The following is a 42,272-nucleotide window of genomic DNA, read 5'->3' as shown; positions in this document are numbered from 1 at the left end:
GAACCATCGAACGATCAACTCCAGAAAGATATCCTGCAAACCAAAATGAAAACAACCACCTTCAACACCGAAAATCACGCAACAAACGAAACTGTCACACAACAGATCGGCCTGCTCGCTCAAAAAGTAGAGCTTTTTGTGAACGGTTCAAACAAGAAAGATATTCAGACAAATCCTGAACGTGTCGCAACGATGCAGACGTCGAATCAACCTTCAGTCGTTTTGAACGTCACACAGGTGAGATTGATCCTTGAAAACCTTTCACGTTACGTTCAACATCTAACGAACGAAACAACACAGTTCAAACACGTCAAACAAGAGCTTCCGGAGACTATCAAGATCAGAGAACCCATCAAAATAGAGACTTTCAAGTTGACGGTGGCGCGAGAACTCAAACAAACTGTCCAGGAACAAATTCAAGAGAAAGTTGAGGGACTCGAGAAAACAGAACGAATGAGAGAAACTCTGAACATCAAGGCAGCAAAGAGAGTGTATGAACAAGAGCAACCAATCGTTCAACATGTTCGAATTGAACACAGAGACATCGACCAAGTGATTGTACGAGTAGAACAACAGCAAAGAGCTGACAATTTACAAACGATCGCTGAGACGATCAAACAGATGAGAGAAACTCTCACAGAAAAGGCAGAAGTGTCCCTCTCACCACCTTCGCTTGGAAAACTCGAAATAGAACTTGTGAAACAGCAAGACAAGCTGACTGTTCTTATGAGGGTTTCTACACCAGAAGCAAAAGAACTTTTGGAGAACAGCTCCAAAGAGCTCGCCTCAAGGCTTTCAAATCTCGGGTTCAAGGTTGAACAAATCGAAGTGAGGTTCAACCCAAAATTTGAGCAAGAAAAAGCAGATGAAGAAAGAGAACACGGTCAACAGTTTGAACATCATGAGCAACAGCGAAAGAAACAGGAGGGTGATGAAGATGATCAACGCGATTAATTCTTATTCGACCTTGTACACTTCCTCACAGAGAACGGCGAGCAAAGAGCTCGATAAGAACGCATTCTTACTGTTACTTGTGACACAACTGAAAAATCAAAATCCACTCGAACCTATGGAAAACAGAGAGTTCATCGCACAGCTCACACAGTTCTCAACGTTAGAACAGATCACCAACATGACCAAATCCATTCAGGACTTTCTCAAATTGCAACAAGGAGCGCTCCAAGCTCAAGCAGCTTCTTTGATAGGTAAACACGTGGTAGTTCAGTCCAACCAAATCTCAGTTTCAAACCAAAAGGCTGAAAGCATCGTCTTCGAACTTGACGAGAAGGCACCAGTTGTGGTAAGAATTTACGATTCTAACGGTAATCTAGTTAAGCAAGCCACCAGCGGCGTTTTAGATCAAGGAGTTCACGCTTACGTGTGGGACGCTAGAGACGATTCTGGCCTTCCCGTAGCCGATGGTACTTACACCTACACTGTTAGCAAGATCACATCGAGTGGGGAAGTTCTGATCGGTGGAGTCCAGACTGGCACTGTAGAGTCGGTCAAGTTCAAGAACAATCAGATCTACATCTATGTGAACGGAAGAGAATATCCACTGACATCCGTCATCGAAATTTCACAGAAGGGGTGAGCTACCATGATGCGTTCGATGTTCAGTGGAGTTTCTGGGATGAAGAATTTTCAGTACGAGCTGGACGTGATAGGTAACAACATTTCCAACGTGAACACCGTTGGATTCAAAGGCTCACGTGTGACCTTTCAAACTGCTTTGCTCCAAACACTCAAAGCTGCTCGTGCTCCACAGGACAACGCGGGAGGCACGAACCCGATCCAGATAGGTCTAGGTTCACAGCTTGCCACAGTTGACAAGATCATGACACAAGGTTCCTTCCAAAACACAGGAAGAAAGCTCGATCTTGCCATACAGGGAGATGGTTTCTTCGTTCTGAGCGATGGACAAGGTTATTACTACACACGTGCCGGTGCGCTCGATGTAGATATGAACGGAACATTGATTCATTCTTCAACGGGTCTGAAGGTGCAAGGTTGGTCTGCCGTGATGGATCCTGCCACGGGTGAGCGCTATATCGATACGAACCAGCCCATAGGAAACATTGTCATAAGTGCTGGTATGACGATGCCAGCAAGTGCGACCACTGCGGCGAAGATGGAAGGTAACCTTAACTCAGCTTCTGGAATACTTCCATTTTCAATGACAGTTACAGACAGTAATGGACAGCAACGTACCGTGAGGTTCGTTTTCTCAAAAACGAACGCAGATTTTGCTAGGCAAAATGGACCATTCGCAACGAACCAAAGTTACACTTGGCAAGCCTACGATGAAGCTAACAATCAAATCGCTGATGGTTATGTCGTTGTGAATCAGTTCGGAAGAGTTGTCGAATCTGGGATAACTAACGGCGGTACAGATAGTGAGATAACAGCTTTAGGAAATGGTGCCTACATAACCATTCCGACGGCTGGTGAATTGAGATTCTACGAATCAGATAGTCCATCGAATTTTGTGATCGCAAAGTTTGAAAGTCCACGTTATGTGACGGCCGTACAGGTGTACGACACACTCGGAAATCCGTACTCACTGTACATCGAACTCACAAGACTTGGCCAGTTTGGGAACCTGAAAAACGCTTGGATCTGGAGGGTTTACACGGCCAGCGGTGAACCGATCACTTACGTGGATGCTAACAACAACACAAACTATGTGGGTGGAATCATAGACTTCAATGAGTCTGGAAGACTCACATCTATGTATGGTATCAACTGGGATGGTACTAACTTGACGGTTGGTAACACTGAACTTAGAAAGATTCAGTTCAACGCTTCTCACATGGGTGATGGCACTGTGACTATCGATTTGGATCTAACTTCTCTCACGCAGTTTGCGGGTGCGAACAGTGCCACCTTCACATGGCAAAACGGTAATGCACTTGGAACGCTCGAATCTTTTGCGATCAACGAGGCTGGACAAATCATAGGAACGTTCAGCAATGGTCTTACAGACATTCTTGGTCAAGTGGCTTTGGCCGTTTTCAACAATCCTGCTGGTTTGGTGGAAGTTGGTAATTCACTATATGTGCCATCTTCCAACAGCGGTCTCGCTCAAATAGGTTCAGCTGGGAGTGGAGGCAGAGGAACGTTGATCCCTGGAGCTCTCGAAATGTCGAATGTGGACTTGGCTGAGGAGTTCACCAGAATGATCATCGCTCAGAGAGGTTTTCAAGCGAACGCGAGGGTCATCACAACGGCCGATACCATCTTGGGTGAACTCGTGGCGTTGAGAAGATAAGGTGACCATCCATGATCTGGCTGACGCGCCTTAAAGGACAACGGTTCGTATTGAACGCTGAGATGATCGAGATGGTTGAGGCTTTGCCTGACACAACGATCACCCTTTTCAACGGAAAAAAATACATCGTTCAAGAAAGCGTCGAAGAAGTGATCAAACGAGTGATAGAATACAAAAGACAAGCGTACCCAGTGATCGATCTACTCAAATACATCCCTCATGAAAAGGAGGGGTGAAGTGTGGATATATCCACGATCCTTGGTGTGCTGATGGCTTTCGGTATGATCTTCTTTGGAATATTCGTCGGAAAGTCTGCGCCTTCAGCCTTTCTCGATCTTCCATCGGTGTTCATCACGATCGGTGGCGCGTTGGCCTCCACGATCGCTTCGCACCCGAAAGAAAGAAGTTTTCGAATCATCCAAGTTATCATGTCGACGTTCAAGGAACCGAAGATCGACAACATAGGTTTGGTGAGAACGCTGGTTTCATTCTCTGAGAAAGCAAGGAGAGAAGGACTTTTGTCGCTCGAGGAGAACCTAAACGAAATCGATGATCCGTTCATGAAAAAGGCACTCCAGTTGGTCATAGACGGTACCGATCCAGAACTACTTAAAAGTATGATGGATGCAGAAATGGACCTCATAGAAGAAGACCTCATGGCTAACAAGGCTATGATGGATTCAGCTGGTGCGTTCGCACCAGCCTACGGAATGGTGGGAACGCTGATCGGACTGATAGGCATGTTGAGAACGCTGAACAACCCCGAAACGATTGGCCCGAACATGTCGGTCGCTCTGGTGACGACTTTCTACGGCTCGATACTCTCGAACGCGGTGTTTTTACCCATGGGAGAAAAACTTGGAAGAAGGGCTATAAAAATATTGAGACAAAAGCAAATGATCCTTGAGGGAGTGCTCTCCATACAGGCTGGAGAGAACCCAAGGGTTTTGGAGGAAAAGCTCAAATCCTTCCTCACCACTGAAGAAAAGGCTGCTTATGAGGCTTCGCTCGGTAGGGAGGAGGCTTAATGCCTCGAAAGAAAAAGAGCTATGAGGCTCCAAAGGCTAGCTGGCTCACTACATACGGAGACATGGTGACGTTGCTGTTGACGTTCTTCGTACTCTTGTTTTCGATGTCCACCATAAGTCCTGGAAAGTTTCAACAGATAGTTGTCGGGCTCAGATCACCCCTGACCGGTCTGCCACCGAGCGTGTTGACGGGTGGCAAGAGTTTGGCGGAAGAGCCTCTCATCACTTCGAAGCGTGGTGTCTATGAAGAATTGATGAGAATCGTGGAAGAGTACAAAGGAAAAGTCACTATTCAAGAAAGAGACGAAGGAACAGTTATAATAATGCAGGATATGGCCTTCTTCGAACCGGCAAGCGCCAAACTCACGGTTGAAGCGAAAGAATTGCTCGGAAAGATCGGTTCGATCGTTATAGAACATACGATGAACGTTATTCAAGTCTACGGTTATGCGGACGATCGACCTGTGCCTGCAGATTCCATCTACGTCTCCAACTGGCATCTGAGTAGCGCGAGAGCGGCAAGCGTCATACAGTTTTTCACAGACGAGCTCAAGCGTCGTAGATCCGTTGAAAGGCTCGCAGATGTGAGAGCAGGAAGGTTCGATCCAGACTATTTTTACGATCCACAGAGGTTCTACCCTATAGGAATGGGAGATTGGCCGATAAAGAAAGAGATAGAATCGTTGCAGAAGGAGATCGAAATCGAAAGAAACTTACTTATCGAAAAGCTCAGAGCTGGGGAGATCTCAAGAGAACTGTACAACACTTCCCTCGCTGAGCTCGATAGAAGATACGAAATTCGCCTGAACCAACTGAGGAATCTTTATCGGAGGATAGACGTGCTCATCAAGAGGGAAAGAGCCAAGTAGGTGATCTTCATGGCGGACGAAGAAGTCAAAAAGAAGGGTATAGGCGGTTTATTGATGTCGATCATCGTACCCGCAGTCGTGGCGGTGGGAGCGACTGCACTCACTATTGTGTTGCTTGGCACGAACTTGACCCAACCGAAGAAGGAAGAAACACAACCTGCACCAACGGAGATCAAAGCTGTGGTCATTCAACCTGGTACCTACACAACGTTCATGCTCAAAGGTGGAAAAGAAGTTGCAGTGATAGATTCACTCACTCTCACGGTGGCCAGCGATGCGTGCCGCGCGGCAGTTGCCGAGCGCAGGGACATGGTGATGGATGGACTCATGTTGATCTTTTTGAGCAAGGAAAGGTCTGAACTGAACACGGCAGCCGGTATCGAGCTGTTGAAGAAGCAAATCCGAGCGATGGTGAACGAGGTGACTGGATTCACTGGGGAGAGGGAAAGGCTCGGTGTGATCGGAGTTTATTTGTACATAAAAGCCATCAGCTCTGTGGAATGAGGGGTGGTGGCGCTTGTCTGATGTGCTCAGCCAAGATGAAATAGATAAACTGTTACAAGCGCTCAAATCTGGGGAACTGTCGGTTGAGGAGATCAAGCGCGAGGAGAAGCGTGTAAAACCGTACGATTTCAAAAGACCGAGCAAGTTCTCAAAGGAACACATACGCGTTTTCGATATGATACACGAAAATTTCGCCCGTTCTGTCTCTACGTACCTGTCTGGCAGGGTTAGGACATTCGTGAGCATAAATCTTGCAAGCATAGATCAGATCACTTATGAAGAATTCATCAGATCTCTACCTGCACCCGCGTTCATCGTCGTTTTCTCGGCACCTGAATTCGTTGGAAGTGCGATCTTGGAGATGAACCTCGAGTTGTTCTACACGATCCTCGACTTGATACTCGGTGGACCTGGCATACCGAACGTGAAACGTCCACCTTCCGAGATAGAAATCAGTATCATGAGAAAAGAAGTGATGAACGTTCTAGCGAACTTGGCTCAAGCTTGGAGCGATGTGTACGGTTTCTCACCAACCATAGAGAGTATAGAGAACAATCCTCAGTTCGTTCAGATCGCACCGCCAACCGAAATGATACTGCTCATATCGATGTTCCTCACGATCGGAAAAACTGAAGGTTTCATGAACATTTGCTGGCCTTCTTCCTTGATGGAGCCATTCATGGATCGATTGAGTTCCAGAAACTGGTTCAAGACCGCAAAAAAGGAGCAGGTGTCTGAAAAGCTTCAAAAAGATTTGACGGATAACTTGAGCCAGATGAACGTTGTTTTGAGCACCATCCTTGGTGAAGCCGTATTGACCGTGAGGGAAATTTTGGAACTGGAAGTGGGAGACGTGATCAGATTGAAATCTCACAAAGATGAGGACGTTGCAGTACAGGTTCAAGGAAGAACCAAATTCCTTGCGAAACCTGGAACTTACAAAGGCTACAGAGCAGTCAAGATCACCAAGATCGTTGAACCGGAGGTGGAAGAATGAGCGATTTTCTCTCGCAGGATGAATTGGATGCTCTTTTGAAAAGCCTTGCCGATAGCTTGCCGGAAGAAGATAAGAAAAAAATAGAAACGATCGCGTCTTTGATCTTCGAACCTGCTTCTTCTGCGCTGGGTATGATAATCGGGAGAGAAACGCACATGAAACCCGTTCAAATCCTGCAAACATCTTTGAAGGATTTCGTTGGGAAGTCCTCGGAAAAGATCGTACTCGCTGAGATCAAGCTGACTGAGGCTTTGCAGGTGAATCTAGCCATAGCCATGCCTGCACCGTTAGTGCTGAGGATAGCTGACCTGATGATGGGTGGTTCAGGCGAACCAACTGATCAAAAAATAGACGATATAAAGTTGAGTGCCCTGACTGAAGCGCTGAATCAGATGGTTGGAGCGAGCATCACACTGCTGGCTGAGAAGGTCAAGGGTAAAGTTTCACTTGGAAAACTCGATGTGAGGGTTGCAGAAGAGAGTGAAAAGGTGAGCATCTTGTTCAATCCGACGGAACTGCTCGTCTGTGTCGAGCTCCAAGTGGACATGGAAAACTCTGCCAGATCGAGCTTGTGGATGTTTTCACAGTTGAGCGCACTGAGAGAGATGCATGATAAACTGTTCCCGAAAAAGAAAGAGGAGAAGGTCAAGGTCCAACCTGCGAAGTTTGAAGAATTCACACCGACCGAGACACAAGTACCTGTTCAACCGTCTGAGATCCAACAGAAGCTCGAACTACTCTTCGATGTGCCCTTGAAGGTCGTTGTGGAATTGGGTCGAGCACGCATGACTCTGAAGCAAGTGATGGATCTGACTGTAGGTTCACTGATAGAGTTGGACAAACTGACGGGTGAGCCTGTGGATGTGTTGGTCAACGGTCGGTTGATCGCACGTGGCGAAGTGGTGGTCATAGATGAAAATTTTGGTGTGAGAATAACTGAGATCGTCAGTCCAAAGCAACGACTCTATTCATTGAGGGAAACGAACGGGGTATGAGAAAGTTCATTTTCTTAACGTTCATTTTTTTGCCTGTATTCTGTCTTTCAACGACTTCTTTATTTGATCTAGTGGAACAGTTCGCAGGTGTTAGGGATTTTCTTGTGGAGTTCGAGCTGAAAGCGGAAGTGAAACAGCAAGATACAAAGAGAACTCTTCAATCCAGCGGTCTGCTGGTGATCAGGAATTTGGAGGATTTCTACTTCTTGGTGAAAGAACCAGCTTTCATTTCGAATCTGTCTTTCACCTATATATCGCGCATCAAAAGGCTAATCTTCAACACTGGTAGTGGTTTTGATTTCGAGAGCTTGGAAATACCGATTTCTTCAATAGTGCAATCGATTCAAACTGCGATGAGGATACTGCAAACACCATTGGTGAGCGTCGAAAACGAAGGTGATTCTGTGGTTCTATCGTTCTCCAGGTTCATCACTCAGCGCGTACAAGAACCGATCAAGGTGAGATTTGAAGTGAAAGACAAACAGCTAAAATCCATAGAGATAATCAGTCCATCGGGAGAAGAAAAGATAGCTATAAAGATCAACAAGCTGATCCTCAACGCGAGGGTGGATGAATATTTTCAACCGCCACGTTGATGTAGCAAATTCTCCAAACTCCAACCGAACAGCTCAGGAAATTTCCTCTTCGAGAAATTCTCATCCATCATCACGTCGTGAAGATTCAGAGCGCCTTCGAGCAATCTTTTCACCTTCATTAGATACCGCTCCATGGATATGAGACATTCCAACCCAGAAACTTCACCGTGTCCGGGGACAATCCAAATCGGTTTTAATTTCTCAATGAATTTCAAAGCCTCGATCCATTCGTTCAAATCGCTGTCTGGTACGATCTCCGCATGAAAACCATTGAAGATCAAATCACCTGAGATCAAAACTTTTTCCTGCTTAAAAAACACGATGGAGGAATCCAGAGTGTGCCCACCTAAGCGTTTGATCAAAAGATCTCTATCTTCGAACTCCTCGTCGAAGACGAAGCTCGGCGTGATGATCTTCTCAACCGGTGGCAATTTGGACAGATACTGTTCATCGAAAGCTTCCATCAAAGATTTGGTCATCTCGCTTGAAACTATTTTGAGTCCCTCGAAAGCTGCATTCCCAAAAGTGTGGTCCGGATGATAGTGTGTGTTCACGACCAATTCGATCGGTTTTTTAAAAAAGTCATCCAGCAACAGCTTAACCTTGCGAGCTTTCTCTGGAAAGAGGGAGGTATCGACGATCACAACCCCAGCTTTGGTGAGCACACCCGTGATGTTCGCCGAACCTTCAGCCCCTACAACGATGACACGATCGTTCAAAGCCTTTATCAAAGTGAAAGCACCTCCAGTATAATTCAGTTGATATTTCTCGTAGAGGAGATGTTTTTCCTTGAAAGCAGCTACACTGTTCGGTTATTATGGTTATGACAATCTTGGAGACGAGTTGCTGTGTCGGCAAAGCATCAAAACGCTCAAAGAAGCACACTTCGACAAAATATATCTGCTGGTGAATAGAAAAAAAGTGAAAGATTTTCTGCAAACTGGTATTCTACCCATCGATCGGTTCGACCTTATAAAAGTTTTTCAGGCGATCTTCAAAAGCGACGTGGTCGTTTGCGGTGGTGGAGGTATTCTTCAAGATCAAACCAGTTTGAAGAGCTTGCTTTACTACTCCTCTCTCATCCTGATTTCGCTCGCTCTTGGGAAACCTGTGTTGTTGCTCGCCAACAGCTTGGGACCTCTGAAACGCACGATTTCAAGATGCATCGTTAGATTCATTTTAAAAAGGAGAAATCTCTATTTCATTGCTCGAGACCCGGTGAGTTTCAAGTACGCCAAACTCGTTGGAGCCAAGCATGTCTCGCTTGGAACGGACCTGGCAGTTGGAATGATTGAAGACTTGCCGAAGTTGGAGAAAGAGAAAAGGATCAGTCTATGCCTGAAGAGTGAGATAGAACTAGAACCCATCATCACCGTTGCGGAGATCTGTGGCTTTTCAGAGATTTTGCTCGTACCACTCAGTCCTCAAGATGAACCTGCGTGCGAGCGCGTTTCAAAAAAGTACGGTTTACGCATCTCAACTCAACCGCTGAGAGATTTGGTCTCTTCATCCTTCGTCGTCTCTCAACGTATGCACGGTTGTCTCATATCATGTTTGGCTGGTATTCCATTCATATCTTTGAACAACCTCAAGAGTAAAAGATTCTTCGAGCGATATTTCCCAAAGTATGAAGGTTTTTGTTCCAAAGAAGATCCCACAAAGATCGCTCTGACCATCATGAAATTGAAAGATACGAAACTTGACACCAAAAAATTGGTGGAAGATTACACAAAGATGTGGAACGACGTTCTGAATCTGTTGAAAGCACTTAAAGGGGAATAGAGGGGCGATCAGCCCCTCAGAACGCACACAGATTTTGGCTCTCTCACCAAAAGCGCTACGCTTTCAGACAGAGAGAACTCCAGTGTGTGATCCTTCGGACCGACAAAACCTATGGACAGATCTTGTCCGACGATCAAAGAAACGTAGAACGGTGAGTCACATATCAAAACACCTGAATTTTTCAATATGGGAGCTTTGTAGACCTTCTTCACCATCATGGAGATGTGCTCAAGCTCAGTTTGGTTACCGCTCTCGTATCTTCTCATCAGCTTGTTGTATCTATCAGGTGAAAGGGCAAGCAAGTAGGGGCCATGAAAACCTGCTTCATCGAGCTTGGTGACGGCTTCGATAACATCATCTGCAGCTTGACCGATCTCCTTCCAATCCTTCATCTTCGTTTCAATCACACCGTCACAGTTCAAAATCCCTTTTTGATCGGCTAATCCATGAAAGATCAACTTATCCTCCAGCTCTAGACATTCCAAGACGGCTTTTTTGAAACTCGCAAGATCGAGAGTTATTTTCTCTTTTTCGAAAGCTGCGATATCTCTGATAGAAAGTTCAAAGGTTCTGTGAATATAGAACAACGGAAGTGCTCTGGAAACGAAAACACCCGGATTGACCTCTTCGTCTGAGAGAGATATCTGTTTCACACCCAAACCGATTGGTCCCACCAGATGGAACAATTTTCTACCGGTCAAATTGTCCTTCGCCAATTGAAGGAGTACTTCGTTCAACAATTTCCAAACTTCAGAGCTCACCGGAGCATCCTCTTGCATTAGATACTTGTTGGCCATCTCAATCACCTTCCTTCAGTGAACCGATCGTTGGTTCCTCATCCTCTCCTTCCGACATGAGTTCTTCGACTTCTTTGGCACCTTGTTTCATGAAATCCGCTTCGTCCTTTGTGAGTATCTCAAGCAACCGTGTGAACTCACCTATGTGTACCCTCTCTTCATTGGCAATGTCCATGAGCACCTTTTTCGCCAGAGGATGATCCGTCGCATCGGCATGCGCCATGTATTGGTGGACCGCTTCATGTTCGGCTGCAATGTTGAGTCTTATGGCCCTTATGAGCTCTGAGAGAGTCAACTTTCTTTCAGGCACCTTACCACTGAACGGATTGACGAATTCTGGCATCTTTTCACCCCCATTGAATTTTAACACAAAAATGTATCAAAACCATTTGTTATACCGAAGGTCAGCCGTTCGTACACACCTGTGCGACTTCGTTCGCTCAACGAAGCAATTGTTCGATTAGAATTTTACTGAAAGGAGGTGTGAAAATGACATCGAACGGTGAGAGAAAGTACTCATCGACCAACCTTTTGCTCATGAAAATGCAGAAGGCCGAAATGACAGAGTACATCGTTTACTCTAGGCTTTCCAAACTCGATCAAAAAAATTCCGAAATCTTGATGAGGATAGCAAAAGATGAACTGAACCACTACAAAAAATTGAAGAATCTGACGAAAGTCGATGTTACACCCAATTGGTGGAGGGTGATCTTTTATCTATTACTCGCAAGATTCTTCGGTTTGACCTTCACCCTCAAACTGATGGAAAGAGGAGAAGAAGGAGCGCAGATCAAATACAGTGAAGTTGGTCAAAAAGAGCTCCTTAAAGATGAAGAAGAACATGAAAGATTGTTGCTGAGTTTGATAGATGAGGAGAGGATAGAATACATAGGCTCGATGGTCCTAGGTTTGAACGATGCCTTGGTCGAACTCACAGGCGCACTGGCTGGCTTGACTTTGGCAATTCAAAACTCCAAGATCGTTGCACTCTCTGGTGTTATCACAGGTTTAGCCGCCGCTTTGTCGATGTCTGCCTCAGATTATCTTTCGAGAAAATCGGAAGGTGGAAGTAAAAAACCTTTCAGGTCCGCTCTGTACACCGGTGTGGCTTATTTGATTACCGTGCTATTTCTTGTTTTTCCTTACATCGTCATCGATCGACCGATGATTTCACTCTTTTGGACGATCTTGAACGCCGTTTTGGTCATATTCTTGTTCACCTTCTTCGTATCGGTGGTGAAAGAACAGAACTTCAAGAAGAACTTCCTTGAAATGTTCAGCATAAGCATGGGAGTCGCTGCCGTTTCGTTTCTCATCGGCTTGGTTGCGCGAAAAATCTTCAACATAGAAATCTGAGGAGGGTTTAGTTTGAAGATTCACTGTGAAACGTTGAATTATCAAGTCGAACTGCCAGATCGAATCGAGAGGATTGTCAGTTTGGTGGCTGGTTTCACTGAAACCATCTTCGAGCTGGGATGCGGAGACAAGGTGGTTGGTGTTTCGAGTTACTGTCCTCGCTATGTGAAAAACCTGAACGTCGAAATCGTCGGTGATTACTTGAATGTGGACGAAACTAAACTCAGCTTTTTGAAACCTGATGTTGTGTTGCTCACAACGGGCGTACAGAGAGAACTCGCCAGAAAACTGCATCGGAAGAATTACCCCGTCTTCGTTCTACCGTTGCCGAAGAGCATAAACGGTGTGTGGGAGAACGTTCTCACACTTGGAGGTCTGCTCAAAGAGGTGAAAAAGGCGAAAGATTTAGTTTTGAAATGGCAAAAAGCTTTCGTGTGTGACGCTTCGCTCAAGCGTGAAAAACTTTCAGTTTACGTGGAACTCTGGCTTGGTAAACATGTGAGAACTATCGGGGGTTTAAGTTTCGTGAACGATCTTGTGGAATACGCAGGGTTAAAGAATATCTTCGGTGACGTTGCTGAAAGCTTCTTCATTCCAGACTTTGAAAAAGTTCGTTCAATGAAGCCAGAGATCCTTGTTTTCTTCTACGAACCTGACTTTCCAATAGAACCCCAGAAACTCATCGAACGGAGAGGTTGGAACTGGCCATTTAAGCTGATAGAATCAACGGTGGAACCAGAAAAGAACTTGATCCATGATGGCCCGTCAATGATGAGAACAATTCAGTGGCTGAGGCAAAAGATTTGGGGGTGAGGTGGATGGAGAAGTTCAACTATTGGAGGATCTATTTGCTGGGGTTTGGTTTTTTCGGGATCAGCGTTCTGTGGCCCCTCTACAACGCTTATGTACCAATCTTTCTGAAAGATTTCGCCCTATCATCTTTCATCATCGGTTTGATCATGACCATAGACAACATCTTCGCTATCTTGATGCTTCCTTACATCGGTACACTGAGCGATCAAACGAGGACAAAACTCGGTCGAAGAAAGCCATACATACTTTTCGGAGCACCATTGGGCGCTCTGTTTTTCGCTCTGATCCCATTTTGCAAAGATATCGGTTCTCTTGGTTTGATGATGTTCGTGATCATACTGATGAATTTCTCCATGGCTCTGTTCAGATCACCCGTGATCGCATTGATGCCCGACATAACGCCTTCTGAAAAGAGAAGTCAAGCCAACGGGATCATCAACTTCATGGGTGGTTTTGGAGCTTTACTCGCCTATTTTGCAGGTAAACCTCTCTATGACTCAAATAAAACCTATCCTTTCTTGGTAGGAGCCCTATTGATGTTGATCGCAAATTTGTTGGTGATTCTCTTCATAGAAGAACCCGCAGAGTACAGGATCAAGGGTGAAAAAATGAAGATCGCTGAAACGGTCAGAGAAGGCTCCAAGGAATTGCTGGAAAATCTCAAAGAAGTCTTCGTTTCCAACGAAAAGAGTTTGATGATGATGCTTCTATCCATATTCTTTTGGTTTGTAGGTTTCAACGCGATCGAAACTTTTTTCACAAGTTATGCGAAGTTCCACTTAGGTATCAGTGAAAGTACTGGGGCACTCGTGCTCGGAGTTTTCTCACTCTCTTTCATGATCTTTGCGCTACCCTCAGGATTCATCGGAGCTAGACTTGGAAGGAGAAAGACTATAAAATTGGGACTATCCATCATAGTAGTTTGTTTATTGGTGGTGGTTTTACTCTCTCGTTTAATCACTGGAAAGATTCTGTTGAATTTACTCTATATCGTGTTCGCTGTGAGTGGCGTTGGTTGGGCGCTGGTCAACGTGAATTCGTTACCCATGGTGGTCGACATGACGAAGATCGAAAAAGTGGGAGGTTATACTGGCCTTTACTATTTCTTCTCGATGGCCGCCAACATCGTTGCTCCACCTTTAGCAGGAGCTTTCATCGATCTAACGGGGTATCGTTCTTTGTTCATCTTTTCGATCACTTTCCTGCTCATCTCTTACACGACTGTGAGTCTCGTCAAGAGAGGGGAACGAGCTGAAATTTGAAGGGAGGACCTTTTATGAATATTTCAGAAAGAATCAAAAACATCGCTGGATCGAAAACTTTAGAGATCAACGCGTTGGCACAATCTATGAAGCAAAAGGGAATCGATGTAGTGAACCTCACGGCTGGCGAGCCGGACTTTCCAACACCACAACCCATCGTTGAAGCAGCGATAGAAGCTTTGAAAGCTGGCTTGACCAAGTACACTGATTCTTCTGGAATACCGCAGCTCAGGGAAAAAATAGCACAATACGTATCTGAAAAACACGGTGTCACATGCACGCCAGAGCAAGTAGTGGTGACCAACGGAGGAAAGCAAGCGATCTTCAATTGTCTTGCGGCACTCGTCGAAGAGAACGATGAGGTCATAATCATCGATCCGTGCTGGGTGAGCTATGAACCTATGGTACAAATACTCGCAGGCAAACCAGTGCACGTGAAGACGAGCTTTGAGAATGGTTTCAAACCCTCATTGGAACAAATAGAACGTGCGATCACACCGAACACCAAGGTGATCGTGCTGAACAGCCCAAACAATCCCACCGGTACGGTTTACGATGCGAAACTACTCAAACAAATTCATGCGCTTGCCGTTGAAAGAAACATATTCATCGTGTCCGACGATGTGTACGATTGTCTCGTTTACGATGGTGAGTACACTTCCATATACTCGATCTCCGGGGGAAAAAACGTTGCGCTCGTGAACGCGTTTTCTAAGTCCCATTCCATGACAGGTTGGAGGGTTGGTTATTTGGTCGCACCCGCAGAGATTGCCAAAGCGGCGGCGAAGGTCCAAGCTCACACGACCTCGAACATAAACACCATAGCACAATACGCTGCCCTGAAAGCCTTCGAGGTCGATACAACTTACATGAAAGAAAAATTCAAACAGCGACGCGATCTTGTCTGCAAGCTGTTGGAAGAATCCGGCTTCAGCTTCGTCAAGCCTGGCGGAGCGTTCTATGTACTCATCGATGTGACCGAGTTCGAAAAGGACGACGTGACGTTTTGCACGAAGCTTTTGCAGCAGGCCCACGTGGCGTTGGTGCCAGGCTCTGCATTCAACGCGCCGGGATTTGTGAGATTGTCCTTCGCAACGAGTGAGGAAGCTTTGGTCGAGGGAATAAAGAGGCTGAAAAAATTTGTAGGAAGGTGAGCCTGTGCTCATTGACTTCGTCAAAAAACATTGGTTCAGTTATCTTGTGGGTATCTTGACGCTCATCGTTGTGGATCTTCTGCAACTTTATATTCCGAGGTTCATCGGACGCGTGGTTGATCACTTGAGATCGGACAATCCAAATATAGGTTTCGTAACAGTCGCTGTCGGATGGATCGTTGGTATAGCTTTAGCTATAACCATTCTGCGCTTCTTTTGGAGATACTTCATCATAGGTAACGCGAGACGGTTTGAATATCTCGCCAGAAAAACGCTCTTCGATAAGCTCCTTTCGCTTTCAATCGGCTATTTCGATAAGGTACGCAGCGGCGATTTGATGGCGAAGTTCACCAACGATTTACAAGCTGTGCGAATGGCGCTCGCTCAAGGTGTCGTCATGACCGTGGATGCCACGTTCATGGCTGTGATGACTGTCCTGTTCATGGGAAAGACCGTGAGCTGGAAGTTGACATGGCTCGCGTCCATACCGTTACCTGCCTTGGCACTGGTGGCACTCTTTTTCGGCCGTATCATCCACAGAAGGTTCATGGAAGTTCAAAACCAATTCTCAGCAGTCAGCGAGTTGACCGAAGAAACGATCTCAGGTATAAGAATAGTGAAAAGCTTTGCTGCAAACGAAAAGTTCTGGGAAATGTTCAAAGAACGTTCCTGGAAGAGCTACAAAGCAGGTGTATCGCTCGCCAAGGTTTCGTCCGTCTTCTTTCCTCTGATGACGTTTCTGGCTGCCTTGGCACACGTTTTCGCCTTGTTCTTCGGTGGACCTATGGTCGTGAAAGGTCAAGTCAGTCTGGGTGACTTCATCGCTTTCAACTCCTATCTAGGTATGCTCACGTGGCCCATGATGGCCCTCGGATGGGTTTTAAACATGGTTCAGAGTGGTAGAGCGTCTTACAAAAGGATCATGCAAGTGATGCAGCAAATACCACAGATAAAAGAACCAGGCAAGCCCGTCAAAATTGACCGTGTTGAATCGATAAGGTTTGAAAATCTCACCTACAGATATCCCGAGACAGAGAGAGAGGTACTCAAAAATGTGAGCTTTTCAATAAATAAAGGCGAAATGATCGGTATAGTTGGAACAGTGGGTAGTGGTAAGTCAACGATAGTGAAGTTACTCACAAAGCTTTACCCCGTTGAGCGTGGTAGGATCTTTGTCAACGATGTGGATATAAACGATATAACTTCCGAAAACATACGCAGCTTGATCGCTTTTGTACCACAAGAATCTTTCCTTTTTTCAGATCAAATAAAAAAGAACATCGCTTTCGCTCAAGAAAACATAGACACGGAAAGAATGGTGGAATGCGCAAAATTGGCTGCGATCCATGACGAGATAGTGAGGTTCCCAGAAAGCTATGACACCGTCGTGGGGGAAAGGGGTGTGACGCTCTCCGGTGGTCAGAGACAGAGAGTCACCATCGCACGCGCCTTGTACAGCGACAAAGACGTGCTCGTTTTCGACGATTGTCTTTCGGCTGTCGATCCTGAGACGGAGGAAAAGATCATAGACTCTCTGAGGAGTCAATTCAGGGAAAAGACGATGATCGTCATAACCCACAGATTGAAAGTACTGAAGGATGCTGATCTGATCATAGTGTTGGACGATGGGAAGATCGTTGAAAGAGGGTCACATGAAGAATTGATGAATCTGGATGGTTTGTACGCGCGCATGTTCAGACGTCAGATGATCGAAGAGGAGCTCGCAAGATGAGAAGATCAATAATTCTATTTCTCCTTTTGAGTTGTCTCGCTTTCGCAACGGTGAGATATCATTTCAAAAGTTCACAGCTGATCATCACGGGGTTGGAAAGCTACGATGAAGTCGAACTAGAGATCGAGAAGAACAAGATCACACTCCCTTCATCAAAGCTGGTTGTGCCTTGGCGAAAGAATTACAACACAACGTTGATCTTGACACCGATCAAAGCCGGCGTCAAAGGTTCGCGCATCATCCTTCGCATCGATGCCAACAAAGACAATCCTCCACAGATGAAATTGAAAGTTCCAAGCTATGTCTCACTCGGAAAACTCGTGATGGACGTCTCTGTGGAAGACGATTGGGATGATCCAAGAACGTTGAAGTACACCGTTTACGTGGATGGTAACAAGATCGACCCACCAAAGTATGGAAAACTCGAAATCGACACGTTCTTTTTGAACTCTGGTGAGAGAAGACTGAGAATCATCTGCAAAGATAGCAACGGAAACACGGTCGATCAAACTTACAAGTTCATCGTCGTATCCACACTTCCGAGTTCGCCACAGGTGAATCAAGGCAAGATAATTTCAAACCGCGTGCATAGAGTCTACACAGTACGCGATGGTGCCATCGAGGCTTTCGAAACTAGGGCGAGTGAACTGTCAGACCAGTTCGTTTTCGTGTGTGACCTAGACAGTGCGAACAATGAAAGCTTTCCAGCACTCTATTATAAAGACGGCAAACTCGTCCAATATCAAAATCCCATCATCATGAGCCTTGCTGACAGTTGCTCCTTGCAATCAGAACACGCCGTCTTTGGAAAAATAGTCATTCCTGCAGGACAGATGGTTGTTTTGAGACCAGGTGCAACTTTGAAGATCAACAGCAATTGTGAGCTGATCGTGCGAGGGACGTTGGTGTTACAACAAAATTCGAAGGTTACAGGTCCTGGGAATTTGGTTGTGGTGGAATCCGGTAAATTGATCGTCAACGGCGCAAAGATAGAATCGAACGTCTTCGTAGATGGTGCCACGAGTGTATGGTTGTCGAATGTGAATTTGTCAACAGCGAACATCCGCTTGACCCGTTCATCGCTACTGACTCTCAAAAACGTTAAGGCAGAAAGATTGATCCTAGAAAACGTGAGAAAGCTGTGGATAGATTCCTGCGAATTCGAAAACTTGGAGATTCTCAACTGTGGTGATGCAACCATGTTGAATTCAAAGATGTCTCAGCTCAAGCTGTCTCAAAGTTCCAAAATGAGAGCGTATTCTTGCACCTTTTATTCGTCCAACGCGGCCGTTTCGATCTCGGATCTTTCCAACCTCGAACTTGTTGACAGCTGGGTCAGTGGCAAGGTCGGCATAGATGTACAGAACTTTTCTGTACTACGTGTGAGGAGTACACAGATCAACGGCGATTTGGCAGTTTCAGCCAATGGTTATTCTGTGATAGAAACATTCGCTTCTGTACTAACCGGCAGTAAAGCGCTACAGTTGAGAGACTCTAGGTGGAAGCTTTCCAAAACTCAAACCATGGGAGAGATAGTGAAGTTTGGCTTCGTCGAGATCGTTCAAAGATGATTTCGATCCCAACTTGTTGAGAAATGTACGTGTTCCAGACCTCGGTAAGGATCACCGACCCACGCACGCTTCCACGTTGCTGGCATGGTACGCAAGGCCGAAGGATGGTGATCTAGTAGTCGAATTGGGTTGTGGAATTGGTATCGTCTCAGCTTATCTTGCGATGAATCACGATATCGTGGTTTACTCGATAGAGAAGAATCCACTTTTAGCTGATGCCGCGCACGAAACGGTGAGATTGAATTCTCTTGAGGGCAGAATGTTCGTTCACAACGTATCTTGTGAACAAGTCAGAATGGCTTTCGAGGCTGAAAAATTCGATTTAGTCATCTGTAATCCACCGCATCATTTAACAGGTGTTCCAAGTCCATCAAAGCTCCGTAGCGAGAGCAGATCCTCAAACTTGAAAGAGGCGGAAACGTTCATTGAAGCAACGTTCTATCTTCTAAGAAATAGAGGAAAGTTCGTTTTCGTATTATCTTGTGAACATTTGATGTTTTGGACGAAGAAATTCTTAGAAAGGAAACTGCAACCCAAATGGTTGGTACCAGTTTACGGTGAACCAAAGAGGAACGCCGTTTTGATGATCGTGAAAGGTGTGAAAAATGGGGGCATCGGTTTGAAAATCGAGCCCCCAGTTGTGCTCAAAAGAGCTTGAGTTCTTTCACTTTGTTCTCGACTATGTACTTAGTATCTCTGGCGATGATGAGTTCTTCGTTCGTCGGCACTATGATCACAGCCACCTTGGAGTCAGGTGTGCTTATGATCCTCTCAACGCCCTTCACGTTGTTCAACTGTCTGTCGATCTTCACACCGAGAAAGCCAAGATATTCACACACTTTCTCTCTCACATAGGGCGAGTTCTCACCAACGCCCGCTGTGAACACGATCGCATCCACTCCGTTCATCGCCGCTGCGTAAGCACCAATGTATTTCGCGATGCGATACACGTATATGTCGAGTGCGAGTTGAGCAATTTCGTTTCCAGCCATCGCAGCGTCCTCGATGTCCCTCATGTCTGAACTCAAATTGTTCGTCAAACCCAGCATACCGCTCTTTTTGTTCAAAAGATCGTAGACCTTATCGACAGACATTCCAAGGTTCTGTTGCAGATAAATAACGATCGCTGGATCCATGTCGCCACACCTGGTACCCATCACCAACCCTTCCAGGGGTGTGAATCCCATGGAAGTGTCGATGGACTTTCCGTGTCTGATCGCGGCTATAGAAGCACCGTTGCCGAGATGACACGTGATCACTTTGAAATCGTAATAATCTCTTCCGAGTATCTCTGCCGCCCTCTTCGAAACGTATCTGTGACTGGTTCCGTGGAAGCCATACCTTCTGATCCTGAACTTTTCATAAAACTCATAGGGCAAACCATACAAATAAGCTTTCTTCGGTATGGACTGGTGGAACGCCGTATCGAAAACGCCGACGTTAGGAACGTTTGGTAACAACCTCTGGATGGCCTTTATTCCCAGAATGTTCGGTGGGTTGTGCAGCGGCGCGAGGTGAATATTTTCCTCCAAAACCTTCAGCACCTCTTCGTCGATGAGAACAGAACTTGCAAATTTCTCACCGCCGTGTACGACCCTGTGACCAACCGCATCGATCTCAGAAAGAGATTTGATGACGCCTATTTCTGGATCCACAAGGATTTCGAGAACCAACTTGAGGGCTTCTTCATGGTCCTTCATGTTCTTCTCGATGACGTGTTTATCTGCGTTCACACGGTGCACCAGTCTACCGCCTTCTATTCCTATCCTCTCGGCAAGACCTTTGCACAGAACTTTTTCACCGTTCATGTCGATGAACTGATATTTAACTGAAGAACTCCCGCAGTTCACGACGAGCACCTTCACACGATCTACCTCCCCAATTTATGATATCGACCATCTTCGAGCTTGGTGATCTTTCCCGACAGTTCGTACTCCGTCAACAGCATCAAAACCTGCGACGGTTCAACCCCCAAAAGGTTCACTATCTCATCGAAATATAGAGGACCTTTCGAGAAGATATCAAAAAATCCATCTTTCTCTTCACTAGATTCACTCTTCAGCCCATAATGATCGAGCAACTGCGACGGATCAGTCAAAGGAATTGCTCCCATTTTCAACAACCAATTGCAACCTTCACTGGAAGATCTATCTATGTCGGCGGGAACTGCGAACACATCACGTCCCATATCCACTGCAAAGCGTGCGGTTATGAGTGCTCCACTGTCTTTTGGTGCCTCAACCACCACGGTGGCTCTGCTCAGACCGGCGATGATCCTGTTTCGCATGGGAAAATTTTGCTTCATCGCCTTGGTTCCAAGGGGAAATTCGCTCACAACGCATCCATCTTGAACTATTTTCTCATAGATTTTTCTGTTTGAGACGGGGTACGGTACATCGACACCGGTTCCAAGTACAGCGATGGTTTTTCCTCCGGCTTCGAGTGCCGCACTGTGTGCGCAACTGTCGATACCAAAGGCAAGACCACTGACCACAACGATGCCTGCCTGTGCTACCGTGAAAGCAATCTGGTGCGCGACTTTCTTACCGTAGCTTGTCATCCTTCTTGTACCAACTATCGAGATACAATCACGCTTTAACAACTCTGCATCCCCAAGGTAGAACAGCACGATGGGAGGTGATGCGATCTCTTTAAGAAGCGGAGGATAATCCTCACTCCAAAGACTCAACACCTTGATTCCTTTTTTCTCTGCTTGTTCGATCTGCTCGTCTGCAAATCTCTTTACAGCATCAAAATCGATTCTTTCTAGCTCAAAAAATTTCGATTTACAAACTTCTTCGAGACATTCGAATTCTTCGTTGAAGTTCTTCAAAGTATTCAAATCGTACTTGCCGAACTTCCATAAGGCGAAGATTTCAATTGGGTGCATTCTGTTTCAAAATCTCCTTTATTTTCTCAGCCACACCGGAAGCCTTCCCTGGGGTGCACATTTCCGGCGTCACTTTACCGGCTATGATTGCCTTCGCAAAAGCCTCACAACCAGCATAGCCACAAGCACCGCAGTTGGCTCCGGGTAAAACCGCTTTGACTAGCTCAACACGCGGATCTTCCTTCACCTCAAACTTTTTCGCCGAATAAGCGAGGAATGTACCGAAAGTGAATCCAAGGATCGACATGAGCAAAGTCGAATAGACGATCAACACGACGACCACCTCACAGCTTTATGAGCCCTTGGAAACCCATGAACGCCATGGAAATGATCGATGCCAAGATCAAAGCTATTGGAAGACCTTCGAACGATTTCGGTAGTTCATAAAGCTCCAATCTTTCTCTTATACCCGCGAATATCACCAGCGCGACCAAGAAACCTAAGCCTGCTCCGAGTGCGTGGAACGCAGCTTCTAAGAGACTGTATTTCGCCTGTGCGTTGAGTATGGCAACACCCAGAATGATACAGTTCGTCGTGATCAGTGGAAGGTATATCCCTAGAGCTTCGTACAGAGTTGGACTGTTCTTCTTTATCACGAATTCAACGAACTGAACGAACGTGGCTATGACGAGTATGAAAGAAACCGTTCTGAGGAATTCCAACCCAGCCATGACGAGCAACAGGTTGACGAACCAAGTTATCACAGAAGACATAACCAACACGAATGTGGCAGCAAAGCCCATACCTATGGCCGTATCGAGTTTTTTAGAAACCCCCAGGAACGGACATATTCCGAGAAACCTTATAAACACATAGTTGTTTATCAACAAAGCAGAAAAGAGTATCAAGAACACCCTCATTTCTGCTCACCTCTCTTGCGTTTCAAACCGATCCAGCCGAACAGCGCTGCGAGTAATCCCAAAGTCATGTAACCACCAGGTGGAAGGATCATAGCGAACATGTTGAACCCTTCCCAAAGTTTCAAACCAAAGACCGTTCCATTACCAAGAATTTCTCTGATCGAACCCAGAAGTACGAGCGAGCCAGTGAAACCGAGTCCAACCCCAAGACCATCGAGCGTTGAATTCAAAACATCGTTTTTTGAAGCGTAAGCTTCCGCACGTCCCATTATGATACAGTTGACCACTATCAAAGGTATGAATATACCAAGCGCTTTCCACAGGCTGTACATGAACGCATGCATCAAAAGATCGACTATGGTGACGAAAGTCGCTATGAGAGTTATGAACACAGGTATTCTGATCTTGTTCGGCACACCTTTCCTGACGGAAGATATCGCCACATTGGAGAGTGTGAGTACCACCGTTGCTGCCAACCCCATTCCAAAACCGTTGATCGCGTTCGTGGTCACGGCGAGGGTGGGACACATACCAAGCACCTGAACGTACGTGGCGTTCTCTTTGAAAAAGCCTTTGGTGAACTCCTTGAGTCGGCTCATTTTTTCACCTCCGACAGGTAATCAAGCATGGCGTTCAGTGCGTTCGCCACAGCACGTGGTGTGATCGTTGCTCCGGTCATCACATCGCTCACCTTTGCAACACCTTGTTTTTTGGCTTCTTCGGCCGACAGATGCGTTAAGTTTGCGTCTTTATCGACCCTAACACCGTTGGCTATGGCTGAAGCTTCCATAGGATAAAACCTTCTCTGTATCTCTTCTTCGCCGATCTTTGCTCCCAGACCAGGCGTTTCTTGGGAAAAGTCCGTCACTTTCAAAGAAAACAGTGAAAAACCTTCAGATTTTTTCACAAAACACGCAACGACCGTCACGGGTCCACCGTAACCGAGGCTCGAACCCGTGAGCACATAAACTTTCCCCTGAGGCGAGTCGAACTCGTAGATTGGAGAATAAACCTTTCCCTTGGCGTTCTCAAAGATCACTTTCACTTCCTGATCTGTCTGCGAAACCACGGACTTCAACTGATCCAACGGCACGATGTAGTTTCCTGTTTCATCTTTTAAAACGGTCTCGACGGCGCCGAGTTTTTCCTGTATCTCGGTCAGAGCGATTCTATCCTTCGTTATGTGGTAAACAAATCCCAACGCAAAACCAGCGATGGTGCAGTAAACCATCAATATGATTCCTGTTTTGATGTATTCTTTCATACCTTGACCTCCCCAAAGATCTTCGGCTTGAAGATCCTGTCTATGAGAGGTACGAGTGCGTTCATGAGCAATATTGCGAGCGACACACCCTCAGGATATCCTGCGAACAATCTGACGATCATCGTCACCACACCGCACCCAACACCGAACACCGCTTGGCCTTTCAACGTCATGGGACTGGTGACCATGTCGGTGGCCATGAACAGTGCACCCAGAAAGAGACCACCACTGAGGATGTGTAGCAGCGGTGTTCCAAATCTTTCTGCGTTCAATAAATACATGATGCTCGCAAAGCCGAAGACCGTGCCGATGTAAGCTGCAGGTATGATCGGATTGACCCTCTTTCTGTACAGAAGATAGATGAAGCCGAGAATGAGGACAAAAGCGCTGGTTTCTCCGATGCATCCACCCACATTTCCAAAGAACAAATCAACGTAACTGAACCTTTTCACAACTTCTGAGAAACCTTCATTCTTCAGTACGCCGAGTGCGGTCGCCGAAGTCATCGCATCCCAAGCGGATTTACTGAAGTTTCTCACTGGATTGGTCCATTTGGTCATCAGTGTGGGAAAAGAAATCAACAGGAAAACTCTTCCAACGAGCGCGGGGTTGAAGATGTTCTGACCTATACCACCGAAAGCGTGCTTCGCAACACCGAGTGCGACCAAAAGGCCTATCAGTAAGAGCCACCACGGCGCTGTGGGTGGAAGGTTCATCGCGAGCAAAAGACCAGTGACGGCGGCACTCAAATCGAAACTGAACTCCTTTTGCTTGCGAAGTACCTTCATTATGAACCATTCGATCAACTCACCCGAGACTGCTCCAAAGAGACAGAGAAAGAGCGCATACCAACCGAAGAAAAAGCTGGCTATCGCCACTGCAGGTGCCAATGCCAAAAGAACGTCCAACATTATGGACCTGACTGAATCTTGAGTTCTTATGTGTGGAGCTTCACTCACTAAGAGTTTCATTTCTTACCACCTCTCAATGCCTGATACACCCTCTTGGTGAGCTTTATAACTCTCACATGATCGATCTTCGATGGGCACACATAAGCACAGACACCGCATTCTATACAAGCCATGAGTCCCTCATCGACTGCTTGATCGTATTTCTTCTTGTTACCGAGCAGATAGAGCAAATATGGTTGTAAACCCATAGGACAAGATATCACACAGTTGGTGCACCTGATGCAAGGCTTTTTGACAGCTTCTTTTTCGTGTGGTAATACGGTGATCCCAGAAGTGCCTTTGAGGATGGGAATGTCCAACCTGTTCACCGCTATGCCAGTCATGGGGCCTCCCATGATCAGTTTCTCTGCGTCTTCCTTCAATCCACCTGCAAACTCGACGAGCTGTTGGATGGTGGTACCTACCCTCGCCACAACGTTCATCGGGTTGTTGATAGCTTCACCCGTTATGGTCAGAGCTCTCTCTATCAAAGGTTTTCTGTCTATCACAGCCTGTTTTATCGCGATCACAGTTTGAACGTTTTGAACGATGACTCCAACATCCATAGGTAAACCTCCGACTGGTACCTTTCTCCCCGTGATGGCGTAGATCAGTTGCTTCTCAGCACCCTGTGGATATTTAGTTTTTAAAAGTACAACTTCTATGGAACCATCAGAACAGACCTTTTTGAGATGCTCATAAGCATCCACCTTGTTGGACTCTACACCTATGTAAGCCCTCTTCGCGTTGAGTATCTTCATCACTATCTTCATGCCGAGCACGAGGTCCTCGGCTTTTTCGAGCATGAGTCTGTGATCCACCGTGAGATACGGCTCGCACTCCGCACCGTTCACTATGAACGTATCTATCGTCTTACCAGCCGGTGGGTTCAACTTCACGTGAGTCGGGAACATGGCTCCGCCGAGACCAACGATGCCTGCACGCTTTATGATCTCCAACAATTGTTCTTTACTGAGATTTTCCCAATCGTTATGTTCGAGCAACTGCCATCGATCTTCGTCGGTTCGCTCGATCACCACAACCTCCATGGGACGACCCTGCACCGGATGATAAAGCTTGTCTATCTTACGTACCACACCTGTAACCGGTGAATGGAGGTAAGCGGAGATGAATCCGCCCGGTTCACCGATCGTTTGACCTGTTTTAACCGAATCGCCTTCCTTCACCACGAGTCGCGACGGTGCGCCCGCATGGTTCGACAAAAACACGTACACGAATTGAGGTGGATCCATCTTCACCAAAGGTTTTTCTCTCGCCAATTCTTTCTTTTCTGGTGGATGTGTGCCACCTTTGAAGGTCAAAAGTTTCACCCTATCACCTCCAGCGAGTTCGACATCGCTCTCAACAACTCTTCAGAGTGAACGTTGTAGAGTGGACCGGATGGATTTTCGTTGTAGTAAGGTCTAGTACAGTCAGGACAACCACTCGTCAGGAAGGCTCTGTATGAATCTGAAGGGAGCCATTTGAAGCTTTTGATCGTTTCACCTTCGAACTCGATGACTCGCTCTAAACCTCTGTAGATCAGAAAACGTGCAAGTTGTATCTTTCTATACCTCTCGATTGAAGGTCTTGGATGGCTCTCCAAAATGGTTCCTTTCAAAGGTATGAAAGCAAACAGAGCAGTTTCAACGTTGATGTCCCTCAACCAAACCATCGTCTCGAAGAGTTCCTTATCGCTCTCCCCCAGTCCAACGATGATGTGCGTCGTTATCCTGTTCACATAGGATCGAGCCGAAGTTTCTATCAAGCGTTTCAATTCGAGTAGATTTCCGCCCCTAAATTTTCTGAAAAGTTCCTCATTCACGACATCGATCGCTATCCCCAACCTATCTACACCATGCTTGAACAGTTCGTTCACAAGATCCAAACTCACTGCCCTTACTGAAACAGAGATGGCTTTGTTTGAAGCTTTCAAACGCTCTATGAGTTCAAACAGATCTTTCTGAAATTTTGGATAAGAAACAACTTGCACACAGACCCTTTCAAAGTCACTGTGTGCCAATCTCTCGAAAAAAAACGAAAGATCTTCCACCTCTGGCCAGAGCACTCTGCTGAGGTAGGAAAGATTTTTGACAGTTGAAGCGTGTGTGCAATAACTGCAGTTGAACATGCACACACCATCGAGCATGAGGTACGCCGTCTTTAAACTCTCCACCGACCCTTTCCTCAAACCGAGTCTGTAGAGTGTTCCAACTGAGGACCTCAACGTCAACGCTGACCACCTTCGACCTCGTACTGGAAAAGCTGGTTATTGAACTTCAAAACAATCTTACCATCATTGCGAACCAATTCAAAACCGTTGAGTATTTCTTTATCGATCTTCGAAGACGTCAAATTCCTCACCAACACGTTCACCACGGTACGATGCGCAAGATCCGTGATGTACAACCTTTCCACGATCTTCCTTTGGTTCTTCACCCAAGAGAACGCTATTCCAACGACGGTGCATAAAATGCACATTCCTACCACGGCATCGAGCAGTAGAAAACCTCTTTTCATATCAAAAAGAAATACGACACGATCAGCAGTATTCCGATTATGAGTAAAGTTATCAAAAATGCCATCAGCAAATCTCCACTTCCAACTTTCGTGAAAAATTCAGGCTTAGTTGGAACAGTTTGCACCAGTTTTGGTTGTTGTTCAGCACTCACCATCTGATCGAGCTTTTTCTCCCACTCTTGTTGACCGATCGAGGCCGACGAAACTTTTTCTTGAAACCTCGTATAGTCTGCCATGATCTTGATCGATTTCTGAACCATTCCCTTGCCTATCAATCCCTCTCCAAGATCGACCTTTATCAAATAATACTCACCCTTTTTTCCTTTCACCAGTTCTTTCGCGACCAACGTACCTGAAAGCGGGACCACGTTCCTAGTCTGGGAGAAATGTTTTGGATACAACTGTTTGAGCTTTTCAAATTTTTCCTTATCCTTCACACTCAAAATCAAAAAGAACACTGTATCACCAAGATCGAATTCTGAAAGAGGTTTACCCATCACGGGATCGACCAAGGGAAAGACTTCGGGAAGTTCTATCAAATCTGCTCGTTTCATCACTTCACTGAGATTTTCAGCTTCGAATTCCTCCCAGAGCTGCATGTAACTTTCGGCAGATATATCCTCATAACTCAGCTGTTTGAAGGCCACATCGGCTTCAACTTTAGGCGCCCAATCTTTGAACAACTCTTGAACTATGTATCTGACGAGCTCTTCATCACCATCCTTTACAGCGGCAGTTATCTCGGCACCGAAAAGTTGAGGCCCCCTCATGTTGATCGCGCTCTTCAAATAGTTGAGAAGTTCTCTGGACATATCGTCAACTTCGGGATACTGAGCAAAAAGCCTATTTTTCTGTTGATTGAAGGATTTCACGAAGCTTCCGTAGTCCGCGTTCAAATCGAGAACGATTTGATTGACCAGTCTGGTCGGCACGACGAACACATCGTACTCTGGAGGATCGTTGATCTTTCCAAAGAAAAAACCAAAACCGAACTCCGCCGTTATTCTGCTTTTAATCTTATAAGCCACAAAGTAAAAGTCCAGAAGAATCACTCTCCGTGCAGAACAAAACCACCTGATGGAATCTCACTGGAAGTGAAATCTTTCTCAGAAACTCCAACGCCCACGACACAGTTCTTCCCAATGCGAACATTTTCGGGAATGATCGAATACATACCAACGACTGTGATCAATCCCGTGTACACCTCTGGATCGAGCTGACTTGGCGCATCGTTGCCGACCCCAATCTGCACATTATCTTTTATTATCACACGTTCAGCGATGACGCTGTTCTCAATTACACAATTTTTCCCAACGACGGTACCAGTCATGATCACACTGTTTTTGATCGTACTTCCCTCTCCTATGTGCACTCCTTGAAACAGCACGCTGTTCTCCACGATTCCATGTATTTCACAACCTTCACTGATGATGGAGTTCGAGATCCTCGATTCTGGTGCACAGTAAGCTGGTGGCATTTCTTCAGTCTGTGTGTAGAATCTCCAATGTCTGTCGTACAGATTCAACGGTGGTAAAGGTCTTGCGAGTTCAAGGTTGCTTTCCCAATAAGATCTGATGGTACCTACATCGCGCCAATAACCGTTGAACTTGAAGGCGAAGATGCGCCTGTTTTCCCTTATCAATCTGGGAATGATATCTTTGCCAAAATCGTGCGTGCTCTGCTCGTTTTCCGCATCTTTGATGAGATATTCCTTCAAGAAGGACCAATTGAAAACGTAAATACCGAGCGATGCGAGGTTCGATCGTGGCTTTTTTGGCTTTTCCTCAAAATCGATTATGCGAGACTCAACGTCTGTCACCATGATGCCGAATCTGCTCGCTTCATCGATCGGTACTTCCATGCAAGCGATCGTTCCTTCAGCATTCTTGAGTATATGAAAATCCAAAATATCGTTGTAGTCCATCGCGTACACGTGATCTCCTGAAAGTATCAATACTTGCTCTGGATTGGCTTCGTCCACGAACTCCATGTTCTGATAAACCGCATCAGCGGTGCCCCTGTACCAACCGGCAATTCCACCCAAATACGGTTGCAGTATGACCAATCCACCTTTCTTTCTATCCAAATCCCAAGGCCTTCCAATACCTATGTGGCTGTTCAAAAGGTGAGGTCTGTACTGAGTGAGTACCCCCACGTGGTATATACCTGAATTGACACAATTACTCAACGTGAAATCTATGAGCCTGTACTTTCCACCGAAAGGCACCGCAGGCTTGGCTATCTTTTCGGTGAGGACACCGAGTCGTTTACCATGGCCTCCAGCGAGTATCAAGGCGAGCACTCGTCTCATCCGAACCACCTCATAGAACGGCCCTCTTCTCCAACACCGCTAACTTTTCTTTCCCAACGAGTCTGCTCTGTTGTCTGATCAACACTTCTTTGTCCAAAATCGCGTTCTTTATTATTGCACCTTCCTCGATCACCGTATCCTGCATGACCACAGAGTTTTCAACTATCGCTCCTGCCTTCACGATAACGCCCCTGAAAAGCACAGAATTTTCCACATGTCCGTTGACTATACATCCATCCGAGATGATACTGTTCTTGATCACGGCACTCGAACCGATCTTGGGTGGTGGAAGATCTTTCAGCTTTGTGTAAACTTTTCCGTACTTGTAGAAAAGTTCTTCTCTTATTTCTTTCTTCAACACGTCCATGTTTATCCTGAAATATTCGTCTATACCCTTCTTAACGTTCCTCCAATAGCCGTTGAAGAGGAAACCGTGCACCTTCAGCTTGGAAAGTTGCGCTACGATTATGTTGAGCAGATCGTTCTCACCTTTTGTAACGTAGTTATAGAGAAGTTCCATCAGCAAATATTTGTTCATGAAATAGATCCCCAAAAAGGCCAGATTGCCTCTGGGATGCTGGGGTTTCTCTTCGATCGAAACGATCCTGTGCCCTTCCATCTGCATGATACCGTACTTCGTGAGATCGTAAGTCTCATCGAGATATTTCACCAAAAGCGTGATGTCCGCGCCAGTTGAGAAATGAAATTCAAAAACTTTGGTGAAGTCTATTTTGTATATGTGATCTCCAGAGCCTATGAGCACATAGTCTTCTTCTCCGCGCCTCAAGATCGTCATATTTTGGAAAATGGCATCCGCCGTGCCTTGATACCAGTATGAACCTTCAGCACTCACGTAAGGTTGCAAGATGAACAAACCACCATTTTTTCTATCCAAGTCCCATTCTTTTCCCGAACCGAGATGGTCCATCAAGCTTCGAGGATTGTATTGGGTCAGCACACCGACCTTTCTGATACCCGCATTGACCATGTTGCTCAGTGTGAAATCTATGGCGCGGTACTTTCCGAAGACGGGAAGAGCAGCACTTGCACGCTTCGAAACTAAAGGACCAAGCGATTCACTGTGGCCACCGGCCAAGATCAAACCGAGGACTCTCAAAAGACCACCCTCCAGCCTTATTCTACCACCGCGATGCTACAATCTTTGAGGAGGAAACGATATGTGGTATCCAGGACACATGGCCAAGGCTTCGAAACAGCTATCCAAAATGATCGGATTGATCGATGTGGTCATAGAGCTTTTGGATGCTCGCGCTCCTATGGCCACAAGATCTTACAGTAGAGAACCGTTCAGAGCGAAAAAGAATCTGATCTTTCTAGGTAAATCAGACCTCGCCGATTTGAAGGTGACAGAACTTTGGAAAAACTACTTTCGATCCAAAAACGAGGAAGTGTTCATCTTCGAAAAAGACATTGATAGAAAAAAGCTCATCGACTTTTTGGCCAAAAAGATCGATCGTGGCTCGCTCGTCGCCGTGGTCGGAGTTCCAAACGTTGGGAAATCCACCTTGATCAACAAACTGAAAGGTAAACGCTCGGCACAGGTTGGTGCCGTTCCAGGTATCACCAGATCACTACAGTGGTTCTCAGTGGAGGGATTGTTCAGGGTACTCGACACACCAGGCTTGCTTTTACCAGAGCTTTGGAGCGTCGAACTCGGCGCGAAACTGCTCCTCATAGGTGGTCTCAGCATCGACATGGTGGACGAAAAAGTGTTGCAACATGCTTTCCAGCTATATGCGAAGGTTTCCAACCTTGAAGAACAGGATCTCAACGCCTTTTTGGAAAAATATGCTCTAGAAAAAAAGATGCTTTCTAAAGGTGGAACGGCTGATCTAGACAGAGCGAGAGTGAGCTTTTTCAACAGCATCGCACAGGGAAAGCTTGGAAAGCTCAGCTTCGAAACCCCACAGGAGGTGGTTCGAGATAAAAGCGATAGTCTTTCTCCCACTCAAACCTGACAAAGCTAAGCAATTGAACTTACCAGTGAAACTGCCGATCCTTGCAGAGGATCTCCCGTTGGTTGTGGATCAAAACAAAATCCCACTCGACGTTATACTGAGAGGACTCGAAGCACAGTGTTCCGTTTCGAAAGATCCTTACTATGAATCGTACTTGGTCTATTTCTACTACGAGAAGGTCAAATCCGCTCTGAACGTGGACGATTTGGAAACGGCGAACGAATACATCGAGAAGGCAGGCAGGATAGAAAAAGATTATCGGTACGATTTTTTCAAAGGTCTCATTTATGTCAAAAAGAAAGAATACGAACTAGCTGAGATATGTTTCCGTTCGTGCATTTCAAGAAATCCAAACTTTCCTCTTGCCCATTATGAGCTTGGAAACATCTTGCGTGCGAGAAAAGAATTCGAAGAGGCTATTGAAGAATACCAAAAAGCTTTTGAATTGGATCAGAGTTTTCTTTTGCCTGTGGTTCGCATAGGTGACTGCTACTTGGAGATGGGGGAAGTCAGAATCGCGTGTGACTTTTATCAAATTGCCACGCAGAAAGATCCAAACTTTCAACTTGCCCACGCACGTCTCGGTGTCGCGTGCAACATGACGCAGAAATACGAAAGGGCAGAGAAGGCCCTCAAAAGAGCGTTGGAGTTGAACAAAGAAGATTTTGAAAGTGCGTTCAACCTCACACACACCCTATCTAGGCTTGGGAAGCACTTCGAAGCGTTGAACCTTCTAAAAAAGTTGTCCGAGCGAATGCCGAACGATCCTATCCTTTTGAACGAGTACGCACTGTGTCTTCGAAGACTCGGCTTTTATGAGGAAGCGAAAATCCACATAGACAAAGCTTGCCAACTGAGCGAAGATGCCTTCATTCATTACAACAGAGCTTTGCTCACTGTGTTTGTCGACAAGAAAGAAGGGCTTGAGTTACTCAAAAAAGTTCCACAGCATTTCCAGCCCAAAGCCTTCGAACTGTTGGATTTTTTGAACGATTGGAGAGGGCCATTGAAAGTTTCAAACTGTGTTGAAGAACTCGTTTTGAAAGTCAAAAAGTGTCTCGTCAGAGGAGAACTGAACGTTCAACGTCTCGCTTTCTTATTGCCAGAGAACGAAAGATCGAAACAGATAAGAGAAGGGCTACTGCCCATGCAGGATGAACGGATAGATGATGCCAACCAAATAAAACTTTTACTCGCCGTGAACTTGGCGAGCAGTGAGGATCCCATCGCGATGGAAAAGAACGTGACCAAGGCCGTCGTCGCATTCTGCCCAAGTGGAACGATGCTCGCCGTCGCCATCGCTCTGACCAGGTTGCTGATGCATGTGAGGACACATGCAGGTTTTGAACTCGAGCCTTACGTGAACGATGTGGTCTTCGATCTTCAAGAATACAGTTGGGAATTTGCGAAAAAAGTGTCACAAGTTGAAGATGAGAGTTTCTCTATGGAAGAAGTTGAGGGCAGAATTTTCAGTTCGGCGAGTGAAGTTTTCCTCACTTCGCTGAAGGTCCTCTCTGTGAAGCCGACCTTCGAAGAAGTGATCGCAATGAAAGATGAAAATCTGAAGTGTCTTTGTACGAACATTTTGGAGGTGATAAGGTGTACGACAGACAGCACATTCTGAGTGAATTGGTTCAGCCGGCAAGTACTAAGATCGTCCTGCTCGTTATGGACGGCGTCGGTGATGTACCCAACGAGAAGGGTAAAACTCCCTTGCAAGTGGCGAAAAAACCTAACCTCGATCAACTTGCGAAGCAGTCAGATCTCGGACAGACCATACCCGTCATGCACGGCGTCACGCCTGGAAGTGGACCGGGACATCTTGCACTCTTTGGCTACGATCCTGTGAAGTATCAGATTGGACGCGGTATACTCGAAGCGCTCGGTTCAGACGTGCCCGTGGGCGAAAAAGATGTCGTGGCTAGGGCGAACTTCGCCACAATTCAAGGAAACATCGTGGTGGATCGGAGGGCTGGAAGGCCTTCCACCGAAGAAAGCTCCAAAGTCGTTGAAAAATTGGCAAGGTCCATCCAATCCATCGAAGATGTGAAGATTTCGTTTTATCCTGGAAAAGAGCACAGATTCGTCGTGAAACTCACAGCGGACGGACTGGACGACAGACTGTCCGACGCGGATCCACAAAAAGAGGGTAAACCTTTCATCTACACACAACCGTTGGTCGCCGAGGCTGAAAAAACCTCTCGGATCGTCAACAAACTCCTAGACGAAATCAGGAAGGTACTTTCCAACGAGCCGAAGATGAACTGTGCTTTGATACGTGGATTTTCCAAATACCCAAAGCTGCCACAGTTTCCTCAAGTTTACAAACTCAAAGCTGCCGCAGTGGCGACCTATCCCATGTACAGGGGTATAGCGAAGCTGGTGGGCATGGAGGTCATTCAAACTGGCAACACGGTGAAAGAAGAGTTTGAAACGGTGAAAACGGCGTGGAAAGATTTCGACTTCTTCTATGTGCACGTGAAGAAGACCGATTCTTACGGTGAAGATGGTGATTTCGATTCAAAAGTACACGTCATCGAAGAAGTCGATGGAGTATTACCGATCCTGTTACAACTCCAACCGGACGTTCTCGTCGTCACGGGAGACCATTCCACACCCGTGAGCTTGAAGTCACACAGCTGGCATCCAGTACCGCTGATGATCCACTCAAAACACACCAGAAGAGGTTTGAGCAGCTCGTTCGACGAATTCGAATGTGCCAGAGGTAGTCTGGGAACCATCTACGCGGTGGACGTGATGGGACTGATCCTCGCGCACGCACTGAGACTCGAAAAATTCGGTGCATGAGATTTTTCTGGCTGGCATCTTTCTGCGGTTTTTCGGCTGGGGTGCTCTGCTCCCCAGTCTTTCCTTTCACTTTCTTGACCTTGTTGCTTTTGTTTTTTAAAAAGAAGCATCTAACACTCCTTGCGATCTTTTTTTGTCTTGGAAGTTTCCTCGCTTCGGTGCATAGATACTCCGGTGTCTACGAAGTGGTGGGATATGCGCAGATCAAAAGATCAAACTACGTGATCGCTACGAACGTGAAGATCTTTCAGAACAACAGGTGGAAAAGATGCCTTCACAAGGTTAAGATACACAGTAAAGACATCCAAGTCGGAGAATCCTTCTATGCTTTCGGAGAACTCCAGTTCCAGTTCGCCTATCCTCCGTTAGTGATGAAACCTTTCTTCGCTGCAGGAAACACATACTCAGCCAAAGGTTTTGACAAGGTCCATTCCGAACTCTCAAAGTTCAAGGAAAAATTTTCAGAATTACTCGCGAAAAATACGAAAGATCACTTCGAACTGTTCGCAACGCTCGTTTTCTCAGATCCAACGTTCGATCCTTCCCGAGCCGAAGAAGTCAGAAAGAGCGGTCTTGCACATCTGTTCGCTGTCTCTGGTTTACACGTTGGCATAGTTTACACACTCTTCGACATCTTGATATCGTTCTTCACACACAGCCTTTTCATAAGAAGGCCCTTATCCAACCTGTTCACAGTTCTGTTCGCAACCATGACTGGTCCTTCTCCATCGGCTTTGAGAGCCGTTCTGCTTTTAACGATCTGGAACGCCTTTAAATTGATGGACTATCCCATAGAACCGCTGAACTTGCTCGGGTTGGTCGCAACGTTGAATCTTCTGGTCGAGCCGTTCATTCTTTTATCTCCATCCTTCATGATGAGCTACGCCGCTGCAGCCACACTCATTTCGATCCAAGATGGAATCAAAAACACCAACAATCTTGCCAAAAGCATGTTGATATCACTTTCAGCCTTCATCAGTGTGAGTCCGTTTCTGTTTCTCTTCTCGGTTGTGAACGTGCTTGCTCCATTGGTCAGTGTTCCAGCCGTGTTGCTCGCAACACCGATGCTCTGGGCGAGTGTTCTAGCCATGTTTCTCCTCATGGTAGGATTACAAAACACCGCGGCCACACTACTCCGCGGTGCAACACCTTTCGCTTGGATTCTGCAAAGACTGATCGAATTTTCCTCAAAACTTTTGAACGTCTCTAAAAGCTTTCCTCTCTACATACTTTCTTCAGCAGTATTTCTACTCTTGCTCTGGCATTTTGGACACAAGCCGAAGAATTTGACATCGTAATCCTTCACGATGTAACCAGTCTGCCTTTCTACGTTCTGAACCAGTTGCTTGACGATCTGTTCGTCTATCTCTAGAAGTTCACCACAGCTTTTGCATATCAAGTGCTGGTGCAACGTTTCAGCATTCGGAGTGGCGAGCTCGTAGCGATACACACCTTCTCCAAATTCGAGTTTTCTTAGAAAACCAAGCCTGCTGAGGAGTTCCACAGTTCTATAGACTGTAGCTTTGCTTATCCTGTATCTCTTTTCAGAGAGTTTCCTGTAGACATCTTCGGCTCCTAGATGTCTCTCATCGGATTCGGCAAAAATCTTCAAAACGATCTCCCTTTGGGCGGTCATTCTGTACTTTCTGGACCTCAACTCTTTCCTCAAAGATTCGTAGAGCATGCTCTACCTCCCTTCAAACGTTCATGACGGGTTTTATATCTATCTTCCATCCAGTCACCTTGACCGCAAGCCTCGCGTTCTGCCCACCTTTACCTATGGCCAAAGACAACTGCGTTGGAGGAACCAAGACTCTGGCCGCCTTTCTTTCCGCATCGAGTATCTCAACGCTCACAACGGAGGCCGGTGCCAACGCGTTCGCTATGAGTTGCTTCGGATCATCTGACCATTTGAACACATCCACTTTCTCACCCTTCAACTCTTTCAGTATCGCCGCGATCCTACTGCCACCTTCACCTATGCACGCGCCAACTGGATCCACCTGTGGGTTGGTCGAAACCACGCCGACCTTCGTGCGCACGCCCGCCTCCCGAGCGACGGCCTTCACTTGAACAATTCCATTCTCCACCTCGGGCACCTCAAGCTTCAGCAGACCTATGACGAACTCTGGAACAGCCCTGCTAACCAAGATTTTTGGACCTTTCTTGTCCTTCAGAACGTCCACCACGTAGACTTTTATCAGATCACCAGGTTTGATTGTCTCACCTGCGATCCAATCCCTCCTCAAAAGCCTTGTTTCTATCTTACCAACCCGCACATCCGCCCAGTCAGGTGTAACACGTATCACCTCGCAGGTGGTGACCACACCAGCCAAACCCGAATAATGTTCGTACTGTCTTTCTTTTTCGAGCTCTCGAAGCCTCTGTATGAGCACTTGCTTGGCCGTCTGCGCGGCGATTCTTCCAAACTCCTTGACGTTTATTTTCTTGTAAACCTTCTTGCCGATATTCGTCAATGGGTCTATCTTCCGTGCCTCTTCAAGGCTCATCTGTGTCAACTCGTCCGTCACCTTTTCGACCACATCGAACACTTGAAACAACTGGATATCGCCAGTCATTCTGTCTATCTTCACTTCCACGTTCTTACTGGTACCAAAATTCTTCTTGTACGCACTGACCAGAGCTCTCTCCAATATCTCTATGATTTCGTCTTTGGATATACCTTTTTCTTCCTCCAGCTGGTCCAAAGCTTCAAGAAGGTTCAAATTCATAAATCTCACCTCCTAAAATTCAACCTCGAGCCGACTGCGTTTCACATCTTCTGGCTTGAACTTGACCTTCTCTCCAAGCACATCTAGAACGACCTGATCTTCATCCGCACTCTCTATTCTTCCGATCAGTACCCTACCGTTTGAAAGCCAAAACTTTGCGAGTTTTCCAGTGAACCTTTTATAATCGTTCAAACCGCGCAAAGGCCTATCGAGGCCAGGCGAAGACACTTCGAGCACATAACTGTGAGGTATGAGATCTTCACGGTCCAAGTAATCCGAAACCTTCACCGAGACGTTTTCACACTGAGCTATACTCACATATCCGCTTGGATCGTCTATCACGATCCTGAGCACCCAGCGTCCACGTTCTTTTTTAAAAGAAATATCGAACAACTCAAGACCCATACTTTGCAAAATCTTTTCCACCTCAGGTCTTATGGAAATCAAAACGTTCTCCATGTACAGAGCCTCCCTACTATCGAAAAACCGGGACATTTGTCCCGGTACCTGGCGGAGAGGGTGGGATTTGAACCCACGGGTGGCTTTTGACCACCACACGCTCTCCAGGCGTGCGCCTTAGTCCGCTCGGCCACCTCTCCGATTTGAACCCTTGCAACTTTATTTATACCATATCCGATGGGTCAGGTATAAAAAACTTGTTGTAAACTTCCACCTAGCTTTCGATGGATTTTGAAACATAAAAGTTCCTTTCGATCCTCGTGGTAACATAAATTTTGATCAGGGATAAACTCCACGTTTTCCAAACGCGAAATGGGAGGTTCTAACATGGATCTAATGAAGAAGTCAGAAGATAAACTTTCCAAAAGAACAATTTGGAAACCTTCTGTTCTGATAACAGTATCACTCATACTCATCTTCGGCGTACTTTATGAGGTTTCTCTCGTGAACTACTTGCTCTACCATACCGTCATAGAATTTTTCGCGATCTTCGTCGGTCTGAGTCTGACCCTCATATCGATAACGACCATCAACACTTCAAAAAACAGACTTTTTACAAAGATCGGTCTTCTCTATTTGTTCGTTTCCACAGTGGATTTCGTTCATACCCTGGGGTACAAGGGTATGAACATATTTCCCAATTGGACGGCCAATGAACCTACACAACTGTGGATCTTAGGTAGGTCCTTGGAAGTTTTTGGAATGTTCCTGCTTTTTCCCCTTCGACTCAGGAACAAAAGTAATTTGTATTTCATCTCGATAGCCGCTTCTATGACCTTCGCAGGTTTGCTATCGATCTTTTTCAAAAAATTTCCAGATTGTCTAATCGAAGGTTCGGGATTGACACCCTTCAAAATCACCATGGAATATGTGTTAATCGCTTTAGCATTGGCTGTGGTGATCGACATTCAACATCTCCATCATAAGGCGAAAGAACAAAGACCATGCTTCTGCACCCAGATAACGATCAGTATGTTACTGACCGCTCTGGGAGAGTTCTTCTTCACACTTTACACAGACGTCTATGGATTTTTCAACTTTCTTGGCCATGCGTCTAGATTTTTCTCCTACTACGTCTTGTTGCACGGTCTCATCGTACAATCTCTGATCGATCCCATCAATACCATGTTGACGGAAATAAAATCTCAAAAGGAAGAATTGGAGAGGATAGCGTACTACGATACTTTGACCAAACTGTACAGCAGATCGTTTTTCGAAGAAATCGTGAAGAAACATTTAGAGATCATCGAACGAAACAAAAGTTCATCCACGGTTGTTCTCATCGATGTGGATGCTTTCAAGAGTATAAACGATACTTACGGTCACAAGGTTGGTGATAGAGTTTTAGAATTCGTTGGTCGGAGCATCGCCAAAGCTATCAGATCATCAGACATAGCGGCACGTTATGGCGGGGACGAGTTCATTCTGATTCTGAGCGAATCGAGTTCTTACAACGCCGTCAAGGCAGTTCAGAGGATCAAAAACATACTTTCTTCAGAAAATCCTTTCAACTTCCCTGTCAGCATCAGTTATGGGGTAGCCGAGTTCTCTGGTAAATCGAACTACGAAACGGCCCTTCAGAGTGCCGACATCTCGCTCTACGAAATGAAGAGGAAAAAGCGCACCGAAAATTCTAATTTGAACCAAAATACTCAATAGATCAATCTTTGAACTTTTCGTATATTTCTCTGATTTTATGCTCTTCACGCAAAAAGGCATCGACGACTTTAGGATCAAACTGCGTGCCTCTTCCTTCAACGATTATTCGTAACGACTCTTCAAAAGAGAGAGCCCTTTTGTAAGGTCGCACCGAAGTCAAAGCATCGAAAACGTCAGATATCGCCACGATCCTACCTTCTATGCTTATTTGCTCACCACTTTTGCCTTTTGGATAACCTTTTCCATCGTACCTTTCATGATGATCAGAGATTATGTTCAACATACATTTCAAGCTGTCCGCATTCAAGATGTCTTTGACCCTACTGGTAAAACTTTTCACGAACTCTACACCTATCTCCACATGGCTCTTCATTATCTCCCATTCTCGCGCGTCCAGACGCCCAGGCTTGAAAAGTATGGAATCTGATATACCTATTTTGCCGATATCGTGCAACGGAGCGAACTCAAAAATCATTCTGACGAGCTTCGGGCTCAATTCCAAACTCTCCGATATTATCCTCGAATACCAAGCAACTCGTTCTACATGGTTGCCCGTTTCGGCATCCCTGAATTTCGCCAAAGTTGTGAGACTGGCTGCGAAGTGTGACACGAGTTTCTGCGATGTCAACGAATAATACAACCTCTGAGACAAGATCTCGGAGACGAACTCGAACAATCTCTTGTCCCTCTCTTTGTAATTATCTTTATTGATCGATGAAAGGAAGAAAAAGCCAAACGGAACATTGTTCACTGTAGCCAAAACGGTCATGTTGGATCTGAATCCCTCTTTCAAGATCAAATCGGTGGATTTCGAGTTGGTCTTGTTGAAGTGAGCCTGCAGATCGTTTATGATCCTGCTCCTTTGGTTTTCTTTCAACATCGTAGAGAGCGATGTTTCAAAAAGTCTCTGCGAAAAACCTGGTTTTAGATGCATCTTAATTTTTGAATCGGATAGATAAGCTGTCTCTGCGATGATCTGATCTGAATTTGTATCGATTAGCGCCACTGAAAACCTTTGCGAGTTGAAAAGATCGCACAGATAAGGTCCAGAGGCGTATATGAAATCCTCGATGGAAGACTGGGGTGGAATCGATCTCAAAACATTGTACACGCTTTGAACTAGATTCATTTCTCTGAGGATACTGTTTATCCTTTTTTCCTCCTCAAACTCAGCTTCTTCGATATCGATAGGAGACAAGTTAAACTTATTGGAGATCTCGACGAACTTTTCGATCGTCCTGTTGACAAACCTTCTCACGTTTAAGTTCTGCCAGATCAAAAGAATGATTAACAATGGTAGACTCAACCAAGAAATCCAGATCAAGACAGATAAAAACCGTTCATATTCTTGAATAAGACGAGCTTCATAGGTTCTGAGGTGAGTTGTGAAACTTCTGATCTCAGCTATCACCGACTCTCTATTGCTCATACCCGATTCGTATTTCGATAACAGCTCCTTATATTTGGAAGAATCGAAACCGAATTTCTCCATGGTTGGTAGTAAAACATCGAAAGGTTCTCTACCTGCCACGACGGAATTGATCGTGTTGAAAACCTTTCTGATTTCTTGATACTCTTTATGAAATGTTCTTTCACGTACACTCAAAGCACCAACCAAAGCTGAAAACGTTATCACCAACATCGCTATGAATACAGAGTTATTCCTCAAAATTCCCTTGATACTTTTCACAGCTGAATCACCCACTCGGAAAGGACCAAATTTTATACATGAAAATCATTTTCAAAAGATAAGACACAGAAAGCTTCTTCGACCGAGCAAGCTCAAATCTTTGCAAAACGCTGTACATTTTCACCGCATATTATACTATTCGATTCATTCGATTCTTCAAAAACTCCATAGAAATCGAAACAAAAGAAGTTTACAGCTATCTGTCAAGCGTGAGAAACAAGTTGTATAATATAAATAACAAATTGCATTGAGTCTACATCCATTTCAAACGAACCGCTGTGAGGAAAGACTTTGAAGTGTTCAATCTATAGTGAGCAGAAAATATGCAAAGCATTTCAGAAAGCGTGGGGGAATGTGGTGTGCGCAGATCTTTCATCATAGCACTGACAGTCTTTCTCTGGCTCTTCGTTGCTCTATACATGCTCAGGCTGAACCATCTTGAATTTCAAGTTCGACAGATCAGAAGCACTTACGAAAAATTTGTAAAGAGAACGGCCAGCAACGTGAGCGCTAGTTATTTTCAATGGGATACAATGTACGAATGTGTTTCTGAAAACAAATCGGAAGAACTTGAAAAATGGCTCGAAGATTTAAAACACAGTTACCCTATGGTCGAAAAAGCAGAAATAGTCGAAGTTGAAAAGATAGATTTTGAACTGTACAAAATAACGTCTTCTTCGAGTAAGCTCGTGTTTCACATGGCCGTGTGCAACGATGATGCTTCATTGTGCTTGACTGATAGAATAGTCCTTTTGATCGTGGATGCTCAAAAGTTGCTTGAAGAATTGGGAATCAGCCAGATCAAGATAGTGGATCGTGGCAAAGATTTCGTCTTCGGTTTGAAATATGCAAGAACGATACCAGTGATGGATCATCCCTCTTGGGCTGTGCCGATAACAAGCAGTGCCACCGTCTTTTTGCTGAGCTTGTTATTTGAATCAAGAAGAAGGTTGAAAGCTCTCGTCAAAGAATCCAACCTGAGGAAGGTTCAGCAAGCATTACTCGACATCACGGAGAGATACCTTCAAGGTACGAAGATCGAGCAGATGTATCAATTTTTACTTGAAAAGGCGATCGAAGCGATTCCAAAAGCTCAAGGTGGGAGTGTTTTAGTGAAGAAGAACGATCGTTATGTTTACACAGCTGCGGTCGGATACGAACTGGAAGGCCTTTCCAAGATAACCTACACCGAAGAAGAAGTCAGAACTTGGACAAAAAATAAACCTTACTCTATAAACCGTCAAAAATACATAGTCTCTGTAGACTCAAGAATGGACGATGAAAGGCTCAAGTTCATTGAAAAATTCGGAAGAATTTACGATATAAAGTGCAACATCAACTTTGCAATCGAAGCTGAAGGCCGGTTAGTAGTTCTGTTCAACATAGACAATTTTGAAGATGAGGATGCTTTTGATGTAGAGAC

43 protein-coding genes, 1 tRNA gene and 1 pseudogene are annotated in these 42,272 nt (G+C 45.6%); 24 read left to right on the top strand and 21 right to left on the bottom strand.

The features are described from left to right. The 10 genes and pseudogenes from NZ875_00225 to NZ875_00180 all read left to right on the top strand — a co-directional run bounded on the left by NZ875_00225 (nt 1) and on the right by NZ875_00180 (nt 8,260). Nucleotides 1-954, top strand: a pseudogene (locus tag NZ875_00225) (flagellar hook-length control protein FliK). After that, on the top strand, nt 938-1,594 hold the full coding sequence (locus NZ875_00220; GenBank protein ID MCS7174168.1) for a flagellar hook assembly protein FlgD: 657 nt from the start codon (nt 938-940) through the stop codon (nt 1,592-1,594). Before NZ875_00225 ends, NZ875_00220 begins: the two are co-directional and overlap by 17 nt. Nucleotides 1,595-1,600: 6 nt before the next feature. Next, complete coding sequence (locus tag NZ875_00215; protein MCS7174167.1) at nt 1,601-3,271, top strand: flagellar hook protein FlgE; 1,671 nt, start codon at nt 1,601-1,603, stop codon at nt 3,269-3,271. An 11-nt stretch (nt 3,272-3,282) separates the two neighbouring features. After that, entirely contained in the window at nt 3,283-3,507 is a 225-nt protein-coding gene (locus NZ875_00210; protein ID MCS7174166.1) for a flagellar FlbD family protein, read from the top strand. Nucleotides 3,508-3,510: 3 nt separating this feature from the next. Further along, nucleotides 3,511-4,299, top strand: a complete 789-nt coding sequence (locus NZ875_00205; protein MCS7174165.1) for a motility protein A — start codon at nt 3,511-3,513, stop codon at nt 4,297-4,299. Further along, nucleotides 4,299-5,168: an OmpA family protein gene (locus tag NZ875_00200; GenBank protein ID MCS7174164.1), complete on the top strand. Its 870-nt coding sequence runs from the start codon at nt 4,299-4,301 to the stop codon at nt 5,166-5,168. Before NZ875_00205 ends, NZ875_00200 begins: the two co-directional genes overlap by 1 nt. 9 nt (nt 5,169-5,177) lie before the next feature. Then, nucleotides 5,178-5,672 carry a flagellar basal body-associated FliL family protein gene (locus NZ875_00195; GenBank protein ID MCS7174163.1) on the top strand — a complete coding sequence of 165 codons (495 nt, stop codon included), beginning with the start codon at nt 5,178-5,180 and terminating at the stop codon, nt 5,670-5,672. A gap of 13 nt (nt 5,673-5,685) precedes the next feature. Further along, entirely contained in the window at nt 5,686-6,669 is a 984-nt protein-coding gene (fliM, locus tag NZ875_00190; GenBank protein MCS7174162.1) for a flagellar motor switch protein FliM, read from the top strand. Further along, nucleotides 6,666-7,664 carry a flagellar motor switch protein FliN gene (gene fliN, locus NZ875_00185; GenBank protein ID MCS7174161.1) on the top strand — a complete coding sequence of 333 codons (999 nt, stop codon included), beginning with the start codon at nt 6,666-6,668 and terminating at the stop codon, nt 7,662-7,664. Before fliM ends, fliN begins: the two co-directional genes overlap by 4 nt. Then, nucleotides 7,661-8,260, top strand: a complete 600-nt coding sequence (locus NZ875_00180) for a hypothetical protein (GenBank protein MCS7174160.1) — start codon at nt 7,661-7,663, stop codon at nt 8,258-8,260. The genes fliN and NZ875_00180 overlap by 4 nt, the downstream gene beginning before the upstream one ends. Here NZ875_00180 and NZ875_00175 read toward each other — a convergent pair. Next, the gene (locus tag NZ875_00175; protein MCS7174159.1) at nt 8,245-8,991 is read right to left on the bottom strand and encodes an MBL fold metallo-hydrolase; all 747 of its coding nucleotides are present in this window, start codon (nt 8,989-8,991) and stop codon (nt 8,245-8,247) included. The genes NZ875_00180 and NZ875_00175 overlap by 16 nt on opposite strands. 58 nt (nt 8,992-9,049) lie before the next feature. On the opposite strand from NZ875_00175, the gene NZ875_00170 reads away from it, so the two are divergent. After that, nucleotides 9,050-10,042 carry a polysaccharide pyruvyl transferase family protein gene (locus NZ875_00170; GenBank protein ID MCS7174158.1) on the top strand — a complete coding sequence of 331 codons (993 nt, stop codon included), beginning with the start codon at nt 9,050-9,052 and terminating at the stop codon, nt 10,040-10,042. An 8-nt stretch (nt 10,043-10,050) separates the two neighbouring features. On the opposite strand, the gene NZ875_00165 is transcribed toward NZ875_00170, so the two are convergent. Beyond that, nucleotides 10,051-10,839: a bacteriocin family protein gene (locus NZ875_00165; GenBank protein MCS7174157.1), complete on the bottom strand. Its 789-nt coding sequence runs from the start codon at nt 10,837-10,839 to the stop codon at nt 10,051-10,053. 1 nt (nt 10,840) lies between these two features. Next, nucleotides 10,841-11,182 carry a manganese catalase family protein gene (locus NZ875_00160; protein MCS7174156.1) on the bottom strand — a complete coding sequence of 114 codons (342 nt, stop codon included), beginning with the start codon at nt 11,180-11,182 and terminating at the stop codon, nt 10,841-10,843. A gap of 146 nt (nt 11,183-11,328) precedes the next feature. Here NZ875_00160 and NZ875_00155 point away from each other — a divergent pair, with 146 nt between their 5' ends. From NZ875_00155 to NZ875_00125, 7 genes are read left to right on the top strand one after another with little or no spacing between them, the layout of a single operon-like run. Continuing rightward, nucleotides 11,329-12,195 (top strand): VIT1/CCC1 transporter family protein, encoded by an 867-nt coding sequence (locus tag NZ875_00155; protein ID MCS7174155.1) that lies wholly within the window; start codon nt 11,329-11,331, stop codon nt 12,193-12,195. Nucleotides 12,196-12,207: 12 nt separating this feature from the next. Next, entirely contained in the window at nt 12,208-13,008 is an 801-nt protein-coding gene (locus NZ875_00150) for a helical backbone metal receptor (protein MCS7174154.1), read from the top strand. Nucleotides 13,009-13,013: 5 nt separating this feature from the next. Further along, nucleotides 13,014-14,270 carry an SLC45 family MFS transporter gene (locus tag NZ875_00145; protein MCS7174153.1) on the top strand — a complete coding sequence of 419 codons (1,257 nt, stop codon included), beginning with the start codon at nt 13,014-13,016 and terminating at the stop codon, nt 14,268-14,270. Between the two features lie 14 nt (nt 14,271-14,284). Further along, on the top strand, nt 14,285-15,424 hold the full coding sequence (gene aspC, locus NZ875_00140; GenBank protein ID MCS7174152.1) for an aspartate aminotransferase: 1,140 nt from the start codon (nt 14,285-14,287) through the stop codon (nt 15,422-15,424). A 4-nt stretch (nt 15,425-15,428) separates the two neighbouring features. Continuing rightward, nucleotides 15,429-17,156 (top strand): ABC transporter ATP-binding protein/permease, encoded by a 1,728-nt coding sequence (locus NZ875_00135; protein ID MCS7174151.1) that lies wholly within the window; start codon nt 15,429-15,431, stop codon nt 17,154-17,156. Beyond that, nucleotides 17,153-18,727 carry a hypothetical protein gene (locus NZ875_00130; protein MCS7174150.1) on the top strand — a complete coding sequence of 525 codons (1,575 nt, stop codon included), beginning with the start codon at nt 17,153-17,155 and terminating at the stop codon, nt 18,725-18,727. The genes NZ875_00135 and NZ875_00130 overlap by 4 nt, the downstream gene beginning before the upstream one ends. Beyond that, the gene (locus NZ875_00125; GenBank protein ID MCS7174149.1) at nt 18,699-19,385 is read left to right on the top strand and encodes a methyltransferase; all 687 of its coding nucleotides are present in this window, start codon (nt 18,699-18,701) and stop codon (nt 19,383-19,385) included. Before NZ875_00130 ends, NZ875_00125 begins: the two co-directional genes overlap by 29 nt. On the opposite strand, the gene NZ875_00120 is transcribed toward NZ875_00125, so the two are convergent. From NZ875_00120 to glgD, 13 genes are read right to left on the bottom strand one after another with little or no spacing between them, the layout of a single operon-like run. Next, nucleotides 19,372-20,592 (bottom strand): acetate kinase, encoded by a 1,221-nt coding sequence (locus NZ875_00120; GenBank protein ID MCS7174148.1) that lies wholly within the window; start codon nt 20,590-20,592, stop codon nt 19,372-19,374. The genes NZ875_00125 and NZ875_00120 overlap by 14 nt on opposite strands. A 5-nt stretch (nt 20,593-20,597) precedes the next feature. Next, nucleotides 20,598-21,617, bottom strand: a complete 1,020-nt coding sequence (gene dprA, locus NZ875_00115; GenBank protein ID MCS7174147.1) for a DNA-processing protein DprA — start codon at nt 21,615-21,617, stop codon at nt 20,598-20,600. Continuing rightward, a complete protein-coding gene (locus tag NZ875_00110) occupies nt 21,604-21,891 on the bottom strand; it encodes an RnfABCDGE type electron transport complex subunit B (protein MCS7174146.1) in 288 nt (95 codons plus the stop codon). The genes dprA and NZ875_00110 overlap by 14 nt, the downstream gene beginning before the upstream one ends. A gap of 10 nt (nt 21,892-21,901) precedes the next feature. Next, nucleotides 21,902-22,477 (bottom strand): electron transport complex protein RnfA, encoded by a 576-nt coding sequence (locus NZ875_00105; protein ID MCS7174145.1) that lies wholly within the window; start codon nt 22,475-22,477, stop codon nt 21,902-21,904. Further along, nucleotides 22,474-23,076 (bottom strand): electron transport complex subunit E, encoded by a 603-nt coding sequence (locus NZ875_00100; GenBank protein ID MCS7174144.1) that lies wholly within the window; start codon nt 23,074-23,076, stop codon nt 22,474-22,476. The genes NZ875_00105 and NZ875_00100 overlap by 4 nt, the downstream gene beginning before the upstream one ends. Beyond that, nucleotides 23,073-23,741, bottom strand: coding sequence for an RnfABCDGE type electron transport complex subunit G (locus tag NZ875_00095; protein ID MCS7174143.1), 669 nt, complete (start codon nt 23,739-23,741; stop codon nt 23,073-23,075). Before NZ875_00095 ends, NZ875_00100 begins: the two co-directional genes overlap by 4 nt. Continuing rightward, complete coding sequence (locus NZ875_00090) at nt 23,738-24,712, bottom strand: RnfABCDGE type electron transport complex subunit D (protein MCS7174142.1); 975 nt, start codon at nt 24,710-24,712, stop codon at nt 23,738-23,740. The genes NZ875_00095 and NZ875_00090 overlap by 4 nt, the downstream gene beginning before the upstream one ends. Further along, the gene (rsxC, locus tag NZ875_00085; GenBank protein MCS7174141.1) at nt 24,709-26,022 is read right to left on the bottom strand and encodes an electron transport complex subunit RsxC; all 1,314 of its coding nucleotides are present in this window, start codon (nt 26,020-26,022) and stop codon (nt 24,709-24,711) included. The genes NZ875_00090 and rsxC overlap by 4 nt, the downstream gene beginning before the upstream one ends. Further along, nucleotides 26,019-26,924, bottom strand: coding sequence for a radical SAM protein (locus NZ875_00080; protein ID MCS7174140.1), 906 nt, complete (start codon nt 26,922-26,924; stop codon nt 26,019-26,021). The genes rsxC and NZ875_00080 overlap by 4 nt, the downstream gene beginning before the upstream one ends. Beyond that, nucleotides 26,921-27,211, bottom strand: coding sequence for a hypothetical protein (locus tag NZ875_00075; protein ID MCS7174139.1), 291 nt, complete (start codon nt 27,209-27,211; stop codon nt 26,921-26,923). The genes NZ875_00080 and NZ875_00075 overlap by 4 nt, the downstream gene beginning before the upstream one ends. Continuing rightward, nucleotides 27,208-28,263, bottom strand: coding sequence for a DUF4899 domain-containing protein (locus tag NZ875_00070; GenBank protein MCS7174138.1), 1,056 nt, complete (start codon nt 28,261-28,263; stop codon nt 27,208-27,210). The genes NZ875_00075 and NZ875_00070 overlap by 4 nt, the downstream gene beginning before the upstream one ends. Further along, the gene (locus tag NZ875_00065) at nt 28,260-29,522 is read right to left on the bottom strand and encodes a glucose-1-phosphate adenylyltransferase (protein ID MCS7174137.1); all 1,263 of its coding nucleotides are present in this window, start codon (nt 29,520-29,522) and stop codon (nt 28,260-28,262) included. The genes NZ875_00070 and NZ875_00065 overlap by 4 nt, the downstream gene beginning before the upstream one ends. 10 nt (nt 29,523-29,532) lie before the next feature. Further along, nucleotides 29,533-30,639: a glucose-1-phosphate adenylyltransferase subunit GlgD gene (glgD, locus tag NZ875_00060; GenBank protein MCS7174136.1), complete on the bottom strand. Its 1,107-nt coding sequence runs from the start codon at nt 30,637-30,639 to the stop codon at nt 29,533-29,535. Between the two features lie 61 nt (nt 30,640-30,700). Here glgD and NZ875_00055 point away from each other — a divergent pair, with 61 nt between their 5' ends. The 4 genes from NZ875_00055 (at nt 30,701) to NZ875_00040 (ending at nt 35,607) form a co-directional block, all read left to right on the top strand. After that, the gene (locus NZ875_00055) at nt 30,701-31,501 is read left to right on the top strand and encodes a 50S ribosome-binding GTPase (protein ID MCS7174135.1); all 801 of its coding nucleotides are present in this window, start codon (nt 30,701-30,703) and stop codon (nt 31,499-31,501) included. Beyond that, entirely contained in the window at nt 31,425-33,125 is a 1,701-nt protein-coding gene (locus NZ875_00050; GenBank protein ID MCS7174134.1) for a tetratricopeptide repeat protein, read from the top strand. The genes NZ875_00055 and NZ875_00050 overlap by 77 nt, the downstream gene beginning before the upstream one ends. Continuing rightward, the gene (locus NZ875_00045) at nt 33,101-34,309 is read left to right on the top strand and encodes a 2,3-bisphosphoglycerate-independent phosphoglycerate mutase (GenBank protein MCS7174133.1); all 1,209 of its coding nucleotides are present in this window, start codon (nt 33,101-33,103) and stop codon (nt 34,307-34,309) included. Before NZ875_00050 ends, NZ875_00045 begins: the two co-directional genes overlap by 25 nt. Nucleotides 34,310-34,383: 74 nt before the next feature. Beyond that, nucleotides 34,384-35,607: a ComEC/Rec2 family competence protein gene (locus tag NZ875_00040; GenBank protein ID MCS7174132.1), complete on the top strand. Its 1,224-nt coding sequence runs from the start codon at nt 34,384-34,386 to the stop codon at nt 35,605-35,607. Here the strand turns inward: NZ875_00040 and NZ875_00035 are convergent. The 4 genes from NZ875_00035 to NZ875_00020 all read right to left on the bottom strand — a co-directional run bounded on the left by NZ875_00035 (nt 35,532) and on the right by NZ875_00020 (nt 37,640). Further along, a complete protein-coding gene (locus NZ875_00035) occupies nt 35,532-35,993 on the bottom strand; it encodes a transcriptional repressor (protein MCS7174131.1) in 462 nt (153 codons plus the stop codon). The two genes, NZ875_00040 and NZ875_00035, sit on opposite strands and share 76 nt — an antisense overlap. A 13-nt stretch (nt 35,994-36,006) precedes the next feature. Continuing rightward, nucleotides 36,007-37,041, bottom strand: coding sequence for a transcription termination factor NusA (gene nusA, locus NZ875_00030; protein MCS7174130.1), 1,035 nt, complete (start codon nt 37,039-37,041; stop codon nt 36,007-36,009). Between the two features lie 12 nt (nt 37,042-37,053). Further along, nucleotides 37,054-37,506: a ribosome maturation factor RimP gene (gene rimP, locus NZ875_00025; protein ID MCS7174129.1), complete on the bottom strand. Its 453-nt coding sequence runs from the start codon at nt 37,504-37,506 to the stop codon at nt 37,054-37,056. 43 nt (nt 37,507-37,549) lie between these two features. Continuing rightward, a tRNA-Ser gene (locus NZ875_00020) sits at nt 37,550-37,640 on the bottom strand. 187 nt (nt 37,641-37,827) lie between these two features. Here NZ875_00020 and NZ875_00015 point away from each other — a divergent pair. Further along, nucleotides 37,828-39,159: a GGDEF domain-containing protein gene (locus tag NZ875_00015; protein MCS7174128.1), complete on the top strand. Its 1,332-nt coding sequence runs from the start codon at nt 37,828-37,830 to the stop codon at nt 39,157-39,159. Between the two features lies 1 nt (nt 39,160). Here the strand turns inward: NZ875_00015 and NZ875_00010 are convergent, their stop codons facing one another. Continuing rightward, on the bottom strand, nt 39,161-40,849 hold the full coding sequence (locus NZ875_00010) for an HD domain-containing protein (GenBank protein MCS7174127.1): 1,689 nt from the start codon (nt 40,847-40,849) through the stop codon (nt 39,161-39,163). 359 nt (nt 40,850-41,208) lie between these two features. Here NZ875_00010 and NZ875_00005 point away from each other — a divergent pair. Continuing rightward, on the top strand, nt 41,209-42,272 hold a 1,064-nt coding region (locus NZ875_00005), incomplete at its 3' end, for a hypothetical protein (GenBank protein ID MCS7174126.1).

Origin of the sequence: Pseudothermotoga sp., assembly GCA_025060105.1 — a bacterium.
Classification (GTDB): domain Bacteria; phylum Thermotogota; class Thermotogae; order Thermotogales; family DSM-5069; genus Pseudothermotoga_A.
The sequence above is the reverse complement of the archived record's forward strand: the minus strand, read 5'-3'. Positions and strand labels throughout refer to the sequence as shown.

What these genes read in the sequence shown, in the direction of transcription:
- NZ875_00015 (MCS7174128.1), top strand. Translation starts at nt 37,828, where the DNA reads ATGGATCTAATGAAGAAGTCAGAAGATAAACTTTCCAAAAGAACAATT.
- NZ875_00065 (MCS7174137.1), bottom strand. Translation starts at nt 29,522, where the DNA reads ATGAGACGAGTGCTCGCCTTGATACTCGCTGGAGGCCATGGTAAACGA.
- NZ875_00155 (MCS7174155.1), top strand. Translation starts at nt 11,329, where the DNA reads ATGACATCGAACGGTGAGAGAAAGTACTCATCGACCAACCTTTTGCTC.
- NZ875_00145 (MCS7174153.1), top strand. Translation starts at nt 13,014, where the DNA reads ATGGAGAAGTTCAACTATTGGAGGATCTATTTGCTGGGGTTTGGTTTT.
- NZ875_00035 (MCS7174131.1), bottom strand. Translation starts at nt 35,993, where the DNA reads ATGCTCTACGAATCTTTGAGGAAAGAGTTGAGGTCCAGAAAGTACAGA.
- NZ875_00160 (MCS7174156.1), bottom strand. Translation starts at nt 11,182, where the DNA reads ATGCCAGAATTCGTCAATCCGTTCAGTGGTAAGGTGCCTGAAAGAAAG.
- NZ875_00090 (MCS7174142.1), bottom strand. Translation starts at nt 24,712, where the DNA reads ATGAAACTCTTAGTGAGTGAAGCTCCACACATAAGAACTCAAGATTCA.
- NZ875_00075 (MCS7174139.1), bottom strand. Translation starts at nt 27,211, where the DNA reads ATGAAAAGAGGTTTTCTACTGCTCGATGCCGTGGTAGGAATGTGCATT.
- nusA (MCS7174130.1), bottom strand. Translation starts at nt 37,041, where the DNA reads ATGAATTTGAACCTTCTTGAAGCTTTGGACCAGCTGGAGGAAGAAAAA.
- NZ875_00055 (MCS7174135.1), top strand. Translation starts at nt 30,701, where the DNA reads ATGTGGTATCCAGGACACATGGCCAAGGCTTCGAAACAGCTATCCAAA.
- NZ875_00095 (MCS7174143.1), bottom strand. Translation starts at nt 23,741, where the DNA reads ATGAAAGAATACATCAAAACAGGAATCATATTGATGGTTTACTGCACC.
- dprA (MCS7174147.1), bottom strand. Translation starts at nt 21,617, where the DNA reads ATGCACCCAATTGAAATCTTCGCCTTATGGAAGTTCGGCAAGTACGAT.
- NZ875_00165 (MCS7174157.1), bottom strand. Translation starts at nt 10,839, where the DNA reads ATGGCCAACAAGTATCTAATGCAAGAGGATGCTCCGGTGAGCTCTGAA.
- fliN (MCS7174161.1), top strand. Translation starts at nt 6,666, where the DNA reads ATGAGCGATTTTCTCTCGCAGGATGAATTGGATGCTCTTTTGAAAAGC.
- aspC (MCS7174152.1), top strand. Translation starts at nt 14,285, where the DNA reads ATGAATATTTCAGAAAGAATCAAAAACATCGCTGGATCGAAAACTTTA.
- NZ875_00180 (MCS7174160.1), top strand. Translation starts at nt 7,661, where the DNA reads ATGAGAAAGTTCATTTTCTTAACGTTCATTTTTTTGCCTGTATTCTGT.
- NZ875_00130 (MCS7174150.1), top strand. Translation starts at nt 17,153, where the DNA reads ATGAGAAGATCAATAATTCTATTTCTCCTTTTGAGTTGTCTCGCTTTC.
- NZ875_00210 (MCS7174166.1), top strand. Translation starts at nt 3,283, where the DNA reads ATGATCTGGCTGACGCGCCTTAAAGGACAACGGTTCGTATTGAACGCT.
- NZ875_00200 (MCS7174164.1), top strand. Translation starts at nt 4,299, where the DNA reads ATGCCTCGAAAGAAAAAGAGCTATGAGGCTCCAAAGGCTAGCTGGCTC.
- NZ875_00220 (MCS7174168.1), top strand. Translation starts at nt 938, where the DNA reads ATGATCAACGCGATTAATTCTTATTCGACCTTGTACACTTCCTCACAG.
- NZ875_00100 (MCS7174144.1), bottom strand. Translation starts at nt 23,076, where the DNA reads ATGAGCCGACTCAAGGAGTTCACCAAAGGCTTTTTCAAAGAGAACGCC.
- NZ875_00105 (MCS7174145.1), bottom strand. Translation starts at nt 22,477, where the DNA reads ATGAGGGTGTTCTTGATACTCTTTTCTGCTTTGTTGATAAACAACTAT.
- NZ875_00215 (MCS7174167.1), top strand. Translation starts at nt 1,601, where the DNA reads ATGATGCGTTCGATGTTCAGTGGAGTTTCTGGGATGAAGAATTTTCAG.
- NZ875_00195 (MCS7174163.1), top strand. Translation starts at nt 5,178, where the DNA reads ATGGCGGACGAAGAAGTCAAAAAGAAGGGTATAGGCGGTTTATTGATG.